Origin of the sequence: Paenisporosarcina sp. NPDC076907 (genome assembly GCF_050269735.1) — a bacterium.
GTDB lineage: Bacteria > Bacillota > Bacilli > Bacillales_A > Planococcaceae > Paenisporosarcina.
In genome coordinates this window covers 505,411-563,081 of record NZ_JBNNIX010000001.1, presented here as the reverse complement: position 1 = coordinate 563,081, position 57,671 = coordinate 505,411, and the positions used below count along the sequence as shown (strand labels likewise).

Genomic DNA, 57,671 nt, shown 5'->3' with positions numbered 1-57,671 from the left:
TCCACAAAAAAATCACCCACTCCCGAAAGAGTAGATGATTCTATCAAACTTATTTCTTGTTCCGATCTCCTGCAATGGATAGCCACGTAACACATACCAGCATTAGGAGAGCACCAACCATCTGCCACACCCCTAACACTTGTTGCAGCCAAATGACTGAGATAATCATTGCCGTTAGAGGTTCCATGCTGGATAAAATGCTCGTTTCAATCGCGCTTATGTATTTCATGCTACTTAAAAATAAAACGAAGGCGACTGTACCGAAGACAATGACCGTCAATAATAGAAGGGATAATTTCCAATCCAGTAGCAACGCCCATTCGTCAGATTTCCAAACGTGGCTTAAACTTCCGAGGACGACACCGCCGATCAGCATCGACCAGCCGACCACTAACAATACTCCCCATTCTTTCATGAGGGCACTTGGATATAACGTGTAAAAAGCAAAACTCAGTCCGACTGCGACTCCCCACGCCAACGCTTCCGGACTTAACAGTAACTTGTTGAATGACCCATTTGTCAACAAGAAGAACAAGCCCAATAACGTTCCAAAAATGCCATAAAGCTGATATTTCGGTGGCCATTTCTTTATACTCCAAGAGACAAAAATCACGACAAATATCGGTGCCAAAAATTGAAGCAGCGTTGCCACTACTGCGTTGCTGGATTCGATTGCCGCAACGAAGGAATATTGGACGCCGAGCATGCCGAACAAGGCGAAGATCATTAAACGTTTTAGCCAGTAAGGCTGATGCCAAATTGGTGTTAACTGTTTTCCTGAAATTTTCAAGAAAGCGAGTAAAGCAACCCCGGCAACAAGAAGCCTAATTGTTAACATAAACGGTACGGATATTCTGGAGTGTGACAGGATCCATTCCATTAACGGACCCGTCGCTCCCCACAACATCGCTCCCGTAATAATCAACACAATCCCTTTCGCACGAATCATTTACTCACCTCATAATCTAGTAGACTTCATTTCATCTTACTATTGTTCGCGCTGAATTCAATGAACAACTTGCGAACATTTCCATTTCTACCTTAAGGAATCTCCTTGAATTTTCCTTTATTTATCAGAATAAAACATTTTTAAATTTAATGACTTGCTGTCAAGACTTCTCTATAATAGTAGATAGTTTACATACAAGGAGTCCTGCGAAATGAAAGGTATGCAACAAGTATTGGAAAATGGCAGCAGTGTATTGGACCATGTCCCTTTTCCAATGATGCTGACAGCTAAAGATGCAACAGTGCTTTGGTGGAGCAAGGAAGCGGAACGAACATTTGGTTTTACTGCAGATGAAATCGTTGGAAAATTCTATCCTTTTTTCGAGGAAAACAGTTCAGCCATCCAGAAATCCACATGGGACCAAGTGATTCAAAGCAATGATCCGATTCGCTTTGAAAATTTCATTCTTCATTCTAAACATGGCCAACCGGTTCGTGTTTCGGCTGTTTTGAATTCAATGATAATCGACAATGAACACTGCGTTATGTTCTTATTTGAAGTCGATAATATTCCGACAATCAATCAAGCGTCAAGTACACAGGAATTAGCTAGCTTTAAATTGGGATTAGATGAAACCTTTATGCTCACTTATCTAGATCAAGATGGGCTTATTACATATGCAAATACGTTATTTTTGAAATCAAGCAAATGGACACCAAAACGGATTATTGGCAAATCATTTTGGCAGCTTTTCCCCGAAGAGTCTGCTGATAAATTGGTCAATCAAATCTGGTATGCACTGAAAAGCAACCGTGTTTGGCAAGGATCGGTAGAAAAACTGACCAAGGACGGGGAAACCTACTGGGTTGATATGACAGCCATTCCTGTTCTTGATATGAACGATGAGCCGATGTATTTTACTATTTTGGAAAAAGACATCACTGACAAGAGACGCCTGCAATTGCATCTTGAACAAATTGCTTATGTGGATCCTGAGACAGGCTTGATGAATCGTCATCGTCTTGAAAATATCGTTTCTAATTTAATTGCTGAAGACCGCCATTTTTCGTTCATCTTTTTAGATATCGATAAGTTTTACACGTTGAAAGACATGCACGATGAAGAGTCTGAGACGACACTATTGCTGGAATTTGCAAAACGTATGAAAATGTATTTCCAAGATAGTGATATCGCGCGCGTCGGAGAAGATGAATTTGTGGTGTTGACCCCTTTAAGTGACTGGTTTATTCAAGGCTTTTTAAGTTACTTGAAACAGCATCCGATTTATATCCGCAATAAAGCCATTCCGATTTCGATCAGTGGCGGGATTACTAGATGCCCGGAAGATCAGTCAACATTTTTACATTTGATGAAAGCATCCAGCGCGACCATCCATAAGGTGAAGAAGGAAGGTGGCGGAAACATCGTCAGTCTTTCAAAAGCCAATCATGTTGCGTTAAGCAGGAAAGCGATGATCGAGAAACGCTTGATTGAAGCGTTGCATCATAAAGACCTAAGCGTAATGTATCAGCCTCAAGTAGATTTAAAGACTGGCAAAATTGACGCAGTGGAAGCACTGGTTCGTTGGGAAGATGCTGTGCTTGGGACCGTTTCACCGAACGACCTTATTCCGATTGCAGAAGAAACCGGCATGATCCATGATATTGGGACATTTATGTTGGAGAAGGCTTGTGAACAAGCTGCCATTTGGGCAAAACAAGGCAAGCCAATGAAAGTCAGCGTCAACTCGTCCATCCGTGAGTTCCGTGATAAAAACATGGTGAAGAAAATCAGACAAGTTTTAGAGAAATTCGGTTGTCCTGCTCACTTACTGCAAATTGAAATTACGGAGAAATTTGCACTCGAAGCGGAGTCGGAACAATCGATTATCCGCCAGATGTTGCAACTGCAAACTGATGGAATCACGTTTGTACTCGATGATTTCGGAACAGGTTACGCTTCCTTCCGCTATATGCAGTTACTGCCGATTACCGAACTTAAAATCGACCAATCCTTTATCTCTTCCATTACGAAACAAGAGAAATTGCAAAAACTGGTGGAAGGCATCATCCAGTTCGGAAAATCAATGGAGATCCGTGTATTAGCTGAAGGCGTTGAGACGAAAGAACAACAGGATTTATTGACGAAACTCGGATGCGATGCCATTCAAGGGTACTATGTCAGTCATCCTGTACCTGCAAGCGAAATCGAAAAATTAGGATAACCCTTATTGCTCGACGCAAGACATAAGAAAAGACGGCTACTCAAACATTCTGAGAAGCCGTCTTTTTTCTGCGTAAATATCTGAAAATCAACTGCATTAAAACTTCCGCAAATACTAGGCCCATCGCGATGGCTCCTGATGTCATGAAAGCTTTGGAAGCATAGGAGATGGCCGTCAAATAATCATTTTCCACAATGTTACGCATCGCGTTGTATGCGAGTCCTCCCGGAACCAATAAAATGATGCCCGGTACACTGAATATAATCATTGGCATACGGAAGCGTTTGGATAAAATATGTGATGCCAGGGCTACGATAAAAGCTCCTGCAAAGGATGCTTGAATTGCATCACCTGAAACCATTGTAAAAGCACTGTAAATTACCCAACCGCACATCCCTACCAAGCCGGCTGCAACCAGTTTTTTTCTAGGGGCATTAAATATAATAGCAAATGAAATTGCGATAATAAAACTTAACACCGCTTTTATGATCCAAATCATGACACCCCTCCTAAAATGATAGTACGAGTGCAACGCCTGCACCGATTGCGAATGCAGTCAACAATGCTTCCGCTCCTTTTGAAACGCCGGAAACAAAATGGCCGGCCATCAGATCCCGCACCGCATTTGTAATAAGAAGTCCTGGCACCAATGGCATGACGCCGCTGATAATAATGGTGTTCAAGTCTTCCCCTACATTCAACAGAACCGCCAAAAAAGCCAATGCTCCGACGATTGAGGCAGCAATAAATTCAGCGAAAAACTTAACGCGGGTCAATTCATGAATTAATGTGACGACAAGGAACCCCATACCACCAGCAATAGTCGCTGCAGGAACATCCTTCACGACACCTTCGAACAGAATGAGGAAACAGCCACTCGCAACAGCAGCTGCAATAAATTGCAGGAGAAATGGGAACATTAAGTTCGCACTGGCAATCCGTTGTAATTCTTCATATGCTTCTTCGATGGTCAGTTCAGTTGTCGCCAATTTTCTGGATACTTGATTCACTAGCGCAATTTTTTCTAAATCTGTTACCCGGTCTCGGATGGCCATTAACCGTGTTGATCCATCTTTTCCGAGCGAAAACATAATACCTGTCGGTGTGACGAAGCTTTGGGTCCCTATCAGACCTTGTGAAATCGCCATCCGGGTCATGGTATCTTCAACCCGATACGTTTCCGCACCACTTTCAATCATTAATCGTCCCGCAAGCAGGCAACAATCTATTGCCAAATCATTCTTCTCATTCAGCACGTTTTGCCCACTCCTTTCACTAATCGCCTTTGCACAATCTTAACGAAATGTGCACTAAAAAACAAATATTGTTGGACCTTAACATGAATCTATTGTTCAACCCGAATACGATAATATAAATGCAGTCAGAAGACTAATAAAAAAGCACTTCTCCAATTCAACAGACTATTCATTTTGCTTGTTCGACAGTACAATGGATTTACTCAATCATCTTATGTAAGGGGAAATTTTATGCACGATTCAATGGATACACTCAAGAAAAGCATTGCGATTTCCCAACAAAAACAACCTGCTGATTTCATTTTGCGTAATGCGCTCGTAGCAGATGTATTTTCACTCGTTTGGACAAAAGCGGATATCGTGGTCTCGGATGGACTCATCGTAGCAATCGATTCCACTGGTTCATTTGAAGCGCTTCATGAAATGGATGCGTCCGGACGCTATGTCGTACCTGGATTGATAGACGGACATATTCATATTGAATCATCGATGCTCACTCCATCTGCTTTCGGAGAAGTTCTATTGCCCCATGGTGTGACCACAGTTGTGACCGATCCACATGAAATTGCCAACGTGGCGGGAGTGGAAGGCATCGAGTTCATGTTGAAGGATGCGAAAAAAAGTCCGATGGATATTTTTGTGATGCTTCCTTCAAGTGTACCTTCTACCTCTTTTGAACATGCTGGTGCAACGCTCGAAGCAGCTGATTTACAGCCTCTTCTATCTCACCATTCCGTTCTCGGACTTGCAGAAGTAATGGATTACCCTTCTGTTTTATCAGGAGACGAAGCCATGCTCGCTAAACTTTTAATGACTAAGGAAGCAGGCTTGCGAATTGATGGACATGGCGCTGGATTACAACGCGAACAGATTCGAGGTTATCGTACGGCAGGCATTCAGACTGATCATGAATGTGTGACCGCGGATGAAGCACGTGACCGGATTGCTCAAGGTATGTATGTATTAATTCGTGAAGGCTCGGCAGCGAAGAATTTACATGATTTGCTTCCTGCGGTAACGCCACATAATGCAAGAAGATTTCTATTTTGTACAGATGATAAACACTTGGATGAACTTGTCGATGAAGGAAGTATTGATCATGCAGTGCGCCTATCGATAGCAGCCGGTATGGAACCACTTCAAGCGATTCAGTTGGCTACGCTGAATGCGGCTGAATGTTATGGCTTGAATCAAAAAGGTGCACTGGCAGCCGGATTCGAAGCGGACTTTCTGATACTTGATCATCTCGAACAGTTCAAAGTAACGGCTGTGTATAAACAAGGCGTCAAAGTCGCCGAGAATGGGTACATGGTTGCCTCTACTGAAACTCAATCATTTTGTTCAAAACGCATAAGTCAATCCGTTCACTTGCCAAAATTGACGGTTGAAAGTTTAGCTATTGCTCTACCTGAAGGTGCCAAAGCGAATATTATGGAAATTATCCCAGACCAAATCGTCACCAACAAAGTGATTGAAGAAGTAGCTATTAAGAATGGTACATTCGTGCAAAGCATTGAACGAGAACACTTGAAACTGGCTGTCATCGAACGCCATCATCAATTACACACAATCGGGTTAGGGATTGTAAAAGGCTTCGGATTGAAAAAAGGTGCCGTCGCCACAACCATTGCTCATGATTCCCATAATGCGATTGTGCTGGGTACGAACGACGAAGATATGATTGTTGCGGTGCAGGCATTACAGGAAATGCAGGGTGGATTAGTTGTTGTCAATGAAGGCCAAATTATGGCTTCACTCGCATTACCTATAGCCGGATTGATGACGCAAGTTCCTCTTGAGGAAGCCATCCAATCTCTGAAGAAGCTGCACGAAGCGGTTCATTCCATACATCCAACACTTGATTTTCATTTGTTCCTGACATTGTCATTTCTCAGTTTGCCCGTCATTCCGACACTTAAATTGACTGATTCGGGTTTATTTGATGTCACCACTTTCCAGCACATCGAGATTGAAGCGAAAGAAAAAGCAGACCACTAAACGATTCGCTTAGTGGCCTGCCTTGTTCTTAATATGTGACTACACTAATCTCTTTAAACGTGTTTAAATCATAACTCTTTGTTTCTTTTATTGAGATAGTATAAAGAGTTTCTCCGGCATACACCATCCGTTGAACGAGCTCATCCCAATTCTCATATTGTTGCTTGGCTGGTTTGATCATGTTGGCCACTTGTTGAATTCCTTCTTCAGCCGTTATTTCATACATCATCGCACCCTCGCCTGCATATTGACCATAGCCTTCTTTATTAGTGCCTTGATACAACGTCACCGGAAAACCATATAACCCTTTGTCGCGGTGTTGAAACAAAGCTTTATGGTCGTATTGCAATGGGCTGTAGGTTCCCTGACCTCCTATTATTTCTACGTCTTTTTCTTTTGGATTAGCAAAATCAGTGACATCAAACAATGAAATTTTCATACCGCCTGTAATGATTCTCGGTTGACTCCCATTTTCACCTGGAATCGATTTTGTATCATAACCAAAACCGATTAGATGATTTTCATCCAACGGGTGCAAGTAATTGCTGAAACCAGGAATTTTCAACTCCCCTAACACTTTTGGGGCCGATGGGTTGGAGACATCCATCACAAACAGCGGGTCTGTTTCTTTGAACGTCACCATGTACGCTTTGTCTCCCATAAATCGGGCTGAATATATTCGCTCGCCTTTCGCAAGTCCTTCGATTGAACCTACTTGTTTCATACCGGCATCCAAAATAAAGAGATTATTTTCCGAAAGTTCTTCCGTATCCCAAGCAAATCCTTTCGTCGTAACGACGCGGAAATAACCTTCATGTTCATCCATAGAGAACTGATTGAGTAGCATGCCCGTCACTTCTCCAGACGAAACAAACTCAACGTCACTGCCATCCAATTTGAATTTAAAAATTTCTGTATTCGTTTCACGCGGATTCCAAATCATATCTACTGCTGAATTATTTTCATCTTTAGATGATGGCATGTAGATTGGGGCTGTTAAATACAAAGCATCTTTAGACATATACATCGCATTACTGCCGCCTAAATATCCTTTCGTTATTACTTGCGATTGTTCTGGATTTGTAAGATTCATAGCTGTAATGACGCTATATGTCCCTTCCATCGTACCCGGCAATATGGACAAATCAGAAAGCGGCATTGGAGAAGTCTTTTCTTTTTGGGCACTATCAAAAGTGTAAGGCCGTAATTCCACATCGTTGCCTTCTTCCAACATCCAGAAGTTCGGCATCACATTGGTCACGAAATACAACATGTCGCCTGTTTTTCTCGCACCGTTCAAGTATCCTTCCGCTCCGATTTCTCGAACCAATTTTGGATTTTTAGGGTTTTTTACATCGTAGAATCGTACATTTGTGGAACTGTTAAAAGGCATCATCATTTTACTTGAGACTTCACTTGAAGTTTTCTCATTGTCATAAGGGACATGCCGCTCTCCAAGTACAATCAACGTATTTTCATGTAAGAATAATTGTGTAGGATAAAACTCTGATTCATATGATAATTCGGCGATTTTCTTCATGTTTGCAGGATTTTGAATATCCGTTACAATGACACGACCATTTAAAAGAGAGTAAATAAACTTCCCGTCTGTCTTCACCATATCTGATTCATCGACGCCTTCGACTTGGTTGTTCGTTTCCGAGTGTTCCACTTCTCCTCCGCTGCTCGAAGGAGCGGACTTCGCGCTTGAATCCATTGCGCTCTCTGCTGCCCCTTCCTCAGGAAACGCATACATGTTGTCACGTTGCTTATTTATCTTTACGAAGTACGCTTTCAATTCTTGTTCTGATTTTACAGATTGCAAATCTTTGTGAACAGTAAATGATAATTTTCTGGTCGACATGGATTTAAAAAATCCACCTTGTATAGCTTCCCTTTTGATATACAGTGTATACGAGCCAGGTTTGAGTTCATTTACTTCAATCGATTTGCCGTTTTGTGCTAACTGAAGATGCGCCTTGGTTTTCTTCCCTTGTTGATCGACTAAATAAATGGTTCCATCTTTGATTGCCGTTGCTTTTAATGGCTCTGAAAAGTTCGCTTTCCATCCTTGTTCAGACAACGCAATCGAAGAAGCACTTACCGTCACTTTATCAATAAAAAACGCAAACGACAGAACCAACGCGGCAACAATAGTAGCCAGCAGAAGCCATACACTTCTTTTTTTCATAAAAACCTCTCCTTTTTAATGCTAGTTATTTCATTAGACCGATAACATGGAATTTCGTTTCATTTATTTCAAAAAATAATTAATTGATTTAGAATTTTTTAATACCTAGATAACGAGTCTTAAAATTTGGATAAGGTAGGTACTGGACGGAACAAACAATAATGAGCAAGTTATTGAAAACTCTTACACGTTTCTCGAACACAATCATGGAACGGTACTTACCGGACCCATACATATTCGTTGCAATTTTAACTTTACTTGTCTTCTTAATGGGTATTGGATTAACCGACTCAAGCCCACTGGACATGGTGGTTTATTGGGGAGATGGCTTCTGGGGATTACTTGCATTCACGATGCAAATGGTTGTCGTATTAGTGGCTCGTCACGTATTAGCTAGTAGTCCAGTCTTTATAAAATTGTTAAGCACGATGGCTCGTGGAGCAAAATCTCCAGGTTCTGAAATTCTGCTTGTCAGTTTTGTTTCGCTGATTGCATGTTGGATTAACTGGGGCTTCGGTTTGGTAATAGGCGCATTGTTCGCAAAAGAATTTGCACCTCGGGTGGTTTCAGGAAGAACCACACGCCAAAAGATGATTTACTACGTGAACGTCTATTATTCCTACGTCAACGCCGATAATTCCTACGTCAACGTCAATTTTTCCTACGTGAACGTCTATTTTTACAACCAAGAGTCTGGTTTCCCCTCTCAGCCCCAATTAACAACATAAAAAGTAGAAACGAGCCGCACTTTCTTGCCAAATTTTCATATTTGGCAGGTTGTTTCCAAAGCAAAGGTGTCTATTCTTTCGCAAAAATTGAGTTATAAGCATTAATTACACAAAACATCAAATCAAGATTTACCGAATGTAATATCCGCTTGATTGTGGTTTTGAATAAATGTTGTAAGTACCCATCTTGCTATTGGTCCGACAATTAGTAACTGTTCATCAGATGGATTATTTAAGAAAACCAATATATAAAAAAACTCAGAGCATGGAAACTCTGAGTTTTTTAGAAACCGAATCAATGCTTAAATTAGTTTCCCTTCTTTTATAAATCACGCCTTCACGCCTCATGTTTGAACCAATCAGCCATTAATTCTTCCAAACGTTCTTCAAGTGATTTCTTTTTCACCAACAAATTCTCGTATTCCTGCCAATCCGCTTCTGCTTCAATAAGTGCAGTGAGCGTTGCTAATTCTTCTTCGACATCGGCGATTTCCTTTTCAAATGAACGAGGTTTTCCCTCACGTTCGCGTACCATTTTGACTCGTTCTTCCTTGTGGACAGGAGTTTCTGGTCCTAGCGTTTGCTCCCTTTCCGCCCACTTCGAACGTGCCCATTCATACGCTCCTTCGAAAGTTATGAAAGTGCCCTGGTCCAGCCAAGCGGTCCGAGGAAACAGTTTGTTGAGAAAGTAGCGATCGTGGGATACGGCCACAATGGTTCCCTGGAAATCTTCAAGCGCTTCTTCGAGCACTTCTCTCGAATCGATATCCAAATGGTTTGTCGGTTCATCGAGCATTAATAAATTGATGTCTTGATGCATGAGCTGCGCAAGACGCAAACGCATACGCTCGCCTCCACTTAAATCGCCTACCCGTTTGAACACATCCGGTCCATAAAACATGAATTTCGCCAGAATGTGGCGGGCTTCACCTTCAAAGACATTAACCTCGGCACGGAATACATCAATTAGTCGCGCTTTTGGATTGGCAATTTCGAAATGCTGGGACAAGAATCCTACTCTTACATTACTGCCTAGGCGTGCGATACCAGCATCGACGTCCAGTTCTCCTCGCAAAAGTTTCAGGATGGTAGATTTGCCGGTTCCGTTTCGACCGACGATTGCCACTCGTTCTTTCCACCTGACATTGAAGTCCGCACCAGAAAGCAATACTTTGTCGCCAAAAGCTTTGTTCACTTGTTCCATGACCACTACTTCCTTGCCGCTACGAGGAGCTGCTTCAAATGATAAGGTCATTTTTTTCGGATCGATTAACGGCTTGCGAACTTTTTCCATGCGTTCCAAAGCACGTTCCATATTGCGGGCACGTCGGTGCAGAGCTGCATTAGGTGGTACTGCTTCGTTTGCCCATAGTTTCAACCGCTTGATGGCTTCGCGCATTTTTTTAATCTTTTTCTGCTGTTCCTCGTATTCCTGGAACTCCCGAATGATGCGTTCTTCTTTTTGAATGGCAAACGATGAGTAGTTGCCGTGGTACAATATCAATTCGCCTTCTTCAAGATCAGCCACTTTCGTGACAACCTGATCCAGGAAATAGCGGTCATGCGAAATGATAACGACCGTTCCTTCATAATCAACCAAATACTGTTCAAGCCATTCAACAGCAAACAAATCCAAATGATTTGTCGGTTCATCAAGCAACAGTAAATCTGGTTTCGTCAACAGCAACTGACCGAGCATGATTTTCGTTTGTTCTCCGCCACTCAAAGAAGGGAAAGGACGGTTAACGAAGTTATCTAATTGAAGACCTTGAATGACTTTATCAATTTCAGACTCATAGGAGTATCCGTCACGCAGCGTGAATTGTTCCTGAATATTTCCATATTGACGAAGCAGCCTTTCCATCTCATCACCCGATGCGCTGGCCATTTTCGTTTCAAGGTCTGTCATTTGTGTCTGCATCTTAAGCAGTTCTTCAAATGCCATCGTCAATACATCGAGGCCCGTTACTTCCTCTGAATACGAAGGAATCTGGGCCAAGTAGCCGATTCGTGTTCCTTTTCTGAAATGAATGCTCCCTGAATCCGGGCTTTCAATACCTGCTAATAATTTAAAAAGTGTTGTTTTACCTGTTCCGTTACGTCCGACAACGGCTAATTTATCACCAGTCTTAACAGCCAATGATAATTCCTCAAAAATGATGTTTCCGCCTAACATTTTACTGATTTCCTGTATTGTACATATCATGATTTTTCGCTTCCTTTCGATTTCAACTGGAAGCCATTCGTTCTTAGATCTATTTTTGCGTACAAAAAAAGACTGCCTGAAAAGCAAGCAGTCTTTTCTCTTAAAAATTGGAGAAGAAAGAATGTCTTATCAGCTGTGATGTGCATGTAATTTTCTAAAAGTGGACAGACCTGTCCCGTTGTTAGAAATTTCATGAGTAATCGCACATGATGTGGATAAAAATTCCAGTATAAAACCACGTGCATTCACAGCGTTTTTCATTCTTTCTTCACCTCCGTTCATTCATGTTGAGAATATTCTATCATATTCACTTATCGATTTCAAATGGCCATTTCGGCAGCATTTTCGATAATTTTTTATCTTCACGATATCCAAGCACATACTCAGCTTGCATAATTGTATGGATCTCACGTGTTCCTTCGTAAATGACTGGAGCTTTTGAGTTACGCAAGTATCTAGCGACCGGGTATTCATCCGAGTATCCGTAGGCACCATGAATTTGTACAGCATCATCTGCGGCTTGGTTGGCAAAATCACATGCCTGCCATTTCGCTAAAGAAGTTTCTCGCGTATTGCGCACCCCTTTATTTTTCAGCTCACCAACTCGGTACACGAGGAGACGACTCATTTGAAGTCCCGCTTCCATTTTCGCGACCATTTGTTGGACCAATTGATGTTTGCCGATTGGCTTACCAAATGTTTCGCGCTCATTACAATATTTCACACTTGCTTCAATACAAGCCATGATTAATCCTGCAGCACCTGCAGCAACAGTAAATCGTCCGTTATCCAAAGCAGACATGGCGATTTTAAATCCTTCGCCTTCTTCCCCTATACGGTTTGCGGCTGGAACTCGAATATCATCGAAGAAAATTTCTCCGGTATTCCCGGCACGAATGCCATACTTGCCTTTAATCGCTTTCGAACTGAAGCCCTCCATCGTACGTTCCACGATAAAAGCACTGATGCCGTGGTGTTTCTTGAATTTATCCGTATAGGCAAAAACGATGAAATGGTCTGCTTTATCACAAAGGGAAATCCACGTTTTTTGGCCTTTTAAAATGTAATCATCCCCGTCGCGTGTTGCGGTTGTAACCATTGCGGCAACATCCGAACCAGCACCAGGTTCCGTCAGACCGAAAGCTCCGATTTTTTCACCTTTTGCTTGAGGCACCAAATATTTTTGCTTTTGTTCTTCGGAACCCCACTGCATTAACGTCATGGAGTTCAATCCGATATGCACGGAGACAGCTGTTCGAAAAGCCGTATCTCCCCGTTCCAACTCTTCGCAAACGATCGCTAAAGAATTGTAGTCCATGCCACTTCCACCATAGGCTTCAGGTACACAAACGCCCATGAAACCTAATTCAGCTAACCGTTTCCATACCTTTTGATCAAAGCCACCCGTTGCATCCCACTCTGCGATATGGGGGATAATTTCAGCATCCACATATTGGCGGACTGTTTTACGCAGTAATTGTTGTTCTTCCGAGAATTCGAAGTTCATGATGAATGCCTCCTGTTATACGTTACCAACCGAAGTTGATTGTTGAATGGATTCTTGAATTTGGACGCCACGTTTCTTTAATTCATTAATGTAGGTATCGCCCGGCACTATTTGTTCAGGTGCGTAAACACCGCGTTTTGTAATTTCGCCATTCCCAATCATTTGGGCAACGATTGAAATGGTGTTTGCCGTTGCACGTGCCATTGCCGTAACTTGATCTGTCATATCTTTTTTCGTTACGAGTTCGTAGGAATAGGTAGCCAGTTGACCATCTTTATTTCCAGACACAATGACACGCAGCAGGACGGCATCTTGTTTGTCTCCCAGTAATAGGCCTGGCGTCAAAGCAGCTTTCAGCACTTCACGCGTGCTGATTGTTTTTCCATCTACTTCAACCGTTGTTTCTTTTTTGGTTAAGCCGAGATCGACAAGCACTTTGAATTTTTCAGCATGTCCCGGGTAACGAATCGTTTTATACTCGAGTGTTTCCACATTCGGAAACGTTTTTGTCAATGTCGATGTTCCACCCGATGTATGGAACGCTTCCAGTTCACCGAATTCATCAAAATGAATCGGCTCAATTTCCGACAATGATGGCACTTCAAGCAATTCACCATTCCGTACGACATGGGATGTATCCGTATAGTGATCCATCACCCCGTCCAATGAAAAGACAATGTTGTATTTCAATGGACCTTCCGGATCGACTGGAATCCCACCTACATACAATTTGATTGATGTTACTTCATCCAATTTGCTTGCACCGTAACCTGATAAAATGTTGATCATGCCCGGAGCTACCCCTAGGTCCGGAATCAGCGTAATACCTTTCGCTCGTGCTTCATCAGCCAATTCGAGAACAGAATCCGTTGCGCCGCCGATGTGTCCGCCTAAATCCACTGAATGTACGCCAACTTCAACGGCCGTGCGTGCTACTTTTTCGTTAAACGTGTAGAACAAGGCATTAATAACAACATCACCTTTGCTCATGACGTCTTTCAGTTGCGCATCATCATTGGCATCCAAACGGACTGCTTCTATTTTATCTGATTGAATTTTCTCTTTAAACGCCTTTACTTGCTCCACTTGTACGTCAGCCAAAAACACTTTCTCGACGTTTTCGCTTTTGACCAAATCACGTGCCGCTTCTTTTCCCATTAATCCCGCACCTAATACAACAACCTTCATTTTTACATCCCCTTTGTAAAACATTATCTCTGCATGTATATGTGAGGCTTACAATGATTGATTCAAAACTGCTTAGTTATCGATTTGAGCCCGTTGCAATTTACCGCTGAAGTCGACATAGATGCTCTTCCATTCTGTATATACATCAAGCGCTGCAACGCCGGAGTCACGATGTCCATTACCCGTTCCTTTTGTCCCGCCGAATGGCAAATGAATTTCGGCACCTGTTGTGCCTGCATTGACATACACAATGCCTGTATCCAAATCGCGCTGCGCCTTGAAGACCGTGTTCACATCACGTGAGAAAATACTGCTGGATAGACCGAAGGACACGCTGTTATTCACTTCGATTGCTTCATCTAAACTCGACACTTCAATCAGAGAAACGACAGGACCAAATATTTCTTCCTGCGCAATGCGGCTGTCTCTATCAACATTTGTGAATAGAGTCGGAGCGTAGTAGTTGCCGTTTGCCAATTCGCCTTCAGCAAGTATCTCTCCTCCTGCAAGCAAAGTAGCGCCTTCTTCTTTACCAATCTGGACATAGTTATGGATTTTTTCAAGCGCTTTTTTGTTGATGACTGGACCGATTTTCACGGATTCGTCCATACCGTCACCGATTGGTAAGCCTTTCATCGCTTCTTGCAAACGCGTTTCCAGTTCTTCTTTCACATCTTTATGCACAATGACGCGACTGCATGCGGTACAACGTTGACCGGCTGTTCCGAAAGCACTCCACAAAATCCCTTCAACCGCCAATCCAAGGTCGGCGTCGTCCATGACGATGACTGCATTTTTCCCGCCCATTTCAAGCGACACTTTTTTCAAATGACGACCGCCACGTTCAGCTACCGAACGACCTGTCTCAGTTGACCCTGTAAATGAAATAACTTTCACGTCCGGATGTTCGATCATTGCCGTTCCAACGTCTGCCCCGGAACCGAATACAATGTTCGCAACGCCTGCAGGAAGTCCTGCTTCTTCAAATACTTTCGCCATTTCATAAGCCATCATTGGGGTTTCCGTTGCTGGCTTCCATAAGAACGTGTTACCTGCAACAATCGCAGGGAATGATTTCCACGTTGCGATGGCAACAGGGAAGTTCCAAGGAGTAATGAGTCCGACCACACCGATTGGAGCACGTACGCTCATCGCAAACTTGTCTGCCAGTTCCGATGGCGTCGTTTCCCCGAATAATCGACGACCTTCACCCGCCATATAGAACGCCATATCAATTCCTTCTTGCACTTCACCGCGGCCCTCTTCAATGACTTTGCCCATTTCTTTCGTCAGCACTTGAGCAAGATGCTCTTTCTTTTCTTTCATAATACGGCCTATTTCATATAAATAATCTGCCCGTTTCGGTGCAGGGACTAGCGCCCATTTCTTCTGCGCTTCCTTTGCAGCTGCAACAGCCATATCCACATCATTTTTAGTTGATAATCGAACTTGCGCTAACTCTTCTCCATTTGCAGGGTTCGTTACAGGAACGTACTTTGCATCTCCCGCTTCCTGCCACTTTCCACCGATGTAATTGTTCAATTGCATGTACCTTACCCCTTTCGATTTGAGAACGCTTTCACTTTACTTATTCGACACGTGGTCATTTAAACCTTTTCATTTTCAGAAAAAACGGAATGTTTCTAAATACAGACGTTCTATGAAACTTTTAGTTGCGAGAAGCGTATGAATGAGTAGAATTTAAATTTTGGAGGAATGTATGCCATGAATAACCACGAAATCGATTACAAATTACACGGTGACGATATGCAGTTTGTAGAAGTAGAACTTGATCCTAGAGAAACAGTCGTTGCAGAAGCAGGCAGTTTGATGATGATGGAAGACGGCATCTCGATGGAAACAATCTTCGGTGATGGCTCGAATGGCTCAGCGACAAGCGGATTTATGGGCAAACTAATGGGTGCAGGAAAACGAATGCTTACAGGAGAAAGTTTATTCATGACGACTTTCACAAATAACGGATCTGGTAAAAAACATGTGTATTTCGCATCTCCATATCCAGGTAAAATCATTCCGATGGATTTGAGTGAAATGGGTGGAAAAATTATCTGTCAAAAAGATGCGTTTCTGGCTGCTGCCAAAGGTGTATCGGTAGGCATTGAATTCCAACGCAAAATTGGGGCTGGTTTCTTCGGTGGTGAAGGGTTCATCATGCAAAAACTTGAAGGTGATGGCCTTGCATTCGTCCATGCTGGAGGTACTATTCATAAGAAACACTTACAACCAGGTGAAGTGTTGCGTGTGGATACAGGGTGTTTAGTCGCCATGACCAAGGAAGTGGATTACAATATCGAAATGGTCCCAGGCGTGAAAACAGCATTATTCGGTGGAGAAGGATTGTTCTTCGCTACACTGCGTGGTCCAGGTACGGTATGGATTCAATCGTTACCTTTCAGTCGTCTCGCAAGTCGCGTGTTTGCAGCAGCTCCGCAAACTCCGGGCGGCGGGTCAAAAGGTGAAGGCAGCTTGGCTGGCGGTCTGTTTGATTTATTAGGCGGAAAATAATTAAGATGATTACAGTGTGCCTTTAATGGTGCACTGTTTTTTTGTGGTTTGAGGTTTTTGTAGTGTTTATTCCCGTAGATTTTGATTTGTTCCTTTACTAAAACCTTTTATTCCCTTTCAGACTAGGTTTATTCCTTTTCGCGCACCGTTTATTCCTTCTCAAACAAGAGTTATTCCCTTTTAAAAAATGCCTGATGCACATACGCACCAGGCACTCATCTATTCTATGAAACTGTCATTTTCCCTTTCATTCGCCACAAGAAATAAAGTACAGGTAAAATGAGCAACGCTGAGGAAGTAATCCCCCCTATTATGGACGTATACAAGGCAAGCATACCGACCAGTGGTCCACCGGCGATTTGTCCAAACGCATCAAGCTGACCGAACATAGAAAGGGTTGTCGCACGACCTTTGGATTCGATCCGCTCATTTGTGATTATGCTCATCAACGGATAATTTACATTTCTCAATGCACTTGTCACCCAATACATGGCGACAGCCACCCAAAAATGACCTGTCCAGGCGAAAGCAATCATGGTTGCCATTAAAATGGTGTTAGTGTTCATTAATACTTGTGCGTAACGACCTTTGACGTGTCGCTCGACGAAACGAAGCGCCACGATGTTCAGTAAAAATGCTACCGCATAAAACGTGCCGAACCAATAAACGGATTCACTTTCAGACAACTGGTAGTCCACAATGAAATGGGCACCGTACAACCGATCGAACCCTTCACTAGCGAGCCCCCAGAACAGAGTAACCATTGCAATACTGACCAACACGGTGTTACCACGTATTTGAGAAACGCCTGCTTTGATTGATGTCATCATATGGGCTATACCCGAGATACCTTTTTCACGCGTAACTTTAACAAACTTCGTTTCCGGGAGTTTAATGAATGCCCAGACTGCAAGCATAATGAGCATAATTCCTGCAATGATAATCGCAGTTTGTACGGACCAAATCGCTGCGATGGCCACGCTGGTCAAAATGGCTGCAAAACGCGCCAACGATGAAAACTGAGAGCCACGCAAGAATGTCTTTTCTAAATTCTTTGCGTCCAATTCATCGGCAATCCATGCTTGTTCAGCTCCACTAATGAATGTCCAGCCAATCCCCCACATCGCGGAAGCCACCGCAATCGCCCAAAACTCAGGCGTACTGCCTTCCAATACATGCGCCAGCCCTAGGACGAGTGTACCGAAAGCGAGTGACTTCTTCCGGCCGTAATGATCCGCAAATAAGCCCGTAGGCATTTCAAATAGTAAGACGGACACTTCCATGATGGTTCCAATGAGTACGAGTTGCAAAGCATTCAATTCCGCTTGCGTTACGTAATAAATGGCGTTTAATGTGAACACCATTTGTATGAAAAATGATCTTGAACTTGTTACAGTGTAATAAAAATTTTGTATACTCAATTCTAATTTCCTCCGATTATCTGATTTTGGTTAAAATCAAATCGGAGTTCACATTCTATGCCAACATGCCCTCCAATTTGATTGATGAAGCAAGTGTTGCTTTTGACATGGCAATCTCTCCCTTTCTTAAACTTTATTCATTATAATTTCTATTCAGACTATTGTCATGGTTTTCTTTTGGTTAGTAGCGGAGGGGAATTTAATTGGAGTTGCCGCTTATTTAATTGGGGTGTTGCGCTCCATTTAATTGGGGTAACCACTCTCCCCCTTCTATTTGTAATCCCTAAACTAAAATCCTCTTGTTGCCAATTCTTCAATGACTCGTCATACTATCACTAATTATGTGAAAAGAGTGAGAGCTTTGAAGAATCGATCTTTGCAATCCAAAATATTCATTTATGGAGCCTTATTTGTCACAGCTATTTCCCTTCTAATTGGGGCTTCCTTCTACTTCACCATGTCCAATAGTATCGAACAACAAATAGGCAACCGAGCCCTTAATATCGCAGAGACTACTGCGAGCCGACCAGATGTAATTGCTGGGTTTGAACATACAAATCCTTCCGAAGTGTTACAACCAATCGCTGAAAACGTTCGCAGACTTTCTGGTGCAGAATATGTGGTCATTGGTAACAACGAAGGAATTCGTTATGCGCATCCGATAACTGAGCGCATTGGGCAAAAAATGGTTGGAGATGATAATGAACGGGCTCTGATTAATGGAGAATCCTATATTTCCGAAGCTACAGGGACACTAGGACCGGCTTTGCGTGGGAAAACGCCAGTAAAAAATGCGCAAGGAGAAATTGTTGGTATTATTTCTGTAGGTTTTTTGAAAGATGACATCTCCCATACTTTTTTTGAATATGTGGATTCGATTGTGACCATCGTCTTGATCGCTATTATTCTAGGGATCATTGGCTCGTCGTTTTTGGCCAGAAGTATAAAAAAAGTGTTATTCAACTTGGAACCAACTGAAATCGCTCATTTATTTACGGAGCGCAACACACTCATCGAATCTGTTCGTGAAGGAATCATTATGGTAGATCAGAATGGACAAATTTCCATGATGAACCCTGCAGCCTACGACACGCTATCCTTGCCGGAAGGTGTGTCATTGATTGGACGCCACATTGAAGAAGTTTTACCGAACACTCTTCTTCCTCAAGTACTACAAAGTGGGGAAAAACAATTTGACCGACACATGGAAATCCGCGGTAAAAAAGCGATTGTTAATCGCATGCCCATTATGGTCGGAAATGATATCGTTGGCGCTGTCTCCAGTTTTCGATTGCAATCGGATTTTGATCAGATTACGACTGAACTCTCACAAGTGAAGCAATATACAGAAGCACTTCGTGCACAAACGCATGAATATCAGAATTTCCTCTATACAATTAGTGGGCTCATTCAACTGAACTCACTGGATGAAGCACTTCACCTGATTCATGACGAAACGCAGGAGCATCAATCTCTTATCCAATTCGTCACGAGAAGGTTACAAGACCCCTACCTAGGCGGACTTGTGATTGGGTTATTCAATCGTGCCCGAGAATTAAAAGTTCAATTTATTTTGGATGAAGATAGCAACTTAAAAAACTTACCTAAGCATTTGGAAAAGAGTCTTTTTGTTTCGATCATAGGAAATCTTGTGATGAATGCATTCGAAGCCGTTGAACATTTGCCCGAATCAGATAGAGTTGTACGATTGTTTATCCTGGATAATGGGCTGGAAATATTGCTTGAAGTTGAGGACTCAGGTGACGGACTTCGTTCTGATATACAGGAGCATATTTTCAAATCTCGCGTTTCCACGAAGACTGGACCCGATCGAGGTTACGGGCTAGTGAAAGTTTCCGAGAATATTAGAGATTTAAATGGCGTTGCGTCAATTGAAAATGGGGATTTAGATGGAGCACTTTTCGTCATCTCCATTCCTAAAGGAGGTTATTCTACATGACTGAAAGTATCGAAGTCTTAATTATAGAAGATGACACTCGAATCGCCGATATACACCGTCGGTTCATTGACAAAATCGAGGGATTTGTTGTTGTAGGTTCGGCTCATACGGGGGCTGAGGCAAAAGATTGGGTTTGTGCAATGAAACCGAATTTAATCTTATTGGATGTCTATTTACCCGACATGATGGGAACAGAACTAATGCCATTCATTCAAACGGAAAGCCCGGAAACGGACATCATCTTCATTACCGCTGCTTCTGAAGTGAGTGTGGTGAAACAAGCTTTCCGTGGAGGTGTTATTGACTACATATTAAAACCGTTGACGTTCGATCGTTTTCAAGAAAGTTTACTGGCTTACCAGGAAAAAAGAAAAACACTGGCAAGCACAGGAAACCTGCAAGAGGAATCCATTCAAATGTTGTGGCACCCTAGTAAGTCATCACAAGTAGCCGAAAGTATCATGACGCCTAAAGGGATTGACCCTATCACAATGGAAAAGGTCGTGCTGCACTTAACAAAACAATCTCATGGCATCACAGCCGAGAAACTCGGAGTCGCAAGCGGGCTCAGCAGATCGACTGCACGAAGGTATCTAGAGTTTCTTGTCTCTGAAAGCCAAGCGACTGCGGAACTCATTTATGGAACAATCGGACGTCCCGAACGCAGGTATTTCCCAAAGTCCCCATGAACTTTATGAACAAAATGAAGGAAAAGACCTTTATTTCACTTATGACCCAAAACATTGAATTGAATAAAAGTTCTGATAAATTGAAGACAGCGTATGAAAGCGCTGTCTTTTTCTAATTCAATCAAAGGGGATTAACGATTATGTGGAAAAAATTATCGACAGTCTTATTAGCGAGTTCTTTGGCATTAAGTTTAGCTGCGTGTTCGTCGGAAGGAAATGAAAGCGCTTCATCTAACTATCCGGAAAAACCAATCACAATCGTGGCACCTTCTGGAGCTGGCGGTGGATGGGATTTAACAGCCCGCTCCATTGCAAAAACTATGAATGAAACGAAATTGGTAGAAGAGTCCATTATGGTTGAAAACAAACCTGGTGGCGGTGGAGCCGTTTACATGGCGGATTTTGCAACGAAAGAAGCAAAAAATGATTATGTCTTGATGGTCAAATCACCTCCTATTTTAATCAACAATAACAAAGCTGAAGGAAACAGTCCTTACGGCTATAAAGATACAAAACCTCTTGCTCAGTTAACACGTGACTACGGCGCAATTGTGGTTCAAAAGGATTCACCTTTCAAATCTTTGAAAGATGTATTAGAAGCTATAAAAGCTGATGCGACAAAAATCACATTAGCAGGTGGATCAGCACCTGGTTCGATGGACCATTTAGTAGGAATTCTACCAGCTTATGAATATGGCATCGATCCTAAATCTGTTAAATATGTTTCGTACGATGGCGGTGGTGAAGCTGTTGCGGCATTACTAGGTAACAATGCAGATGTTATTGCAACTGACGCTTCTACGATTTCTGAGTATGTAAAATCAGGTGACGTCCGCGTATTGGCAGTAAGTTCTAGCGAACGACTTGAAGGTACCCTTAGTGAAGTGCCTACATTCAAAGAAGAAGGCATTGATGCTGAATTCACGATCTGGCGCGGACTATTCGGACCGAAAGACATGTCCGATGCAGCTTATGACTACTGGACTGCGAAGTTAGATGAATTGGTGGAGACGGATGAATGGAAAGCTGAACTTGAGCGTAACGGATGGCAAAGTGAATACCGAAACGCTGAAGATTTTGCAACTTATTTAGAAGATCAAGATAAAGTAATCGTTGAATTATTAACAGCTTTAGAGATGCAAAAATAATAAATGACGGCGACGGCAGTAGCGGTCGCCTTTTTCTTTAGGAGGTGTGAAAGATAATGAGTAAAACGTTCGATCGATTTGCAAGTATCGCCTTTTTACTGATTGGTCTTTTATTTGTCATTGAAAGTCGCTCGATTTCACAAAGTGCGTATGGTTCCTCTGTTGGACCGAATATTTTCCCGACGGCGCTTGGAATCATCCTGATTTTATTAAGCATTCGCTTACTTTTTGAAACGACAAAATATGAACATGGCGAAAAAATAAAAGAGTCCATTCAATATGTTAAGTTCCTCATTATTTTTATCAGTGCAATTTTATACGCTACCATTTTAGAGCCACTTGGGTATGTCATATCGACGTTCCTATTCTTGCTAATTGCATTTCAAACAATGGAACGTGGGAAATGGATTAGCACCATTGTTATCGCCAGTGCATTTTCATTTGGCGTTTATTACTTTTTTGCAGAGTTTCTTGGCGGATCGTTGCCCGGATTCCCTCAGTTTTAACGTGAAAGGAGTTTTGGCATGAGTACTTTAGATTTTTTATTTAATGGGTTTGCTGTCGCGTTCCAGTGGCAAAATATTTTATTTGCATTTGTTGGCGTATTGATTGGTACAGCAGTCGGCGTTTTGCCTGGTATTGGACCGATGAGTGGTGTCGCGCTTTTGATTCCCGTCACGGCGACATTGACTTCTGGTATGCCTACTGAGGCTGCTGCTGCCAGTTCAATTATTTTACTTGCAGGTGTTTATTACGGAGCGATGTATGGAGGTTCCACAACGTCCATTCTATTAAATACACCTGGTGAATCTTCATCCGTTGTCACCACTTTGGATGGCTATCAAATGGCTAAACAAGGCCGGGCGGGTGCTGCACTGTCAATTGCAGCAATCGGTTCATTCACAGCTGGAATCGTTTCATTGATTGGTTTGGTTTTATTGGCTGAACCGTTATCAAACGTCGCCTTGAAGTTTGGTCCTGCGGAATACTTCTCTCTAATGCTGCTTGGACTTTGTGCAGTGAGTGGATTAGCTGGCAAATCGATGACCAAAGCATTGATGATGACCGTATTTGGTTTACTCTTGGCTACTATTGGAATTGATGCCGTTTCAGGCATTGCCCGTTTTACATACGATTTACCGATTTTGTATTCTGGCCTTGAATTTTTGACGATTGCCGTTGGTTTATTTGCTTTAGGTGAAGTATTCAAAACGGTTCTTGAGCGGGATAAAGAAGATGGTGCCATCGCGAAGATTGAAAGAATTTTACCGACAAAACAAGATTTAAAAGATAGTGCAAAACCAATTGTCCGCGGTTCTTTATTGGGCTTCTTCATTGGAGTTTTGCCTGGAGCAGGTGCCACGCTGGCTTCTTTCTTTTCTTACGTAGCTGAAAGAAAGTTCAGCAAACATCCGGAGAAATTCGGGAAAGGTGCAATTGAAGGTGTTGCAGGACCTGAATCCGCAAACAATGCGGCATCAGGCGGTGCGATGATTCCATTATTAACCTTAGGTATTCCTGGTTCCGGTACGACCGCTATCCTGATGGGTGCACTGATCATGTACAACATTCAGCCAGGTCCATTATTGTTTGACGATCACCCAGAAGTAGCTTGGGGGTTAATTGCGAGTATGTTTATCGGAAACTTAATGTTATTGGTTTTGAATATGCCACTTGTGAAAGTGTTTGCGAAAATCATTCAAACACCTAAAAAGTATTTGCTTCCGATCATTATCGCCATTTCCTTCTTTGGCGTCTACGCCGTACAATACACAACGTTCGACTTATACTTGTTACTTGCCTGTGGCGTACTAGGTTACTTCTTGGCGAAAAACGATTATCCATTGGCACCACTTGTATTGGCGCTTGTATTGGGCCCAATGATTGAAAACAATATGCGTCGCGCGTTAACGATTTCAAATGGTGATTTCTCGATTTTTGTATCTAAACCACTCTCACTAGTATTCATTCTTGCAGCAGTCGCATGGCTCGTCGTTCCACTGATTATGAAACTTAAAGGCCGTAATGTGATCATAAATGAAGAAGAATAAGAGTTGGGGCTGAGCGTTCTTTAACGCTCAGTTTTTTTATTCCTTTTTGATGTTGATTTGTTCTCTCCCACCCACTTTACCCAAATTAAAAGATTGGCAGGAACCGCCACCTCGCTTTCCGTGGGCTTGGCTTCAGCCACCTTCGGGGGTGTCTTCAGCTCAAGCTATTCCCACAGGAGTCTTCGTGGTGGTTCCTGCCTTACATTGATTACAGTATGTGGCTGTCATGTGCCAATACCATTTATGATGACTCTCTATCACTAAGTGGTAAACCCAGGGTTCATAGCCTTTTTGAAAGAATTAGCAGAAACCGCTACTTTGCTTTCCATGGGCTTGGCTTCAGCCATCTACGGGGGGCTTCAGCTCAAGGTATTCCCACAGGAGTCTTCGTGGAGATTCCTGCCTGACATTTATTACGAATATTAGGCTATCATGTGCCAATAAAATGAAAGAATATTATTTACCACTAGTTGACGTGTTTAAGAAGAGCATCAACAATGGGTTCATGGCACATCAAAAAGGCTGCCAGTTCCCCGGCAGCCCCATTTGTCTCACGCAATTATTCTGTTTTGTCTTTTTGGAAATTCAAGTCCCACGTATAGCCAAATTGATCTTGCACTTTAGCGTATTTGGCTCCCCAGAATGTTTCCTGAAGTTCCATGACTGCCTTGCCGCCTTCTAATAATGCTTTGTATAGACTATTTACTTCTTCATCGCTTTCACATTCGATCATCAAGGCGACATTCGATGTTCCCGCTTCGCCTGGAGTTGGTGAATCAGCCAACATAAGGTTGAAGGTTCCATCGCTTAAGTGACAATGCATAAGGTAGTCACTAGCTTCTGGTGGATGTGGAAAATCACCATCACTATATTTCATCGTTCCTAAGTTATCCAACGAGAAAGTTGTTTCGTAAAAAGTTGCCGCTTCTTTGGCATTGCCGTAAAAAGTTAAGTAAGGTGTTACGGGTTTCATCTCATGCATCTCCTTCGAAGATAAAATATACTCCTTAATAAGATTCGCCAGATGTCTCGGAATGCCTTTTAAAGTTAATGACTTTTTTCATATTAATCATTATTAAAAGGCTGATATTCCTCAAAATGGCTCCGCTTTCCGCGGCCTTGCGCCAACAAACTCGAAAGAAGCGTTCGAGTGGATTTCGACACATCTGTTTTATCTTAAGGATTTGTTGGAGAGCCACAATTTAACACTACGAAGAAATGTGAGTAGCATCAATCAACTATATTTTATTGGGTGAGCGGATGCTCAGTCTGACTTTTGGCGCATCACGTCTGAAAAAATGGAGCTGACGTGTAAAAAAATGGAGCTGACGTGTGAAAAATAAGGCATCACGTCTGAAAATCATCAATTATCAGGTCTCGTATTGTTCAGCACAACCATAGTAAAGGCTGCGAAGCAAAGCGATCAGCACCAAAGTCGTCACCCCTTATGAAACAGTCCGATCCAACACATTTCACAAATCATCAAACCCATTGTCTTGTACATTAACCTTCACATATTGACGGGACTTTTGCTCAAAAAAGTCCGTTTTGCCTAAGTCCACTTCTTCATATGCTTTAATCCATTTCAGCGGATTTTTGCGATATGCCGGGAAAGGGCGTTCGTATCCAAGCTGAGCACAGCGGACATTTGCATAGAAGCAAATGTATTCTGCCACATCCTCTACGTCCAGACCGTCAATTCGATCTCCGATCACTTCACGTGCCCATTCAACTTCAAGAGATGCCGCTTCTTTAAATATCCTTTGAACTTCATGCGCTCTTTCCGGGGTATCGTATTGAGGGTATTCCCGTAACAGTTCCTGATATATTTTCACGAACAAATCGACATGGATTTGTTCATCCCGGTTGATGTAGTTGATCATAGTGCTCGTACCGACCATTTTTTGATGACGTGCAAGATGATAGAAGAAGGCGAATCCCGAATAGAAAAATAGCCCTTCCAAAATAACATCATATACAATCGCAGTTAACAATGAATCCACATTTGGCTTATCTGAAAAGGCTTCATACCCCTTCATTACAAAATCGTTTCGCTTCGCGAGCACCGGTTCTGTGCGCCAGTAATCAAATACCTTATCCTGTTCCTGTTTCGATACCAAGCTTGATAGCACGTAGGAGTAAGAATGGTTATGAATAACTTCCTGTTGCGCCAAAATAATCATGAGTGCATTCAAACTTGAATCTGTTAAGTAGTCCGCGACTTTCCCTGCGAAATCGGTTTGAATGCTATCGAGCAACGCTAATAAACCGATGATTTTTAAGAACGCTTCACGCTCCGCGTCATTCAATCCACTAAACTGTTTGACGTCCGAACCCATATTGATTTCAAACGGTGTCCAGAAGTTTCCGAGCATCCGTTTATATTTCGGGTATGCCCAACTGAACCGGACATCATCCCAATTCAATATGTTAGATGAAGCCCCATTAACGATGCCAGTCGAACGGTTCGGTGCCTCTTTATCCATGAGCTTTCGTTTTTCAATCGTTGTCATCCATAGTTCCTCCTTAACTTGAGCAAGATTCGCATTCTATCATTTCCACCGAAGTGGAGCGCACATAATAGGTCGTTTTCAAACCACTTGCCCACGCATCTAAATGTAAGTCCAGCAACTCTTTTGCCTTGATGGTATTCTGCACGTACAAATTCAGTGACACCCCTTGGTCGATATGGCGTTGACGTGCGGCGTTCTGCTTTAATGTCCAATGCTGATTAATGAAGTACGCGGACTTATAAAACCAAGTTGTTTCTTGATTCAAATCAGGTACTGTTACCGGAATTTTATAGTCCTTCTTCTCTTCTGAATAGCTTTTCTGGAATATCGGATCAATGCTTGCCGTACTTCCTGCTAAGATCGAAGTAGAAGAATTCGGTGCAATCGCCATCAAATAGCCGTTTCTCATGCCATTCATCGCAATGTCTAAACGCAGTTCACGCCATTTCATGCTGCTGTAGCCTCGATTTGCAAAGTACTCGCCCGTATGGAATTCGGATCCTTTAAACAATGGATATGGTCCTTTTTCACGGGATAAATTCATAGATGTACGGACGGTAAAATAAGCTATCTCTTCGTACAATTCATCGGCAAACTTCACTGCCTCATCCGATTCCCAACGGATTCCTTTCAATGCCAATAAGTGGTGCCAGCCAAACGTACCTAGACCGATTCCACGATATCTTGCATTCGTTCGTTCAGCTTGAGGAACAGGAATCATGTTCAAATCGATGACATTGTCGAGCATCCTCACCTGTATTTCAATCAATCGTTCCAACACGCCAGCCGGAACTGCTTTCCCTAAATTGATGGAAGATAAGTTGCACACGACAAAATCGCCCGGCTTTCGGCGTGTCACAATGACATCGTCTTCTAACGTAATCGATTCAAATTGTGTCGCACTCATATTTTGAAAAATTTCAGTACATAAATTACTGCTGTAAATCATGCCTTCATGCTTATTTGTATTCATACGGTTTACTGCATCACGGTAAAACATAAATGGCACACCGGTCTCCAATTGGCTACGCATGATGCGTTTCATAATATCAATAGCCGGCACAATTTCCTTCGATAACCGCTCGTCCGCTACACATGCTTGATATTTCTCCCGGAATGAACCTCCTCCACGGGTTTCATCGTAGAAATCTTCTAACGAATACCCCATGACCGAGCGTACTTCATGTGGATCAAACAGGGTCCATTCTTCTCGTGCTTCTACTTTCTCCATGAAAATGTCCGGCAGGCATACACCTGTGAAAATATCATGCGCACGCAGCCGCTCATCTCCGTTGTTTAACTTAAGGTCCAAAAATGGCAAGATGTCCTTATGCCAAACATCCAGGTAAACAGCGATTGCTCCTTGTCGTTGACCGAGTTGATCCACGCTGACTGCGGTATTATTCAATTGCTTAATCCATGGCAATACTCCGCTCGATGCCCCTTTAAACCCACGAATTGAAGAACCTCTGCTTCGCACTTTTCCCATGTAAATACCGATTCCCCCGCCATATTTCGAAAGCGTGGCAACATCTGTATTGGAGTCATAAATTCCTTGCAGACTATCGTCAACCGTATCGATAAAGCAGCTCGATAATTGCCCATGTGGTTTCCCTGCATTGGAAAGCGTCGGTGTCGCAACCGTCATATACAAGTTACTCATCGCCCAATAAGCCTCTTTCACTTTTTCCAAACGATTGTCTTTCTCATTTTGCATCAACGTCATGGCAATAATCAGCCAACGTTCCTGAGGCAGTTCAGCGGGTGAATGATCGTAATTTTTTGCTACGTAACGATCCATCAATGTCTTTAATCCGATATATGTAAACAGTCGATCGCGTTCAGGTTCAAGTATTTCGCCTAACTCTTTGATTTCTTCACTTGTATAGGCTTGAAGGAGACTTACATCATATAACCCCTTATCCGTTAAGTCATTGAGGTGTCTATTAAAATACTTATACACATCACGACTTGAACAGTTCCGACTGCTAGCGAGTTCGCTGTAAACTTGTGCCAAGTAAATATGTGCAGCAACAAAAGTCCAGAATGGTTCATCCTCATCTAAATAACTAAGAGACTCTAAGACCATTGCCTGTGACCATAGTGCATCGGTTGCTTGAGGATTTTTCTTCAGCCATTTTTCGTGGGATCGCAACAACGGACCCAACTCATCAACGTTAAACTTCTCCAGCAGTTGATCTATCACTATTTCTTTTTCTGTTAAAACTTTTTGCACCATATGTATGCACCTCTCCAATCTAACAATTTCAGAAACACAAAAAAGCGATGGAACAGCCTCTTCGGCTGAGCCATCGCTCATGATTGAAAGAATGGAAAGGAGTTCAATTGGTTTGCGAGAAAATGGAATTCTGCTCGCTACAAATAGCTCGCTTCCACTCCTCAACCCCCGAAGAAAGTGTTGCTTCGTCGATAAAAAAGGCAGGTCTCCTGGCTCGTGTATTATCCTTCCATACGCCTTCCCATGCGGATGCACAGTGGACTTTGTATGGTCGTTTACACTTACAGTTGCGGGGACAGCTTCGGCATTTACCGAATTCCCTTTTAAACCATTACTGGTACCTCTTTATCGTTTTTACACTATATATTGTGTTTATCATAAAAACAAATCTAACATATAGTATTTTCACTTACAATAGATGAATTTCCTTCAAATTCGTTCAACCCTTATCCACACTAGTTAATTCGCTTAAAAAATAATTTTTGTCCGATTCTTTGGCGATTTGTTCGGCAGCTGCACGTCCACGCGCCGACCAAATATTCATCGACTCGGAATTGCCTCTACACTTTTCTGCCCGGGCAACAGATTCATAAGCAAACGCCAAATCAAAATCGCCAAATCCTTCCGTTTCACACAATTCGACACTGGCAATTCCGTAGAAGTATGCCGCATCGCCATGACCCAGAATGGCATGTACCCGTGACACTTGCCAGTAACCTCTAGCCAAATTAAGCTTCGTACCAACTTGACGCCAATGATAAAGCGAAGCATATGTTTTCTCGAGCATTTGTGAATCTTCATCACCCGTGCGGTCTTTTTTCTCTATCAAATCCCAAGTTTCATTGAATAAGCGAACTGCGATTGACCGGTGATCGATTGTTATGGTCTCAGTCATTTTATAGCTCCTCTTTTCTCTAAAGCCTTTTGTTTTTAATCTCTAACGCTTCATTTCACTTATATTCGACAAAAATAGTATGCTTCCTGCAAAATTCAAGGTTCAACTTAACTCTATTCGCGGTTTTTGCAGGTCTATTCGCGAAACGGGAGCCTCTATTCGCGTTTCAGACTAATGACGTTTTTCTTTTTACTCTCGTTCCAAAAAGAAGGTGGTCGGCTATTTCTTTCGCTTTCCGCGGACGAAACGCCAGCCTCCTCGGATCAGCTGTCAATGACAGCTGATCCTGTGGGGTCTAGCTTGTTCCGTTTTTCCGCAGGAGTCTTCAGAAATAGCCGACCACTTTCCTATTTAAATATTTTGAAGTGAAACGCTAGCAGAAGAGTTTTCTGTTGATTGGAGTGGAGGCGGCGAAAACAAGACTGCTCCTGCGGTTACTCGTCGCAAAGATATTGGCCATTCGACCAATATCTTTTCAGCGGGAACAGCGCGAGCTGAAGGCCCCGCAAGAACGAAGTGATGAGGAGACTGAGGCCGTGCCCGCGAAACGCGTCCGCCGCAAAGGAAATCAACAATTTTCGTGACTAATATGTGGTTATATTCACTCAATTAAATGTTTGTCACAACAAAAAAACGGTCTCAAAAAGAGACCGTTTCAGAATCAACTATAAAATAATAATCACGAACAACACTGCCGCTAAAACCAAGCGATAAATCGCAAATGGTGTTAACTTCACACGTCCAATCAACTTCAGGAAGAACTTAATAGAAATCAATGCGAATACGAAGGCACTGATAAATCCAACGATATAAAATGAAGTATCATTTGGATCAATATCTTTCCAGTTTTTCAACAGCGACAAGAAGCTCGCGCCGAACATGATTGGAACTGCCATGATGAATGTAAAATCAGCAGCTGTACGGTGACTCATTCCGAACAATACACCACCGGAAATGGTTGCACCTGAACGTGAAAACCCTGGCCATAAAGATAAACATTGAACAAGCCCTACAGTAAATGCCTGCTTATACGTAATCTGATCCAGCGTTTGTGTTTTTGGTTTTTTCGGACCGAATTTATCAGCTACAATCATTAAAATTGCACCGACAACCAAACCGATTAATACCGTCTCAACACGGAATAAATGTTCATCTATATAGTCTTCAAACAATACGCCAAGTACACCCGCTGGAATTAATCCAACAAGAACATGAGTCAATTTCAACTGTGAACCTGGAGTGGTGTCTTTCATTTTATAAAGACCAACCAAGCTGAACAACCGTTTCCAGAACACGACGATTACCGCCATAATCGAGCCAAGCTGTATAAAAATCTTAAACGAATTGGCCGAATATTTCCCTAGAAACTCAGAAGTTCTTAACCACATATCATCCACAATAATCAAATGTCCGGTAGAAGAAACAGGAGCGAACTCCGTCATCCCTTCCACAAACCCCAATATTAACGCTTTCAGTAAATCAAATAGTTCCATAATATCTCCTTATGCTCTTCTTTTTCTGAATCGTAAATACCACCAAATAATGGCTAGCCCAGCAAGGACAATTAATACGTACACAATATTTGAATATACGTCCATTACACCAACGATTGATTCCCAGTTATCGCCCACTGCCGCTCCGACCGATACTAAAATCGTATTCCAAATAAGTGTTCCTATTGTCGTAAATAACAAAAATAGTCCAAACTTCATGTTCGACATCCCGGCAGGAATCGAAATTAAGCTGCGAATCAATGGAATCAAGCGGCAAAACAAGACTGTCCAAATGCCATATTTATCGAACCATTTATCTGCTTTATGAATATCTTTCTTCGTCAAGCGCAGCACGCGTCCCCAACGATCCACGATTTTTTCCAACCGTTCAACGTCCAACAATAAACCAATCCCGTAAAGAATGACGGCACCTGCAACAGAACCCGCAGTTGAAACTAAAATAACTCCAATTGGCGTCATTGATGTTTGAGTTGTCATATAACCACCGAACGTCAAAATTACTTCTGACGGTATCGGAGGGAAAATATTTTCAAGCATAATCAGTAAAAATATGCCTATGTAACCGTACTGGCTCATAATGTCAGTAATCCAATTTTCCATGTCCAGCCTCCAAGCAAACTATTTTATCTCCATCTTCTATCGTAACAAGATTAATGGGCTTTTCCCAATGTTAATTTCATGACAACGTAATTTTAATCGACCAAAGCTCCGAACGGGAACCCAATCGAAGCGGTGGACCCCAAAATCCAAAGCCTGAAGACACAAAAGCATGCAACAGACCTTTAAGTTTATACCCATAATCAAGCTCGAACAAACGACTTGTGAATAAATGATTCGGCCACATCTGCCCCCGGTGCGTATGCCCAGATACATGCACATCAACCCCAAGTTTAGCCGGCGTATTCAAATCAAAAGGAGTATGGTCCATTACAAACCATGGAAGTTCGTCCAACTCTGGCTTCAAACTCTCCAAAGACTGTCGCTTTCCATTCGTCGCGTCTTCCCTGCCCGTTACATAGAACGCATTTTCCACACAAATGGTTTCGTCTAACAACATGCGGACGCCCGCTTCCCTCATTTCCTCTACAAGAAGTGGAATTTTCCCTCCGTAATACTCATGATTTCCGACAACCCCATAAACACCATATGTTGTCTTCAACTGCCTCATCACTTCAGACATGCCGTCCTTCACAAACCAAATCGGATCATCATCCACCAAATCCCCTGCCAGCAACACCAAATCCGGCTGTTCTTTGTTGGCCAAATTCACAAACCGCTGCAAGTGCTTTTTGTTGGAAAGAAGACCTAAGTGGAAGTCAGAAGCGAGTACCAACTTTAACTCGCGCAAGGAACCAGAATCCTTGTTGATATGTATGGTTTTATGGCGAACAACTGGTGAAAAGGCCATATATGTACCTGCGATGAAAATGATAAGAAATAAAACCGCCACTACGTTTCCTGTCATAAAAATCGTTTGCTCCGAAGGTCGGACAAAATAAGTAAGGGTTGCCAAAGGAAATAAAATCAAGCCGTACTGCATCACAATAAACCAGTACGACCCGATCATACTGAAATGCTTCAGTGAATGACTGAACTTGCCGATGATGTAGCCAAAAGCACAGACAAACCACAGAAAGCCGAACAACACAGGATGAATCGATAATTCCCATGTCTGAAGCCATTGATAGGTGCTATAACCAAAGTAAAATACGAGTAATGTATAAATTGCTAGAATAAGAGTGCCTATGCTGATACGTTTCATTTTGCTAATTCACCTTTACATCTTGTCTTCGGTCATACCGAATCGTAAATGCCACTTTCACTTCAGATTTTGCTGGAACCGGCACAAAGATTTGTATATCGTCATCTTTCCGTTTCCATGTATGTGTTGATTCGACCACATTAAATATGCCATAACTTGTGCTGTGGTTGATAATTAGTTCAATTGGCTGGTCCTTTTGATTGCGAATCAAGTAAACGACTTCCTCGTATTCGTAGCCGTCTTTCTTGTATTCAGCCACAACATCACTTTCCACTGTGACATCAAAAGCTTCCCCTGATTTAATACGAACCAGTTCCCCTACAGCCGTATGCGGGATGAAATCTTCCCCGATAAATTCAGAGGATCCATCGTTCGGATTTTCTTTGTACAATTTGAATCTTCCTCGTGGCAGTGGGAAGCCAAGACCATTTGCCGCATCATTTCGGAACGTAAAGTACACGGTTGGATGATTACTGTACGCGTCCACTTCGTACACCGTATGGGACTTGATTTGATAAGCAGAAAAAAGCTGAACTTGCTTTTGCTGACGATTAGCCAGCGTCAGTCTTTCAGGCAGCGTATATAAGTAATACTCACCAAATGCTTGACGTTCAGGTTCCATCTCAGACACATTCTGCTCAAAAGCAATCGTTTTTTGCCTGAGCATTGGTGCTCGACTCACCGTACCCGCCATTAGTTTTACTTTTACTTCGTCAAACGTCATGCCCGAGTTGTTCGTCATCGTGACCCATCCCGTCAGGTCAAAATCATTCTCCCTGATTTGGGCCACATAGTCCGCATCCCAGCTAAGTCCTCGTGTTAAATACGTAACGCGTACATCTTCTGCTGTCTGTTCTTTAAATCGCCAGACGAGTGTAGGTTTTAACATCACTTCTTCTGGACCATCCGGTAACCGTATTTCGCCTTCTGCATCGAGCACAATTTCTCTTGTCACCATATCTGCCAGAACCAGACCGTTTTGGACATCTAATAAAAGATACGTCTTTTCCTCGCCTGTTTTTTTGTTGACGAGCCTGATTTCATGCCCGACATACTTTTCCAGCAGCTTCAATCTATCGACCAAATCATATTCATACGTAAGCTCGGTGACTTTGAGACCTTTTACCTGCACGGAATTAGACTCAATGCGTTCTGGCACGTCCGTATAATAAACGATGTGATCGTCTGAAAGTGGAGGAATGGAACGGATTTCTTGAACTAACGCAAATCCATCATTGTAAATTGTCAGCGCCAAGTCTTTCCTCAGGCTACTCGGGATGTTGGTCGGCATATGCGGCACCTCCTCGTTGTTTTTTCGAAAGTATATCATGATATGCATTGAATCTTGTTACGATACGTTGTCTTTAAAGCAAGGAGATTCCTCTCTCAGGATGCCTGAATATCCGTACGATGAGCTTGATAAAATAGGTGAATTTTAAAAAAGCGACAGAAAAACTCCTGCCGCTTACTCTACATTTACTAGTCGCCAAGTGGCAGACCAGTTTTTTTGCTTAAGTCTGTCAAAATAAATTTGTGATCCATTAAAAAAAGGCGTGGGACATATTTTCATGGTTAATAAATCTGTGACGCCATATGGAGCACATAAACGAAGTTCCCCTTTTTCATCCAACGATATGCCAATAGCAGTTGCTGTCTCTGGAAACTTTAACATCCCATCCATTGAGGATGTATAGGGTTCTGCCTTGTTCAACTTATGCATCCTTGCTTGGTTTTTAACAGACCACGGAATGGTAGGGTCTAATTTCATTAATTCTTTTTCATAGAATTTTTCAATGTATTCGTCGGTATTTTTAGAATCAAAATAGATGACATCTACATCAGGAAGTATCGTTTTTTCAGAGAATCCATGTAATTCATCCCAAACTTTTGCCCTAATTAAGCCAGCACATATCCACCAATCAGGCAACCCGAGTGTTGCTGCTTGTCGAATCACCTTCATCATCCAACCGTCAATAGAAATGACTTTTACAATATCTTGTTCATTTGATAATTTCATCTTGCCCCTCTTTTATCACCGTTCTTTGGTCTCACATATGGTCTAAGCTACAATCCCATTTTCTTCGCAACAATCACTTTCATGATTTCATTGCTACCGGCATAAATCGCAGAGACAGGAATATCACGGTAGCGACGGGCAATTTTATATTCCTCCATATAGCCGTATCCCCCGTGCAACTGCAGGCATTCCCCGGAAATTTTCTTGGCCGTATCCGTCAGCCAATACTTCGCCATCGACACTTTTGAGACAATGTCTTTCCCGGCCATATGATCTTCAATCAACGATTCAAGGAATGAGTGCCCCAGTTCGACTTCCGTGCTCATCTCCACTAACTTAAATTGTGTATTTTGGAACGCCCCGATTGGCTTGCCGAATGCTTTGCGGGACTTCACATAATCGAGCGTCATCTCGACCATATCTTCAGAAGCGGTTTGAGCGGAAATAGCTACCATTAGTCGTTCTTGTTGCAGCTTTTCCATTAAATAAGTAAAGCCTTTTCCTTCTTCGCCCAGCATATTCTTAGCTGGCACCCGACAATCTTCAAAGTACAATTCTGCTGTATCCTGCGCGTGCATGCCGACTTTATTCAGTTTGCGTCCACGTGTAAATCCTGCCATGCCTTCTTCAATCACGAGCAAACTGATTCCCCGGTGCTTCGGCTCAATTTGCGTATCGGTTTTCACAACGACCACAACAAGATTCGCATTGATGCCATTCGTAATAAAGGTTTTAGAACCATTCACGATATAAGAATCACCATCACGAACCGCCGTTATTTGAATTGCTGCGAGATCAGATCCCGCTCCTGGTTCTGTCATGGCAATGGCCGTGATATGTTCGCCTGTTACACAACCAGGTAGCCAGCGGGATTTCTGTTCTTCATTTCCGTAAGCTTCTATATAAGGAACCACAATATCATTGTGCAGTCCAACACCCGTCAAGCTCGCACCAACTCGTTCCAATTCTTCACCGATAATGACCGCATACCTGAAGTCTACTTCCAGTCCGCCATATTGTTCTTCCACTTGCGGACTCAAATAACCCATTTCCCCAAGCTTGCGCCAAAACGATTTAGGAATCATACGGTCTTCTTCCCACTGCTCGTAATGTGGAGCAGCTTCTTTTTCCATGAACTTGCGAAGGGACTTACGGAACATCACGTGCTCATCTGTCTCAAAACGGTATTTCCCCATTATGATTCCTCCTTATTTTGGTTGCATGCGAATGGCACCGTCTAAACGGATGACTTCGCCGTTAAGCATTGGATTGATTAAAATGCTTTCTACTAATTGCGCATATTCACTCGGTTTTCCTAGACGATTCGGGAAAGGCACAGAACTTGCCAAGGACGCTCGTGCTGGTTCCGGCAACCCTTTGAACAACGGCGTTTCGATTAATCCAGGGGCAATCGCCATCACACGAATGCCGTCTCTAGCAAACTCACGGGCAATCGGTAACGTCATGCCAACGACACCGCCTTTAGATGCACTGTATGCCACTTGGCCGATTTGCCCTTCAAAAGCTGCGACGGACGCGGTATTAATAATAACCCCACGTTCCCCTTCTTCATTTGGTTCATTTTGTTGCATCGCATGAGCCGCAACGCGTAATACGTTAAACGTACCGATCAAATTCACTTGAATGACTTGTTCGAAACGTTCCAGTGCAAGCGGTCCTTTTTGCGAGACTACTTTGCCTGGTGTCGCAATCCCAGCACAGCTAATTAATGTATTCACTTTCTCATAATGAGCAATTACTTCTGCTACTTGTTGTTCTACTTGCTGTGCATCCGTTACATTCGTTTGAAAGTACACTACATTTTCATGACCCAATTCTTCAACCAACGCACTCCCGCGTTGTTCATTCAAGTCAAAAATGGCGACTTTCCCACCTTGAGCGACCAGTCTTCGCGTGGTAGCTTCTCCAAGTCCAGATGCACCACCGGTTACGATAGCAATGACTTCTGCAATTTTCATGAACGTTCCTCCGATTCTGGCAATCTCTCAATAATAGTTGCGTTCGCCATGCCCATTCCTTCACAAATCGCTAGAAGTCCATATCGACCATTTGTGCGTTCCAACTCATGTAGCAAAGTGACAAGTAGTTTCGTTCCTGAAGCACCAAGTGGATGACCAAGTGCAATGGCACCACCATTGACATTCAACTTATCCGGGTCCGCTCCTGTATCTTTTAACCAGGCAAGCGGCACAGGAGCAAACGCTTCATTTACTTCGTAAACATCCATGTCTTCAATGGTTAAATTCGCTTTTTCTAATACTTTTTGTGTTGCGGAAATCGGCCCCGTCAGCATAAGCGTTGGGTCAGATCCAACAACAACGCGTGTATGAATTCGTGCACGTGGTTTCAAACCTAATTGCTGGGCTTTTTCAAGCGACATCAACAGTACAGCTGATGCCCCGTCACTCATCTGACTCGCATTGCCGGCCGTAATTCGTCCGTTTTCATCAAACACCGTTTTTAATCCGCCCAGTGTTTCAAGTGTAGTTCCTGCTCTTGGACCTTCATCAATAGAGAACAACTCCGTTGAACCGACTTCATTCGTCACTTCAATTGGCACAATTTCTTTTTCGAATCGGCCTTCTGCAATCGCCTGAAATGCACGTTCATGACTTTGAACTGAAAATGCATCCAACTGTTCCCGCGATAAATTCCATTTTTCCGCAATTCGTTCGGCCGACAATCCTTGATTGATGATTTCGTATTGCTCCGTTAACTTCTTGCTCGGCTTGGCATCTCCCATATTTGAAAACATCGGCACGCGTGTCATGCTTTCAACACCACCCGCAATGACGATGTCCATATCGCCGGAAGCGATTGCCTGTGCAGCAAAATGGACCGCTTGCTGGCTAGAACCACATTGACGATCAATCGTTGTGCCAGGCACCTTTGTAGGAAAGCCAGCAATCAATCCTGCTGTTCGGGCAATATTTCCCCCTTGCTCACCAGCCTGTGAGACACAACCTAATATGATATCCTCTACGTCCCCTTTATCAATTCCGGCACGTTCGATTAATTTTTCTAAAACAATTGCGGCCAATTCATCCGGTCGTGTTAGGGCAAACTTCCCTTTTCTCCGACCAACTGCAGTACGTATACCTTCTATTATCACGACTTCTTTCATCGTTACACCTCTTTAATCGGAATTGAATGAATATTCACTCACTATTATTTTACATAACTATCCTTAAATTTTCTACTCTATTCTTAGAACCTTCTACGTCTCTGGTCTTAGTAAAAAATGCATTCCAAGCCCGTTTGGTGAATTACGTTCAGTTGGTACGATTAACTTACAATTTGAAAGGAGAGACAAACACATGAAAAAATTTGGATTAATCTTAGTTGGCGTAATTGCAGGAATTGTGGCACTGGTCAATTTGGGACCACTTTTAGGTCTTGCATTATCTGCACTGCTTGTGTTCGCAGGTATGCATTTCTATTTAAAAGGAGGATCAAAACTGGCTAAAATTTCTTGGATTGCCGTTGGACTGATTGGATTACTGACAGCTGTAGCAAATGTGCCCGGTTTCTTCGGAATTCTGGCGATTGTCGGTTTATGGTATGTCATTCGTGAATGGAAACAACAACCGATTGCTTTCCCTACGCAACTGACTGCAGCATCTTCAGACCCGTTTATTAATTTTGAAAAACAGTGGAACGAACTAAACAAATAGGAGGCAATACACATGACAACATTATGGAAACGATTCAAACATGCATTTGAAGCAGATCTTCACAACGTGTTTGACAAAAAAGAACAGAAAAATCCCATCGCTATGTTAAATCAATACATTCGTGAAGCAGAAAAACAAACGGAACAAACAGGGAAATGGATTGAGCGCCAAGCGCAACTTAAAGTTCAACTTGAAAAAGAACTGCAAGAAGCAATAGACATGTTGGCTAAACGCTCCTCACAACTGGAGCTAGCCCGCCATACAAATGAAGGTGAATTAATTGATTTTGCCCAAGCAGAAGTTACAGCCTATACGAACCGTAAAGACGTATTACAAGCTAGCATATCTCGCACAACTGAGGAGTTATTTGGGCTTGAACAAAAGTTTGAAGAAATGAAACACAAACTGAAAGATATGAAAGTTCGCCAACTACAGCTGATGGGCAAAGAAAATGTCACTCGTGCCCATCACCAAATGGATCGAGTCCTTCAACCGGAAGCATCAAAAAACGGTGAAAAAAGATTATTGGCCTTTGATGAAATGGAACAATACATTGAACGACTAGGTCAACGCATTGAAAAACAACATGATTTATCATCCATGGAACGCAGACTAGACATGCTAGAAAAAAATGCACAACCGCAACAAGAAATTGTGTAATATTAATAGCAAAGCACTTTTCTAATGCTGTTCATTAAAAAGTCTCTTGATTGCGCTTGAAGCTAAACAATAAAAGGACAGGAGAAGGCACTTGTCTTCTCCTGTTAAATAGTATTTAGGTCGACCGCGGTTCTCGTCTAACGAGAAATCCGATACGAAAAAGGAGGAATAGCTTTGCAACGATTTTCAACTGAGCGAATTACATTTTGGCTATTGGCTGCCTTGCTACTTATATTTATTGAAGCGATGTTCTTCCATAATGGAAGCGTGTTATTCGTTCTTTTTGGTATCGGATTGGTATATATCAGTCTTCGCAGAAAAAGCCGCTTGTTTTTCTGGAGCGGCATCGCGTTCTTAGGCATCGCCTTACTTTCCATGTGGAGCTTGCGCCTGTTAATCGCAGCTACAATGGTCTATATTTTAGTGCGACTTTGGAAAGGCGATGAAACACATCAGGTCATTGAACCTTTTCTCGGTGACTTAGAAACACCCAATGCCATCATTCAAAATAAACTCTTTTCTGTTCAAACTACACCATTTCATGCATATGAATGGCAAGATGTGCACGTTCAAGGAATTTACGGAAACATCACAATAGATACGACTCAAACGGTGTTGCCAAAAGGAACCTCGTTTGTATCCGTTCGCCAGGGAATCGGGAAAATCAGTGTGATTGTTCCTTATGAAATCCCTGTTCGAATCCATTACACAACGTTACTTGGAGATGCACGGCTTTTTGGTGCCAGTAAAAAACGTTTGTGGAATCAATCGATTGTCCTTCAAAATGGTTATGCAGAAGCTCAAGGTAGTGCCACTTCCGAACTCGTCATCGCAGTATCGACGTGGCTTGGGGATGTTGAGGTGATTCGCAAATGAGTGGATTCATCGGACGTACTTTCCTATTATTCACGATTCTCACTGCTTTCGTCATGGGGTTGTTAACGTATCTTTTAGGATCGCCTTCATACGAAACTTGGTTCCCTCTTTGGTCAGAAGAAGGAGATTTGCCAATAGCGATTTGGATCGCCATTTTGCTACTCAGCATTAGTATGGGGGCTGCTATTTCCAGCACGACTCTGGCGAGAAAAAGAGAGCGAGCGGTCGACAACTATTTGCAGGCAGTCACAAATACCGAACAACAAAATGATGGCATGGCAGTTCCAAAAGTTTCGTCGAAGTTACATAAAACTTTGGGTGATGTGACGACGCTCATTGCTACACAAAAAAGAAGTTTGCAGCGAATGTCAGACGAACGTGCAGAAGGTGAAGATAAGCGAATTCAAGAACGCATTATTCAGGAACGTCAGCGATTAGCACGGGAACTTCACGATTCTGTGTCGCAGCAGTTATTCGCTGCCTCCATGTTGCTATCAGCAATCACGGAACAGCAGGAAAATGACGTGCCGAAACCATTGGCTCAAGCTGAAAAAATGGTTCAGCAAGCACAACTTGAAATGCGTGCCTTACTTCTCCACTTACGTCCTGCAGCGCTTCATAATAAATCACTGGCTCAAGGTCTTGAAGAATTACTGTTTGAATTGCAACAAAAAGTACACTTCACCATCCGCTTCCGATTGGAGGATATCTCTCTTTCCAAAGGTGCAGAAGACCATTTATTCCGCATTGCACAAGAAACGCTTTCCAATACATTGCGCCATGCAAATGCCAGTGAAGTCGACATTCTATTCGTGGAACGAGATGGCCTCGCCATTTTCCGTGTACAGGATAATGGCATCGGATTTATGAGTGATGAAGGAAAAACAGGTTCTTACGGGTTGCATCATATACAAGAACGGGCAGTTGAAATGGGTGGCACCAGCAAAGTGGTTTCCGTCCCATCACAAGGAACGATCGTGGAAGTAAAAGTACCGGTTGAGAAAGGATTGGAAATAGATGATTCGAATCGTACTCGTTGATGATCATGAAATGGTCCGGATAGGCGTGTCCGCGTACTTACAAGCACAGCCAGATATGGACGTGATCGGAGAAGCCGTCAACGGCAAGGACGCTGTTGATCTTGTATTATCACTGCGTCCGGATATCGTTCTGATGGATATGGTGATGCCCATTATGAATGGTGCAGAAGCCACGAAAGAAATTATTGCCAAATGGCCACAAGCAAAAATCATGATTGTCACAAGTTTCCTTGATGATGATAAAGTGTACCCAGCCCTTGAAGCAGGTGCTGTCAGTTATGTACTGAAAACATCTAATGCGAAACAAATCGCAAGTGCGATTCGCGATACATTGTCTGGTCAAGCTGTTTTGGAGCCAGAAGTCACGAACAAAATGATGAAACGGATGCGCCAAGGACAAACTCGTCCGCTTCACGACGAATTGACTGACCGCGAACACGAAATCCTATTGTTAATGGCGAAAGGTCGTAGCAACCAGGACATTGCCGATGAATTGTTCATTGCATTGAAGACCGTTAAAACTCATGTCAGCAACATTCTATCCAAGCTTGAGGTGCAAGATCGCACACAAGCCGTTGTATATGCGTTTCAACAAGATTTAGTGCCTAAAACATAAAACAACCTTCCAGGTGGAGGTTGTTTTTTATTTATATGAGTGTTGATTTCTCAATTTTTATATATCTATAACTTGTTAAAAAATGTTAATAATTTGACTTTCGTTAAATTTTGTACAACCTGGAAGGCGAAACTGTCTACCTGGAGGAGCAATCTGTCTACCTGGATCTGCGTTTTGTCTACCTAGCTCACAAAACTGTCAACCTGGACATAGTAGCTCACATTTTCTACGCGGACCTTCCAATTTCCGCACATCATGAACGTGCAAAAAAGTGGCTTTGACATGTTTTCTGTCAAAGCCACCCATTCTTTGCTTTCATTACTCTGATATAGCAGTCACTTTATTCAATGCAAAAATTATGCCAGCGTGAATCCCTTCATGCCATATAGCAAATTGAATCACTGCCTCAACCGTTGCCATGTCGTGAAATTTCCCTATCGACATAACATCGGGCATTTGTTGATCTAGTTTACCTGTCAGGAATTCTTTGACCCGTGCCGGTTGTGCTGCCAAAGCAGTCAGTAATTCTTCGTTTGTTGGAGGGGCAACTGTCCAATCAGATGGTTTTGTGCCTGGCGCGAACAAAGACATCCATTCAGGATGAGCAACCTCGTATTCAGGTACTCCACGATGGATTAAACTCTCCATCGATACAAAAATATGACCGACGTTCCATCGGATTGTATTGTGAAACCCTTCCGGTTGGATATCCCATTGTTCATCTTTTACAGATTGCAATCGCCCTTGCGTATAAATTCTCGCAAAGTTTAATTGACCTAATGTCTCCATGTCATTACCCCTTATCGATACGTGATAAATTAAGGGTAGCTGAATCTATTAAAAAAAGAAACAGAAAAATCAAAAATATGGTTTATATTCTGCCTCAATCTATATCTTCATTCAAACGCCACGTTATGACGGGCTGAATCTTGATTTGTCCATGTAATGACTGTTCCAGGGGCTACGGTAATGCTTTCTTCACTAAATGCATAATCCGCAATATCGAGTGCGACTTCCCCGAAATTTGATGAGCCTACTTCCACAATCACTTTCATCTTCATCACAGGATGAGGTTCACAGTAAACAGCAAACTCTCCAACTTCATTAAAGATAAAGCTAGTCATCTCCCCTTTTGATAACAAGGGAGATGCTTCTCCACTTGCCGCTTCCGCTGCATCAATCATAGGCTGTTCCTCAGAAACCCCTTCTTCTTCAACAACTTCTTTCGCTTGTTCTACAGACATGTCTACCGTCTCTTCAATTGGCTCATTTTCCAAAGGTTTTGCTTCCTCTTCCCCACATGCCGCTAACACTAGCAGACCACCTACTAATAATAGACTCATCTTAAAGTTCATAATAATCCCTTCCTCTCCTAATTCTTTCTTAGCTAACGAAAGGAAGGTTCAATTAGTTTTATATGCTTGGAAATAGTTTCTTACTGATTCACGTTTTTCACCCTAAAACATTGTGTTATGAAAAATTCTAAATGGGGCTGCCGATGAAACCGGCAGCCTTTGCTGTTGGCATACGGCTTTTTTTCAGACGTGGACGCAGATTTTTCAGACGTCAATGCCTTTTTTCAGACGTCGATCTCCATTATTCAGACGTCAACTCCAAAAAGTCAGACTGAGCAACCGCTCAGGTCATATCCCACAGAAAAGAGCCTGCAGCGAGTAGCGAAACGGCTCCCATTTGGTAATTAAAGATTTTATGGTTTTTGTTTTCGCTGCGCTACTGTTGGAAGAAGTGATGTCTCGAGATTTTTTCATGTTTTCAGACGTGAACGCAGATTTTTCACACGTCGATGCCGTTTTTTCAGACGTCGAGCTCCATTTCTCAGACGTCAACTCCATAAAGTCAGAATGAGCAACCGCTCAGGGCACATCCCACAGAAAAGAGCCTGCAGCGAGTAGCGAAACGGCTCCCATTTGGGGTTTAAAGATTTTATGGTTTTGTTTTCGCTGCGCTGCTGTTTTGAAAAATTGATGTCTCGAGATTTTTTCGTGTTTTCAGACGTGGATGCAGATTCTTCACACGTCGATGCCGTTTTTTCAGACGTCATCTCTCCTTTTTCAGACGTCAACGGGTAAAAGTCAGACTGAGCCATCATTCATCGATAAATCTATTTTATTTCACACAAAAAAGTAGCAACTCCATCAAATGGGAGTTGCTACTTTTAAGATCTTATTATGGTCTAAATGGATCGTCTTTTGGTTTCGTGCTATTCCAACTGTCGTGAGCATCTTTGTTGAATGATGATCCTTCATTTGGTGGAGTTTCATCGTATGGATGAACTTCGTCCGGTGAAGGTGTGTTGAAGCCTTCATCAACTGGTCTCACAGAGTTAGTTGGATTCACTTCGTCTACATGTGCATTGAATCCACGTAAACTTTGCTCTTTTTCTTGTTCAGGTTTAAAAGATTCTTTCAAAGATTCTTTAATCGATTCTTTTTCAGCTTTATAGTTTTCTTTCGACACTTCAGCATTTTGTAAACTCTTTTCCATCTTGCTTAAATATCGAGAAGCATGTTCGCGTCCGCCTAAACCGAATGCTAGACCGAATGCAAATGCTACGCCACCTAAGATAAGGATAAACGCTGAGTTAATAATTGAAGCTGCAATGCCTAGTTGATCTAATGCCATAAAGAATGCGAATGCAAGAATTGCATATTTCGCAACATAACGTAATACATGTGGTGTACCTGAAGAATGGCTCATTACACTGCCTACTAATTGTTCTGCCATATTTGCTAACCAGAAACCAACTGCAAGAATGATGATAGCAGCAATAACTGATGGCAAGTAAGCAAAAATGCCTGTTGCTAGTGTAACCATAAATTCAAGTTCAAGTAATTGTAGCGCTTCTACAACAAACAATAAAATGATAATAACTTGTACGACTGTACCTAATAGTGAAGCGAAAGATGGAGCTGATCCAGCACCTGATTTGAAGCCCATTTTACCGAAAATTGAATTGACACCCAACTTCTCAAGTAATGAGACAACAATATCTTTCACCCATTTAGCTGCAACAATCCCTACTAAGATAAGGATGATCGCAATTGCGATTTTAGGCAACATAGCTAAAATGTCATTCAACATACCTACTGCAGGACTAGAAATTCCATCTAAATCTAAAATTTCAAGTGCAGTAATCGATACTGGAATCATAATCAGAATAAACGCGATAATTCCTACAACTTTTGAAAGGCTTGTCCCTTCAAAGAAAGAAGAAATGTTCAAGCGGTCTGCTAAGCGGTCTGCTCCTGCAGATTGTAAAAACTTCTCTAGTAAGTTGCGTACCAGTTTCGCTACAAACCAACCGATGAAGAAGACTAAGGCTGCAGATACTAATTTAGGAATGAAGTTAAAGAAGCTTGAAAGCATCCCTTCAAACGGTCCACTTAGTCCATCAATTCCAAGAGCGTTTAATACTGCTGGAATGAATAACAAGAAAATTAGATAATACGCAACGTTAGCTGCTGTATCTGTCCATTTTGCTTGATCGGCAGGATTTGCATCCATACCTGTCTTCGAAACATATTTATTCAAGTTCAGCTTGTTGCCAGCCATTTGGATGACTTTTTTAACAACCGTAGCTAACACCCAAGCAAACAGTAAAATTAAACCTGCTTTCAAAATGTTAAGGAAAGCACCCGTTAAGCCTGAATACATGGAAACAAAAGGCATTGCCATAGAATTCAAGTTTAAGATATTAAAGAATAGTACAAATGCAAGAATCAACACGACGAAGAAGACTACTTTACTGATAATCTTTTCGACTGTCCACTTTTCGTTTTTGTTACCTAATCGTTCATTAACACGTGCTTTACGTAACATTTTGTACGTAAGATTTTCCAGGAACTTTGCCACAAAAAATCCGATTAATAATACCAACAAAGCTAGCAAAAGTTCTGGTAAAAATGAGAGCGTGTCTCTCCAATAGTACTGATCCATCATAGCGTATCCTCCTTTGACAAAATAAATTATTTGTAATTCATAACAATCTTCATTTACCCTTTGCATTTCTTTTTAAACGCTTCGCTCGTATCTTTCTCCCCATAAATGATTAATACATCTTCCTTCTTCAACACTTCATCAGAGGAGGGATTGCTAATGAGTTTCTCTCCACGACGGATTGCCAGTACCGTTACACCCGTCTCATTACGTATCGCTGATTCTTTTAATGATTTGCCGATGTATGTACAGGCTTCTTCCAGCGACACCTCTTCGATAGACTGTTTTTTTTCTTTTGTATGAATAAGAAGATTCACTAAATCTGTCCCTACTGGACGTAATACGGAACTAACCAATTCCCGGCCACCAATTGTAGAGGGATTGATTACTCGACTGGCACCTGCACGCAGCAATACTTCTTCGGAGCCTGCGTTTTCTGCTCTTGCAACCACTTCTATCTTTTCATTTAAGGCTTTCGCTTTGATGGTGATAAAGACATTATCTGAATCACTCGGTAATGTCGCAATCAAGCCTCGTGCATTTGCCACATTCGCTTCTTTCAAGATATTTTCCTGCAACGGATTGCCAATAATGCGAAGGGTTCCTTCCGCCAAATACTCCACCATTTCTTCTTCGGAGTCATGGATGTAAATGACACGGACGTCTTCTTCTTTTAATTGCTCATAAACCTGTCTTCCCACCCGTCCTAATCCACATACGACAATATGATTTTCCAAATTTTTGATTGTATGTTCCATGCGTTTATTCCACACCTTTACGGAAAGTTGATGTTCAATGAAATAAGAAGCCACTGCTCCCATCGCGTAAGTAACAAATGCCACTCCTAAAGGAATAAGTAATAATGCGAATTTTTGACCCGCTTCTGTCTCTGGGACAATGTCTCCGTAGCCAACCGTCATTAGGGATATAATCGTTAAATAAAAGGCATCAAAAAATTCGAGATTTTCCAATGCCATGAAACCTGCTGTGGCAACTGCGACTAAGACGATTAGACCGATAATGGCAAAGAGTATATGTCGGAAACGAATGCGAAGATCCATCCATTTTGATGTGTTCATTGATCCACCTGCTTCTTTTAATTGGTTCATTACTTTAAATACCCTTTCGCAAACCTTTTAACACGAATTTCGTCTATTTAGTGAGGTGGAAAAAACATGAAAAAATGGACTGTACTCTTTCCCTTGTTCTCTATCTTCTTTCTGCTGTGGATTGAACAAGGAATTGAAGTTTCTTATGTATGGAAAACACTTGCCAAAATATTAGTTTTTGTCGTGTTTCCTGTAGTTATATTGAGAAGTTTTACATTTAATTTTCTGCAAATACGAAAAACACAAAAAAATAGTATTTATATAGCACTAGGGCTAGGATTAGTTCGTGGCCGGTACAATTATAAGTACGTTTATGTTGTTGAATGATTCGATCAACTTGGTCGCATTACAGGAAGATTTGGAAACGCGGGTTGGTGTTACAGCTTCAGTATTCCCATTTGTTGCAGTTTACATATTGTTGGGTAATTCTTTTTTGGAGGAATTTTTCTTCCGAGGCTTGTTAGTGGATTTATTAAAAGAATCGAGATTGAAGTGGTTCTTGCCAAGCCTCTTTTTCGCCATCTACCACATCGCGATTTTCTTGCCATGGTTTGAGTGGTCAATTTTACTATTAGCAGTCGTGGGTCTCTTTATTGGCGGTCTTATATTTCAATGGATGAATGAGAAGAGCGGAACCATTTATCCTTCCTGGATCATTCATATATTTGCGGATATAGGGGTTTTGTTGATTGGGGTTTATATGTTTTATATTAAGTAGGTTTTGTAAACAATTACTGGTCATTTATTATGAAGGATTTACAGCTTGGACATTTCCCATCACTTGGAGACTGAAACCGAGTTAGCGAAACACGTCCACCTCAAATAAAATCCATCCAATGGTTTTTGAAAATTTCCCTTCAGCACTAAACAATAAAAACGTCTAAGCATAGGCTTAGACGTTTCTTTGGTTTGACTGACAACCTGGTTAAGTTCCGCAGTCAATTTAGTATATGCAACTTGAAGGTTTTAATTACGGTTTTGACCTGTATGTGTCGCAAAAAGTCAGGGAACGAATCCCTTACATATTATGAATCAGTTTTGATTGATACAGTGACTTTAAATAAATCTCCATCCACGTTTATACGTAAAGAACCACCGTGTAAGTCGACAATCGACTGCGCGATTGCCAATCCAAGTCCAGAACCTTCCGTATGACGGGAAGTATCGGCTCGTTTGAAACGTTCAAACAATTCATCAACGTTTTCACCAAGTTCGAATTTCGTGACATTTTTCAAGATAATTTGGGCACACCCATCCATTTCTTTCAACGTTACATAAACACGTGTGCCGGGCAACGTATATTTTATTGCATTCACAATTAAGTTATCCAGCATTCTCCACCATTTCTGTCCGTCAACAAAGGCATGAATCGGATTTTCTGGAACAGCTACGCGGAAATCGAGACCAGCGACTTGAATGGCTTCTTCGTGTTCTGCAAGAGCTTGTTGCATAAGCTGAGTTAAATCCACCCTTTGCTTATTAAGCTCCATATTGCCACTCGCCATTTTGGATACTTCGAACAGATCTTCAATTAATGTTTTCAATCTCTGAGATTTACGATCTAAGATCGCCACGTATGACAGACGTTCTTCATCCGTTAAATCAACCTTTTTCAGTAAATCCGTATAAGTAATAATTGATGTCAAAGGTGTTCGTAAATCATGGCTAACATTTGTGATTAATTCAGTTTTTAGCCTTTCACTTTTCGCCTGTTCTGATTGCGACATCCTTACGCCTTCACGAAGCATGTTCAAATGTTTGGCATGATTAGCAAAAACGGATTTGCCACCAATGCGTACATCTGCAATCTGATGTCCTTTTGCCATATGTTCAGTCGCTAATGCGAGTTTATTGTAATCACCGACTCTTTTCAGCAGCAAATACAACGCAGGCATTAAAATAAATACGAATAAAGGCACATATATAATCAACAATTCTGGAACAACAAAGATACCCGCAAGGCCTAATCCTGCCAGAAAGACCACCAACAGAATAATAATAATCTGGGTACCCAGTCGACGGTTAAGAAACACGTCTTCAATTGTTGTCACCCATTTTTTGAAAATACTTCTTTCCCACATCGTTCGTATTCCAGTTTTCCTGCTGTCGGTAAACAACCATACCGACTGAATGAGTGCCAATGTCAGGAAGAAGACGAATAGCAAAACCATCATGGCAGCATATACAGCAAATCTAAGATTGGAATAATAATATTCGTAATAGCTCAATTGATCCGAAACGATCGTTGAGAAAGCAAAGGCTAAAACCAACGGAATGAAGATTAATAATAAGCGAATCTCCAATTTTCGTTCTTGAATGAAAGGTTGTGTAGGGGAAGAAAGTATTTCGGCCTTCCTTTTATTAAATAACCATATGGCTCCTCCAAAAGCAATCAGCCCTAACATCCAAAGAGAGTAAAAGTAGGCTTTGTTTTGATTGAAGTTGGTCAGACCCTGCATATGTTCAGAAGCATTAGTCGTTTTCGGTATAGCGACTGTTCCGGAAAACTGACTGTCCTGGTCTTTTATCATATTACTAATGTAAAAGATGGATAAAGATCTCAATTCCCCATCTTCCACATTCATATAATTTTGATTCACATTTGAAAGACGAAGAAAACCGGTTTTCGAACTGTACTCTTTTTTTATTGCATTCGCGTCTTTGACATCACCAAAAGAGTAGTGTTCACCTGTTACCACATTGGTTAGTTCATAGGCCATTTGATTTTGCAACGCCTTCAAATGCGGAAGCGAGTTAGAGACCTTTCGATCATATTCTTCCAATGCCTGTTTTTTCGCTTCCATGATTTTATTTCTCACCACTTCATCATCAGCAAAGTTTTTGCGGATTTCTGCGATTTTCTCGTCTCGCTCATTCACTAATTCAGACATCATTTCCTCTTCCGACAATGATGTAGCTTGCTCAATCAAACTTTCATATTGATAGCTAACGTCACGGATTTGATCCATTTGGGAACCATAATACATGCGGTATTCTTCTATTTCATTTTCAGTCACTTCAAGGTTCTTAATCTCTTCTTTTACGTCAAACCTATTGATTAACGTTGGATAGACTTCATTCATTTGGGATTCCACTATTGTTTGAAAATGATCGGAGTCTTTAAATTCTTTACCTAGATATTGATGACTGTATGAAGTAAATGTTAAAAAGGCCAAAATCGCAATGCTGATTAGTCCATAAAATAGCCATGATAATCTTTTCATCAATTAAGCCCCGCCTTTTAACATGCGGGTTAAATGCACAAGCATTCGGCTCGATGAAAAGTGATTATCCATTAACTGGGCGATAAAAGAATAGCAATACATGAGACTGAGCATGGCGAGTGCAAGTGCGACAATGGAGAACCAATGAGTAGCTTTACTTTTCGATTTTGTAACCAATTCCCCACACCACCTTTACATATCTCGGATTTTTCGGATCCGTTTCGATTTTTTCGCGAATTTTACGAATATGAACAGCGACAATATTTTCGGCATTGTAAGCAGGCTCGTTCCATACTCGCTCATAAATTTCCCCAATTGAAAACACTCGACCGGCATTGGTCATCAGCAATTCAGTAATTTTGTATTCGATTGGTGTCAATTTCACCGTTTCACCATCAAGCGTCACTAACTTGGCGTCCATATCCAGAACAAGTCCCCCGATTGCCACTGTGGCATTCTGTTCCTTGAACGTACCGAGATGGACATACCGACGCAACTGCGACTTCACACGAGCCATCAGTTCCATCGGATGAAACGGCTTCGTTACATAGTCATCTGCTCCCACGGATAAACCGTGAATTTTGTCGGAGTCTTCCGCTTTTGCACTCAACATAATGATTGGGATATTGCGCTCTGAGCGAATTTTGAACGTCGCTTGTATGCCGTCCATATTTGGCATCATAATATCGAGTATGATTAAATGAATCTCATTCTTTTCAAGTAGCATCAATGCCTCGAGACCATCCGCAGCTTTCAGTACGCGGTATCCTTCATTTTTCAGGTAGATCTCAATCCCGTCACGAATGTCCTGGTCGTCATCCGTTACAAGAACCGTAAATTGTGTCATCCGTTGCACCTCATTTCTACTTCTTATGATACCAATTATATCTGCCAATTCTTAACAAACTATTAGGATAAAAATGAAGAATTTCTTAAGAAAATGCTTTATTCATCCATAACCCGGCGGAGCCTTGGTATCACAAGCCCGAAGATTCTATCGATAAAATCAGCACAAAAAAACTGCAAGATGTTTCGGAAATCGTCACTCTCGCCGTCATGAATCAAACACGCAGAGAGTATTATGCGAGGTAAATTTTAATGTAATTCCTACGTGGACAGTGATAATTCCTACGTCACCTACGTTTTTTCCTACGTGATGGTCAATTATTACAACTGAGCAATCGCTCAGCACATAAAATGATATTGTTTTTTTCGATTTATTATCATGGTGTATTAATCGGCATCAACTAAGTTCCACTCCGTTTTCAACACAAAAAAGCGTCTCTGGTTAAAGAGACACTTTCCAATTACCCAATATGCTTTACTCTTCTTCTTCCACTAAACGTAAGGACTATTATTCCGCCGAGCAATAGTAAAACGCCAACCCAGGAAACAGGGCTTAATACTTCGCCTACGATGAAGACACTCAACACGGCAGCCGTTAACGGTTCTCCTAAAGATAACGTCACAGCTGAGGAAGATGGGACTTTCTGGAGCCCAAATAAATACAGGATGTAGGCCACACTCGTCGTCATAAATCCTAAATATAAAATCGTCCAAATATTTGATGGTTCCGTAACCCATGAGCTGTCGAAGATAAACAAGAATGGCATCAACATCAATGCGCTCATTGAAAATGTCATGGCAACTGCCGGAATAGCTTCTACTTTAGAAAGTAATGCTTTACTGACAATGGTGTAAATAGCAAAAATAAATCCGGCAATCAAAGACAATGTAACTCCCAGTGGATTGACTGTAAGCGAGTCTGTATTCAGAAATAACAGGCCGCAGCCAATGACCGAAAGAGTTGTCGCCAATGCCCATGCGCGAGATGGCTTCATTTTAAGAAACAGCCATTCTATCAAACCCGAAAATATCGGCGCACTGCCAATGGCAACAACCGTGCCGATCGCAATACCCGTTACACGTACGGAAGTGAAAAATAACGGTTGGAATAAAGCCATACACAATGCACAAATTAACGTAATCAGCCATGGCCATGTTCGGAAATTAATTTTTCTCATCGTGATCATAATTAATAATAAGGAAAATCCACCAATTGCTAACCTTGCTGCACCAATCGTCAAAGGTTGCGCATTTTGTGGCAAGTAGCTTTGAGCTGTTCCAGTTGTGCCCCATAACACAGCAGCTAATAACACAAGGAAGTAAGGGATCACTGTTTTCATATTGTCACCTCAAGTTGTTGTTGACTGTACTTTACCATATTTTATACATATTGAGATACAACATTTCGTCCTCTATACTGAAGAAAAAGGAGTGTTGCTCTGTGTATTTAACAATAGAAGAAACTGCTGAATTTTTGAGCATGCCTGAACCACAAGTACGCCGGTATGTATTAGAAGGCCGAATTAAATCTGTCCACGATGGAGAACAATATTTAATTAATCAAACTCAATTTGATCGCCACTTAGAACAAGTCGAAGACGTCAAACGCCAAATTGACGAATGGCGCAATACGCCTATTCCAGAAGACATAGATGTTAAAGATGAAGACTAAACTGGACCCACATTGGTCTCTTTTCAATTGATTATGCAAAAAAAGTTTGATAGAAGCTGGTCATTTGACATCGCCTAAGAACTTTCGTAAGGGGAAACCGTCACCATTCGTCGGAATCTTCATTGTACGTTTTTCAAAAGACCGTACGATTTCAAGCATTCTTAATTGGTGCCCTGTTGCTTCCATCTTTAGTAAGTTTCTTTTAGTTCGCTACATTCAACAGGATGGCAACTAACTTTGAGTCAAGAATCTCTTGCCTATTTGCGAAGATCATAACTAGTCAATAATTACTTAAATACTATTTTGAAACTTTTACCAACACTCAAACGTTTAAAGAATGAGAGGAAAAAAGGGGTTGGGGTTATGAATCTTGCATTGTCGATGCTCATCGTCTTACTATCAGGTTATTTAATTGGTTGTCTCCACGGTTCATTTGTGGCGCAACTGCTTTCTGGGGTGAACGTAAAGGAACAGGGAATAAAGAATGCCGGGGCATCAAATGCCACTATTGTGTTGGGTAAGAAATACGGGGCACTGGTCGCATTGATTGACATTGGTAAAAGCATATTTGCTATTGGTCTTTTGCGTTTACTACTAGGATCCACTGCATTTTCCGTTGAAGTTCAATGGGTTCTTTTATTTTTGATGGGGGCATTTGTCGTAATTGGTCACAATTATCCATTTTGGATGAACTTTGATGGGGGCAAAGGAACAGCGTCTGTAATTGGCGTATTGTTAGTACTAGATTGGAAAATCGGATTGGCTGGACTTCTTTTGCTAATTGTCATTTCTCTGGTTACAGACTACTTATTAATAGGTGTACTGTTTTTATATATTACATTTATCATTTTAGCCTTATGGGTTACAGAGAGTTTTATGCCACTTGTCATAACGATTGCACTTTTTTTACTCGCCATATGGAAACATCGGGAGAATATCCAGCGTTTAAAAGATGGAACCGAACCACGAGTTTCTTCGGTTATCAAAAAGAAAAAAGCGGTATCCACACTGTAATTTTAAGTGGATGCCGCTTTTCTTATTTTGTCTCTCGATGTAACGTCATCTTCTTCAGACGTTTTGAATACTTCATCATTTCGATTCGTTCTGGATTAGTGCGTTTGTTTTTAGAAGTGATATAGTTTTTATCGCCTGATTCTGTACAAGCTAATGTGATATTTACTCTCATATTAGTAAGTCCTCCATTCTCCAAATAGTAATGATTACTATTTATAATACCATATTGTAATTTTAATGGTCAATCACCCATGATCATTATTCCGTGATGATTCAGAAAATGATAAACTAATAAAAGATTCATTGAAATTAAGGGAGTGGACTGTCATGCAAGAAATATTAATTGAACGTCTTGTGCGCTATGCTAAAATCGATACACAATCTGATGCGAACAGTACAACTTGCCCGTCAACGCCAGGGCAGTGGGATTTATTGCATGAACTTGAAAAAGAGTTAGCTTCAATCGGAATGGAAGACATTTCACTGGATGACAATGGTTATTTATTTGCCACATTGCCTTCAAATACAGAACGTGAACTGCCAACAATCGGCTTTCTAGCTCACGTTGATACAGCTACTGACTATACAGGCAAAAATGTTAATCCTCAGCAAATAGATTGCTATGAAGGTGGCGATATCCGATTAAATGAAGAAACCGTCATGTCTCCTGACGATTTTCCAGAGCTTAATAATTACATCGGTCACACTTTAATTACAACTGATGGCACGACTTTACTGGGTGCTGACAACAAAGCAGGAATCGCTGAAATTATGACAGCTATGGAATACCTAATTAAAAACCCTGACATTAAACATGGCAAACTTCGAGTTGCCTTTACTCCGGATGAAGAAATTGGTCGTGGTCCCCATAAATTTGATGTTGAAAAATTCGATGCCAAATATGCTTATACAATGGATGGCGGACCTCTTGGAGAACTTCAGTTTGAAAGTTTCAATGCAGCTGGTGCTAAAGTAATTACACGTGGGACGAGTGTTCACCCCGGTTCAGCTAAGAACAAAATGGTCAATGCTCTGACAATCGCTATGAAGTTTCAATCTTATATGCCAGTAAATGAAGTGCCTGAGAAAACTGAAGGCTATGAAGGATTTATACACTTAATGAATTTCAACGGGCATGTAGAAGAAGCAAAATTATCTTACATCATTCGTGACTTCGATCGTGAAAAATTCGAAGCGAAAAAAGCATTATTTGAAGAAGCTGCTGCAAAAGTCAAAGCTGAATACGGAGCTAATGCTATTTCATTTGAATTGAATGATCAATATTACAACATGGGTGAGAAAATTGAACCTGTAAAAGAAATTGTCGACATTGCACATGAAGCGATGACGAATCTTTCAATTAATCCATTAGTCATTCCAATTCGTGGAGGCACAGACGGTTCCCAATTATCGTATATGGGCATGCCAACACCTAATATCTTTACTGGTGGCGAAAACTATCACGGAAAATATGAATATATTTCAGTCGATAATATGGAAAAAGCAACAAAAGTCATGATCGAAATGATTCAACTGTTTGAAAGACAAGCTTAATAAAACAAAACCAGCACAGACTGTCCTCCCGACAGACTGTGCTTTTTTTATGGAGGTTTTCATGGTATTGAACGTAAAAAAACACGAACTAATTTTGTGCCATTACGCATATATTTTATAGGTCGCAGATAACATCATGCCTAGGCCTCCACACTAACTTCACATTTTTGTAAAGATTACCTTGATAAACAATGAAAATCATTCTCAATAATTGGTCGAAATGTGGTATGATGTTTTGAGTGAGAACACCTATCAGTTAGTTGGAGGTTACAATGATGCATACTGCTGTTAAAGCTGAGTCCCTGTCAATTGGATATACTGATCATTTACTATTCGAGAATTTAAATTTACATATACCCCGTGGGGAAATTTCCGTGTTTGTTGGTAGCAACGGTTGCGGCAAGTCCACTCTTCTTCGTTCAATTGCCCGATTGTTGAAACCGACAACCGGTTCTGTTCTCTTGGAAGGAAAAGATGTTCACCGCATGTCTTCTAAAGAAGTAGCAAAAAAAATGGGCATACTGCCTCAATCTCCCGTATCACCGGAGGGATTAACGGTTCATGATTTAGTTAAGCAAGGTCGTTATCCACACCAGTCGTGGTTGAAACGCTGGACTGAAGAAGATACGGAAAAAGTGGAAGCAGCAATGGAAGCAACGCGCATTAGCGATCTACGAGACCGAGCAGTTGATACATTATCTGGTGGCCAACGTCAACGCGCCTGGATTGCCATGACACTCGCTCAAGATACAGATGTCATCCTTCTTGATGAACCAACTACTTATTTGGATATGACGCACCAAATTGAAATCTTGGATTTGCTTTTTGAATTAAATGAGAAAAAAGATCGCACCATCGTCATGGTGTTGCATGATTTGAACTTAGCCTCCCGTTACGCACACAATATCATCGCCATTAAAAATGGTGACGTACATGCTCAAGGGAAACCGGAAGATATTATTACATGCGATTTAGTACGTTCGGTATTCGGGATGGAATGCCAAGTTTCAAAAGATCCGATGTTCGGGACCCCTCATTGTATTCCTTATGGTCGAGGGCGCTGTGTAGTTCCAGAATTACGTGTATCTACTGGTGCATAAGGTATGAAGGAATCACTCAACCGGCTTTCTGTTTTTGTCGATGATGAACGTCAACCTCTTACAACACTTGAAGAAGTTCAGACAGTACATGGCCTCACAAGATTCCTTCAAACCGTTCGAGACTTGACAGATGCACCGACGGATACCGTTGCTGCATCTGTTTTTTTTCGTCGGATGGGATTTTTATTTGCTGCTCAATTCCATATCATTGCTGTACACAAGAAACTGTTTGCTGGACCTTTAAATCAAGTTGGCATTATTTACGATGACTATACATTTAAGTTCACATTGCCGAGTGAAGGTTTTATCGAAGTGAAAGAAGAAGAACAAGTCTTACGATTCGTACTGGATACCTATGGTCATCCCCTTGTTGAATTCTTTAGCTTACATTCAAAAATTTCAAAATTGATTTTATGGGAAAACATCTGGGGCTATGTCTTATGGGCTTACAGTCAGTTAATCCAGGATGGTGTTTTAGGTGCCGCAGAGAATTTGGATTTACTATTGCTCGACAGCACCTGGAAACCGCAAATGAGACGATCTCCTTTTAAGCAATTTTTACAAAACCAATCTGCACTTGAAGCGATGAAAGACTATAGACGGGTTACATGCTGTTTATTAAAAGAAATGCCTAATACCAATAAATGTTCTTATTGCCCACACGCTGAATAAGCGTGTTTTTTTATTTTGCAGAAAATTATGGATACACCCCCATAAGTTATGAATCTATTTCGAAAAGTATATTAGCGTCTTTGAGATGCAAATTTATTAAGAGGTGACGAAATTGAAAAATTGGAAAAAAGCAAGCGCTGCTATATTAGCCGCAGGACTTATTACGACTTCTGCAGGACAAGTTTGGGCCAACGAAACTGAGAAAGTAGATTCTCCTGATTTAGAAGCTGTTCAACAAACTCCTGTTACAGCTGAAGATTTAGAAAATGCTTCACTCGTTCCAACTGGTTACACTGCCAACAATATTTTTGCCCTTTCTAAAAACATTGAGAAAATTAGTAATCCAACAGCAAAAGCTGCATTACAAAAGAACATTGACAAAGCACTAGCTAAATGGGCTGAGAAAAACGCTGAAACACCAGAAGCTGAGCTTCCTGAATCTCCAGAGACAGAAGTTCCTGAAACTGAAGTTGAAACTCCTGTAGTAGAAGCTCCTGAGACAGAAGTTGAAACTCCAGAAGTTGAAGTTCCTGAAACGGACGTTGAAACTCCAGAAGTTGAAGATGAGAATGAATTAAACGAAAAAGCTGCAGCTGCTCTAGCTAAAGCTGAAGAGAAGAAAGCTGCTGCTCTAGCTAAGGCTGAAGCTGCTAA

General features: G+C 41.7%; 51 protein-coding genes, 2 pseudogenes and 1 riboswitch. Of the genes and pseudogenes, 22 read left to right on the top strand and 31 right to left on the bottom strand.

All coding sequences use genetic code 11. From position 1 onward, the window contains the following. Positions 1–49 precede the first annotated feature (49 nt). The gene (locus ACQKEV_RS02815; RefSeq protein WP_427443158.1) at positions 50–949 is read right to left on the bottom strand and encodes a DMT family transporter; all 900 of its coding nucleotides are present in this window, start codon (positions 947–949) and stop codon (positions 50–52) included. Between the two features lie 211 nt (positions 950–1,160). Between ACQKEV_RS02815 and ACQKEV_RS02810 the strand changes: the two genes are divergently transcribed. After that, on the top strand, positions 1,161–3,173 hold the full coding sequence (locus ACQKEV_RS02810) for an EAL domain-containing protein (protein WP_427443156.1): 2,013 nt from the start codon (positions 1,161–1,163) through the stop codon (positions 3,171–3,173). 40 nt (positions 3,174–3,213) lie between these two features. Here ACQKEV_RS02810 and ACQKEV_RS02805 read toward each other — a convergent pair whose 3' ends face one another. Then, positions 3,214–3,672 (bottom strand): threonine/serine exporter family protein, encoded by a 459-nt coding sequence (locus ACQKEV_RS02805; protein WP_427443154.1) that lies wholly within the window; start codon positions 3,670–3,672, stop codon positions 3,214–3,216. A 10-nt stretch (positions 3,673–3,682) separates the two neighbouring features. After that, positions 3,683–4,429: a threonine/serine exporter family protein gene (locus ACQKEV_RS02800; RefSeq protein ID WP_427443152.1), complete on the bottom strand. Its 747-nt coding sequence runs from the start codon at positions 4,427–4,429 to the stop codon at positions 3,683–3,685. Positions 4,430–4,660: 231 nt separating this feature from the next. Here ACQKEV_RS02800 and ade point away from each other — a divergent pair, with 231 nt between their 5' ends. Then, positions 4,661–6,427: an adenine deaminase gene (gene ade, locus ACQKEV_RS02795; RefSeq protein ID WP_427443150.1), complete on the top strand. Its 1,767-nt coding sequence runs from the start codon at positions 4,661–4,663 to the stop codon at positions 6,425–6,427. 28 nt (positions 6,428–6,455) lie between these two features. Here ade and ACQKEV_RS02790 read toward each other — a convergent pair whose 3' ends face one another. Beyond that, positions 6,456–8,618, bottom strand: a complete 2,163-nt coding sequence (locus ACQKEV_RS02790) for a beta-propeller domain-containing protein (protein ID WP_427443148.1) — start codon at positions 8,616–8,618, stop codon at positions 6,456–6,458. Positions 8,619–8,791: 173 nt separating this feature from the next. Between ACQKEV_RS02790 and ACQKEV_RS02785 the strand changes: the two are divergent. Further along, positions 8,792–9,181 (top strand): annotated as a pseudogene (locus tag ACQKEV_RS02785) (TIGR00366 family protein); the annotation flags it as partial. A 502-nt stretch (positions 9,182–9,683) separates the two neighbouring features. On the opposite strand, the gene abc-f reads toward ACQKEV_RS02785, so the two are convergent. The 5 genes from abc-f to ACQKEV_RS02760 all read right to left on the bottom strand — a co-directional run bounded on the left by abc-f (position 9,684) and on the right by ACQKEV_RS02760 (position 15,795). Then, positions 9,684–11,552 carry a ribosomal protection-like ABC-F family protein gene (abc-f, locus tag ACQKEV_RS02780; protein ID WP_427443146.1) on the bottom strand — a complete coding sequence of 623 codons (1,869 nt, stop codon included), beginning with the start codon at positions 11,550–11,552 and terminating at the stop codon, positions 9,684–9,686. A gap of 129 nt (positions 11,553–11,681) precedes the next feature. Next, a complete protein-coding gene (locus ACQKEV_RS02775; RefSeq protein ID WP_427443145.1) occupies positions 11,682–11,813 on the bottom strand; it encodes an RAxF-45 family protein in 132 nt (43 codons plus the stop codon). A gap of 46 nt (positions 11,814–11,859) precedes the next feature. Then, positions 11,860–13,059 carry an acyl-CoA dehydrogenase family protein gene (locus ACQKEV_RS02770; RefSeq protein WP_427443144.1) on the bottom strand — a complete coding sequence of 400 codons (1,200 nt, stop codon included), beginning with the start codon at positions 13,057–13,059 and terminating at the stop codon, positions 11,860–11,862. A 15-nt stretch (positions 13,060–13,074) separates the two neighbouring features. Continuing rightward, on the bottom strand, positions 13,075–14,247 hold the full coding sequence (locus ACQKEV_RS02765; protein ID WP_427443143.1) for a saccharopine dehydrogenase family protein: 1,173 nt from the start codon (positions 14,245–14,247) through the stop codon (positions 13,075–13,077). A gap of 72 nt (positions 14,248–14,319) precedes the next feature. Further along, positions 14,320–15,795, bottom strand: coding sequence for an aldehyde dehydrogenase family protein (locus tag ACQKEV_RS02760; RefSeq protein ID WP_427443141.1), 1,476 nt, complete (start codon positions 15,793–15,795; stop codon positions 14,320–14,322). A 177-nt stretch (positions 15,796–15,972) separates the two neighbouring features. On the opposite strand from ACQKEV_RS02760, the gene ACQKEV_RS02755 reads away from it, so the two are divergent. After that, a complete protein-coding gene (locus ACQKEV_RS02755) occupies positions 15,973–16,773 on the top strand; it encodes a TIGR00266 family protein (RefSeq protein WP_427443139.1) in 801 nt (266 codons plus the stop codon). Between the two features lie 224 nt (positions 16,774–16,997). Here ACQKEV_RS02755 and ACQKEV_RS02750 read toward each other — a convergent pair whose 3' ends face one another. Continuing rightward, the gene (locus ACQKEV_RS02750) at positions 16,998–18,194 is read right to left on the bottom strand and encodes an MFS transporter (protein ID WP_427443137.1); all 1,197 of its coding nucleotides are present in this window, start codon (positions 18,192–18,194) and stop codon (positions 16,998–17,000) included. A 316-nt stretch (positions 18,195–18,510) separates the two neighbouring features. Between ACQKEV_RS02750 and ACQKEV_RS02745 the strand changes: the two genes are divergently transcribed. The 5 genes from ACQKEV_RS02745 to ACQKEV_RS02725 all read left to right on the top strand — a co-directional run bounded on the left by ACQKEV_RS02745 (position 18,511) and on the right by ACQKEV_RS02725 (position 24,042). Continuing rightward, positions 18,511–20,154, top strand: a complete 1,644-nt coding sequence (locus ACQKEV_RS02745) for an ATP-binding protein (RefSeq protein WP_427443135.1) — start codon at positions 18,511–18,513, stop codon at positions 20,152–20,154. Further along, positions 20,151–20,843 (top strand): response regulator, encoded by a 693-nt coding sequence (locus tag ACQKEV_RS02740; RefSeq protein WP_427443133.1) that lies wholly within the window; start codon positions 20,151–20,153, stop codon positions 20,841–20,843. Before ACQKEV_RS02745 ends, ACQKEV_RS02740 begins: the two co-directional genes overlap by 4 nt. A gap of 140 nt (positions 20,844–20,983) precedes the next feature. Further along, the gene (locus ACQKEV_RS02735) at positions 20,984–21,991 is read left to right on the top strand and encodes a tripartite tricarboxylate transporter substrate binding protein (protein WP_427443131.1); all 1,008 of its coding nucleotides are present in this window, start codon (positions 20,984–20,986) and stop codon (positions 21,989–21,991) included. A 56-nt stretch (positions 21,992–22,047) separates the two neighbouring features. Next, positions 22,048–22,497: a tripartite tricarboxylate transporter TctB family protein gene (locus tag ACQKEV_RS02730; protein WP_427443129.1), complete on the top strand. Its 450-nt coding sequence runs from the start codon at positions 22,048–22,050 to the stop codon at positions 22,495–22,497. A gap of 18 nt (positions 22,498–22,515) precedes the next feature. Beyond that, positions 22,516–24,042 (top strand): tripartite tricarboxylate transporter permease, encoded by a 1,527-nt coding sequence (locus ACQKEV_RS02725; protein ID WP_427443128.1) that lies wholly within the window; start codon positions 22,516–22,518, stop codon positions 24,040–24,042. 559 nt (positions 24,043–24,601) lie between these two features. Here ACQKEV_RS02725 and ACQKEV_RS02720 read toward each other — a convergent pair. The 12 genes from ACQKEV_RS02720 to ACQKEV_RS02665 form a co-directional block, all read right to left on the bottom strand. Then, positions 24,602–25,015, bottom strand: coding sequence for a VOC family protein (locus ACQKEV_RS02720; RefSeq protein ID WP_427443126.1), 414 nt, complete (start codon positions 25,013–25,015; stop codon positions 24,602–24,604). A gap of 499 nt (positions 25,016–25,514) precedes the next feature. After that, entirely contained in the window at positions 25,515–26,555 is a 1,041-nt protein-coding gene (locus tag ACQKEV_RS02715; RefSeq protein ID WP_427443124.1) for a ribonucleotide-diphosphate reductase subunit beta, read from the bottom strand. A 13-nt stretch (positions 26,556–26,568) separates the two neighbouring features. Continuing rightward, positions 26,569–28,794, bottom strand: coding sequence for a ribonucleoside-diphosphate reductase subunit alpha (locus tag ACQKEV_RS02710; RefSeq protein WP_427443122.1), 2,226 nt, complete (start codon positions 28,792–28,794; stop codon positions 26,569–26,571). Positions 28,795–28,976: 182 nt separating this feature from the next. Continuing rightward, positions 28,977–29,153, bottom strand: a riboswitch (cobalamin riboswitch). A gap of 80 nt (positions 29,154–29,233) precedes the next feature. After that, positions 29,234–29,689, bottom strand: coding sequence for a hypothetical protein (locus ACQKEV_RS02705; protein WP_427443121.1), 456 nt, complete (start codon positions 29,687–29,689; stop codon positions 29,234–29,236). Between the two features lie 665 nt (positions 29,690–30,354). Continuing rightward, positions 30,355–31,182, bottom strand: a complete 828-nt coding sequence (locus tag ACQKEV_RS02700) for an undecaprenyl-diphosphate phosphatase (RefSeq protein WP_427443119.1) — start codon at positions 31,180–31,182, stop codon at positions 30,355–30,357. A 9-nt stretch (positions 31,183–31,191) separates the two neighbouring features. Next, a complete protein-coding gene (locus ACQKEV_RS02695; protein ID WP_427443117.1) occupies positions 31,192–31,803 on the bottom strand; it encodes a DedA family protein in 612 nt (203 codons plus the stop codon). 76 nt (positions 31,804–31,879) lie between these two features. Further along, on the bottom strand, positions 31,880–32,965 hold the full coding sequence (locus ACQKEV_RS02690) for a metallophosphoesterase (protein ID WP_427443115.1): 1,086 nt from the start codon (positions 32,963–32,965) through the stop codon (positions 31,880–31,882). Positions 32,966–32,969: 4 nt separating this feature from the next. After that, a complete protein-coding gene (locus ACQKEV_RS02685; RefSeq protein ID WP_427443113.1) occupies positions 32,970–34,256 on the bottom strand; it encodes a DUF4139 domain-containing protein in 1,287 nt (428 codons plus the stop codon). 174 nt (positions 34,257–34,430) lie between these two features. Beyond that, complete coding sequence (locus ACQKEV_RS02680; protein ID WP_427443111.1) at positions 34,431–34,982, bottom strand: nucleotidyltransferase family protein; 552 nt, start codon at positions 34,980–34,982, stop codon at positions 34,431–34,433. Between the two features lie 47 nt (positions 34,983–35,029). After that, positions 35,030–36,178 carry an acyl-CoA dehydrogenase family protein gene (locus ACQKEV_RS02675; RefSeq protein WP_427443109.1) on the bottom strand — a complete coding sequence of 383 codons (1,149 nt, stop codon included), beginning with the start codon at positions 36,176–36,178 and terminating at the stop codon, positions 35,030–35,032. 12 nt (positions 36,179–36,190) lie between these two features. Beyond that, positions 36,191–36,961 carry a 3-hydroxyacyl-CoA dehydrogenase gene (locus ACQKEV_RS02670; protein WP_427443107.1) on the bottom strand — a complete coding sequence of 257 codons (771 nt, stop codon included), beginning with the start codon at positions 36,959–36,961 and terminating at the stop codon, positions 36,191–36,193. Continuing rightward, entirely contained in the window at positions 36,958–38,127 is a 1,170-nt protein-coding gene (locus tag ACQKEV_RS02665) for a thiolase family protein (RefSeq protein WP_427443105.1), read from the bottom strand. The genes ACQKEV_RS02670 and ACQKEV_RS02665 overlap by 4 nt, the downstream gene beginning before the upstream one ends. Positions 38,128–38,320: 193 nt before the next feature. Between ACQKEV_RS02665 and ACQKEV_RS02660 the strand changes: the two genes are divergently transcribed. From ACQKEV_RS02660 to ACQKEV_RS02640, 5 genes are all read left to right on the top strand, one after another. Further along, positions 38,321–38,677 (top strand): ABC transporter permease, encoded by a 357-nt coding sequence (locus ACQKEV_RS02660; RefSeq protein WP_427443103.1) that lies wholly within the window; start codon positions 38,321–38,323, stop codon positions 38,675–38,677. A gap of 12 nt (positions 38,678–38,689) precedes the next feature. Continuing rightward, positions 38,690–39,337 (top strand): PspA/IM30 family protein, encoded by a 648-nt coding sequence (locus tag ACQKEV_RS02655; protein ID WP_427443101.1) that lies wholly within the window; start codon positions 38,690–38,692, stop codon positions 39,335–39,337. Between the two features lie 174 nt (positions 39,338–39,511). Continuing rightward, entirely contained in the window at positions 39,512–40,213 is a 702-nt protein-coding gene (gene liaF / locus ACQKEV_RS02650) for a cell wall-active antibiotics response protein LiaF (RefSeq protein ID WP_427443099.1), read from the top strand. Beyond that, a complete protein-coding gene (locus ACQKEV_RS02645; RefSeq protein ID WP_427443097.1) occupies positions 40,210–41,253 on the top strand; it encodes a sensor histidine kinase in 1,044 nt (347 codons plus the stop codon). The genes liaF and ACQKEV_RS02645 overlap by 4 nt, the downstream gene beginning before the upstream one ends. Continuing rightward, a complete protein-coding gene (locus tag ACQKEV_RS02640) occupies positions 41,231–41,869 on the top strand; it encodes a response regulator (protein WP_427443095.1) in 639 nt (212 codons plus the stop codon). The genes ACQKEV_RS02645 and ACQKEV_RS02640 overlap by 23 nt, the downstream gene beginning before the upstream one ends. A 318-nt stretch (positions 41,870–42,187) precedes the next feature. Here the strand turns inward: ACQKEV_RS02640 and ACQKEV_RS02635 are convergent, their stop codons facing one another. The 4 genes from ACQKEV_RS02635 to ACQKEV_RS02620 form a co-directional block, all read right to left on the bottom strand. Beyond that, positions 42,188–42,658: a DinB family protein gene (locus ACQKEV_RS02635; protein WP_427443093.1), complete on the bottom strand. Its 471-nt coding sequence runs from the start codon at positions 42,656–42,658 to the stop codon at positions 42,188–42,190. Positions 42,659–42,765: 107 nt separating this feature from the next. Next, positions 42,766–43,224, bottom strand: a complete 459-nt coding sequence (locus ACQKEV_RS02630) for a plastocyanin/azurin family copper-binding protein (protein ID WP_427443091.1) — start codon at positions 43,222–43,224, stop codon at positions 42,766–42,768. A gap of 832 nt (positions 43,225–44,056) precedes the next feature. Next, entirely contained in the window at positions 44,057–45,829 is a 1,773-nt protein-coding gene (locus ACQKEV_RS02625; RefSeq protein ID WP_427443089.1) for a mechanosensitive ion channel, read from the bottom strand. A 53-nt stretch (positions 45,830–45,882) separates the two neighbouring features. Next, on the bottom strand, positions 45,883–46,935 hold the full coding sequence (locus ACQKEV_RS02620) for a potassium channel family protein (RefSeq protein WP_427443087.1): 1,053 nt from the start codon (positions 46,933–46,935) through the stop codon (positions 45,883–45,885). A gap of 286 nt (positions 46,936–47,221) precedes the next feature. Here ACQKEV_RS02620 and ACQKEV_RS02615 point away from each other — a divergent pair, with 286 nt between their 5' ends. Then, the gene (locus ACQKEV_RS02615; protein WP_427457696.1) at positions 47,222–47,653 is read left to right on the top strand and encodes a CPBP family intramembrane glutamic endopeptidase; all 432 of its coding nucleotides are present in this window, start codon (positions 47,222–47,224) and stop codon (positions 47,651–47,653) included. Positions 47,654–47,960: 307 nt separating this feature from the next. Here the strand turns inward: ACQKEV_RS02615 and ACQKEV_RS02610 are convergent, their stop codons facing one another. Genes ACQKEV_RS02610 through ACQKEV_RS02600 form a run of 3 tightly spaced genes read right to left on the bottom strand, consistent with a single transcriptional unit; the run spans position 47,961 to position 51,006 of the window. Then, on the bottom strand, positions 47,961–50,159 hold the full coding sequence (locus tag ACQKEV_RS02610) for a histidine kinase dimerization/phospho-acceptor domain-containing protein (protein ID WP_427443081.1): 2,199 nt from the start codon (positions 50,157–50,159) through the stop codon (positions 47,961–47,963). A gap of 3 nt (positions 50,160–50,162) precedes the next feature. Next, the gene (locus tag ACQKEV_RS02605) at positions 50,163–50,336 is read right to left on the bottom strand and encodes a hypothetical protein (protein ID WP_427443079.1); all 174 of its coding nucleotides are present in this window, start codon (positions 50,334–50,336) and stop codon (positions 50,163–50,165) included. Beyond that, a complete protein-coding gene (locus tag ACQKEV_RS02600; protein WP_427443077.1) occupies positions 50,314–51,006 on the bottom strand; it encodes a response regulator transcription factor in 693 nt (230 codons plus the stop codon). Before ACQKEV_RS02600 ends, ACQKEV_RS02605 begins: the two co-directional genes overlap by 23 nt. Before the next feature lie 95 nt (positions 51,007–51,101). On the opposite strand from ACQKEV_RS02600, the pseudogene ACQKEV_RS02595 reads away from it, so the two are divergent. Further along, positions 51,102–51,251, top strand: a pseudogene (locus ACQKEV_RS02595) (aminopeptidase); the annotation flags it as partial. Positions 51,252–51,466: 215 nt separating this feature from the next. On the opposite strand, the gene ACQKEV_RS02590 reads toward ACQKEV_RS02595, so the two are convergent. Further along, the gene (locus ACQKEV_RS02590) at positions 51,467–52,345 is read right to left on the bottom strand and encodes an EamA family transporter (RefSeq protein WP_427443075.1); all 879 of its coding nucleotides are present in this window, start codon (positions 52,343–52,345) and stop codon (positions 51,467–51,469) included. Positions 52,346–52,446: 101 nt separating this feature from the next. Between ACQKEV_RS02590 and ACQKEV_RS02585 the strand changes: the two genes are divergently transcribed. Together ACQKEV_RS02585 and ACQKEV_RS02580 are read left to right on the top strand one after the other, a co-directional pair. After that, complete coding sequence (locus tag ACQKEV_RS02585) at positions 52,447–52,677, top strand: excisionase family DNA-binding protein (protein WP_427443073.1); 231 nt, start codon at positions 52,447–52,449, stop codon at positions 52,675–52,677. 363 nt (positions 52,678–53,040) lie between these two features. Continuing rightward, a complete protein-coding gene (locus ACQKEV_RS02580; protein ID WP_427443071.1) occupies positions 53,041–53,691 on the top strand; it encodes a glycerol-3-phosphate acyltransferase in 651 nt (216 codons plus the stop codon). Positions 53,692–53,713: 22 nt separating this feature from the next. On the opposite strand, the gene rpmG is transcribed toward ACQKEV_RS02580, so the two are convergent. Next, the gene (gene rpmG / locus ACQKEV_RS02575; RefSeq protein ID WP_427443069.1) at positions 53,714–53,863 is read right to left on the bottom strand and encodes a 50S ribosomal protein L33; all 150 of its coding nucleotides are present in this window, start codon (positions 53,861–53,863) and stop codon (positions 53,714–53,716) included. A gap of 155 nt (positions 53,864–54,018) precedes the next feature. Here rpmG and pepT point away from each other — a divergent pair, with 155 nt between their 5' ends. The 4 genes from pepT to ACQKEV_RS02555 form a co-directional block, all read left to right on the top strand. After that, complete coding sequence (gene pepT / locus ACQKEV_RS02570) at positions 54,019–55,245, top strand: peptidase T (protein ID WP_427443067.1); 1,227 nt, start codon at positions 54,019–54,021, stop codon at positions 55,243–55,245. A 275-nt stretch (positions 55,246–55,520) separates the two neighbouring features. After that, positions 55,521–56,345: an ABC transporter ATP-binding protein gene (locus tag ACQKEV_RS02565; protein ID WP_427443065.1), complete on the top strand. Its 825-nt coding sequence runs from the start codon at positions 55,521–55,523 to the stop codon at positions 56,343–56,345. 3 nt (positions 56,346–56,348) lie between these two features. Beyond that, positions 56,349–57,017, top strand: a complete 669-nt coding sequence (locus ACQKEV_RS02560) for a hypothetical protein (protein WP_427443063.1) — start codon at positions 56,349–56,351, stop codon at positions 57,015–57,017. A gap of 112 nt (positions 57,018–57,129) precedes the next feature. After that, positions 57,130–57,671, top strand: a 542-nt coding sequence (locus ACQKEV_RS02555) for a hypothetical protein (protein ID WP_427457693.1), incomplete at its 3' end; no start/stop codon positions are given.

Coding starts and splice junctions, on each gene's coding strand:
- ACQKEV_RS02610 (WP_427443081.1), bottom strand. CDS start 50,159: ATGAAAAGATTATCATGGCTATTTTATGGACTAATCAGCATTGCGATT.
- ACQKEV_RS02660 (WP_427443103.1), top strand. CDS start 38,321: ATGAAAAAATTTGGATTAATCTTAGTTGGCGTAATTGCAGGAATTGTG.
- ade (WP_427443150.1), top strand. CDS start 4,661: ATGCACGATTCAATGGATACACTCAAGAAAAGCATTGCGATTTCCCAA.
- ACQKEV_RS02690 (WP_427443115.1), bottom strand. CDS start 32,965: ATGAAACGTATCAGCATAGGCACTCTTATTCTAGCAATTTATACATTA.
- ACQKEV_RS02670 (WP_427443107.1), bottom strand. CDS start 36,961: ATGAAAATTGCAGAAGTCATTGCTATCGTAACCGGTGGTGCATCTGGA.
- rpmG (WP_427443069.1), bottom strand. CDS start 53,863: ATGAGAGTAAATATCACATTAGCTTGTACAGAATCAGGCGATAAAAAC.
- ACQKEV_RS02745 (WP_427443135.1), top strand. CDS start 18,511: ATGACTCGTCATACTATCACTAATTATGTGAAAAGAGTGAGAGCTTTG.
- ACQKEV_RS02725 (WP_427443128.1), top strand. CDS start 22,516: ATGAGTACTTTAGATTTTTTATTTAATGGGTTTGCTGTCGCGTTCCAG.
- ACQKEV_RS02600 (WP_427443077.1), bottom strand. CDS start 51,006: ATGACACAATTTACGGTTCTTGTAACGGATGACGACCAGGACATTCGT.
- ACQKEV_RS02675 (WP_427443109.1), bottom strand. CDS start 36,178: ATGGGGAAATACCGTTTTGAGACAGATGAGCACGTGATGTTCCGTAAG.
- ACQKEV_RS02630 (WP_427443091.1), bottom strand. CDS start 43,224: ATGAACTTTAAGATGAGTCTATTATTAGTAGGTGGTCTGCTAGTGTTA.
- ACQKEV_RS02565 (WP_427443065.1), top strand. CDS start 55,521: ATGCATACTGCTGTTAAAGCTGAGTCCCTGTCAATTGGATATACTGAT.
- ACQKEV_RS02715 (WP_427443124.1), bottom strand. CDS start 26,555: ATGACAACGATTGAAAAACGAAAGCTCATGGATAAAGAGGCACCGAAC.
- ACQKEV_RS02815 (WP_427443158.1), bottom strand. CDS start 949: ATGATTCGTGCGAAAGGGATTGTGTTGATTATTACGGGAGCGATGTTG.
- ACQKEV_RS02635 (WP_427443093.1), bottom strand. CDS start 42,658: ATGGAGACATTAGGTCAATTAAACTTTGCGAGAATTTATACGCAAGGG.
- ACQKEV_RS02560 (WP_427443063.1), top strand. CDS start 56,349: ATGAAGGAATCACTCAACCGGCTTTCTGTTTTTGTCGATGATGAACGT.
- abc-f (WP_427443146.1), bottom strand. CDS start 11,552: ATGATATGTACAATACAGGAAATCAGTAAAATGTTAGGCGGAAACATC.
- ACQKEV_RS02580 (WP_427443071.1), top strand. CDS start 53,041: ATGAATCTTGCATTGTCGATGCTCATCGTCTTACTATCAGGTTATTTA.
- ACQKEV_RS02730 (WP_427443129.1), top strand. CDS start 22,048: ATGAGTAAAACGTTCGATCGATTTGCAAGTATCGCCTTTTTACTGATT.
- ACQKEV_RS02665 (WP_427443105.1), bottom strand. CDS start 38,127: ATGAAAGAAGTCGTGATAATAGAAGGTATACGTACTGCAGTTGGTCGG.
- ACQKEV_RS02810 (WP_427443156.1), top strand. CDS start 1,161: ATGAAAGGTATGCAACAAGTATTGGAAAATGGCAGCAGTGTATTGGAC.
- ACQKEV_RS02765 (WP_427443143.1), bottom strand. CDS start 14,247: ATGAAGGTTGTTGTATTAGGTGCGGGATTAATGGGAAAAGAAGCGGCA.
- ACQKEV_RS02735 (WP_427443131.1), top strand. CDS start 20,984: ATGTGGAAAAAATTATCGACAGTCTTATTAGCGAGTTCTTTGGCATTA.
- ACQKEV_RS02685 (WP_427443113.1), bottom strand. CDS start 34,256: ATGCCGACCAACATCCCGAGTAGCCTGAGGAAAGACTTGGCGCTGACA.
- ACQKEV_RS02760 (WP_427443141.1), bottom strand. CDS start 15,795: ATGCAATTGAACAATTACATCGGTGGAAAGTGGCAGGAAGCGGGAGAT.
- ACQKEV_RS02640 (WP_427443095.1), top strand. CDS start 41,231: ATGATTCGAATCGTACTCGTTGATGATCATGAAATGGTCCGGATAGGC.
- ACQKEV_RS02770 (WP_427443144.1), bottom strand. CDS start 13,059: ATGAACTTCGAATTCTCGGAAGAACAACAATTACTGCGTAAAACAGTC.
- ACQKEV_RS02680 (WP_427443111.1), bottom strand. CDS start 34,982: ATGAAATTATCAAATGAACAAGATATTGTAAAAGTCATTTCTATTGAC.
- ACQKEV_RS02590 (WP_427443075.1), bottom strand. CDS start 52,345: ATGAAAACAGTGATCCCTTACTTCCTTGTGTTATTAGCTGCTGTGTTA.
- ACQKEV_RS02695 (WP_427443117.1), bottom strand. CDS start 31,803: ATGGAAAATTGGATTACTGACATTATGAGCCAGTACGGTTACATAGGC.
- ACQKEV_RS02710 (WP_427443122.1), bottom strand. CDS start 28,794: ATGGTGCAAAAAGTTTTAACAGAAAAAGAAATAGTGATAGATCAACTG.
- ACQKEV_RS02620 (WP_427443087.1), bottom strand. CDS start 46,935: ATGAACCAATTAAAAGAAGCAGGTGGATCAATGAACACATCAAAATGG.
- pepT (WP_427443067.1), top strand. CDS start 54,019: ATGCAAGAAATATTAATTGAACGTCTTGTGCGCTATGCTAAAATCGAT.
- ACQKEV_RS02700 (WP_427443119.1), bottom strand. CDS start 31,182: ATGGAACTATTTGATTTACTGAAAGCGTTAATATTGGGGTTTGTGGAA.
- ACQKEV_RS02805 (WP_427443154.1), bottom strand. CDS start 3,672: ATGATTTGGATCATAAAAGCGGTGTTAAGTTTTATTATCGCAATTTCA.
- ACQKEV_RS02720 (WP_427443126.1), bottom strand. CDS start 25,015: ATGAAACCCGTAACACCTTACTTAACTTTTTACGGCAATGCCAAAGAA.
- ACQKEV_RS02645 (WP_427443097.1), top strand. CDS start 40,210: ATGAGTGGATTCATCGGACGTACTTTCCTATTATTCACGATTCTCACT.
- ACQKEV_RS02655 (WP_427443101.1), top strand. CDS start 38,690: ATGACAACATTATGGAAACGATTCAAACATGCATTTGAAGCAGATCTT.
- ACQKEV_RS02625 (WP_427443089.1), bottom strand. CDS start 45,829: ATGATGGATCAGTACTATTGGAGAGACACGCTCTCATTTTTACCAGAA.
- ACQKEV_RS02755 (WP_427443139.1), top strand. CDS start 15,973: ATGAATAACCACGAAATCGATTACAAATTACACGGTGACGATATGCAG.
- ACQKEV_RS02775 (WP_427443145.1), bottom strand. CDS start 11,813: ATGAAAAACGCTGTGAATGCACGTGGTTTTATACTGGAATTTTTATCC.
- ACQKEV_RS02740 (WP_427443133.1), top strand. CDS start 20,151: ATGACTGAAAGTATCGAAGTCTTAATTATAGAAGATGACACTCGAATC.
- ACQKEV_RS02790 (WP_427443148.1), bottom strand. CDS start 8,618: ATGAAAAAAAGAAGTGTATGGCTTCTGCTGGCTACTATTGTTGCCGCG.
- ACQKEV_RS02705 (WP_427443121.1), bottom strand. CDS start 29,689: ATGACTGAGACCATAACAATCGATCACCGGTCAATCGCAGTTCGCTTA.